The sequence below is a fragment of the Methylophaga sp. SB9B genome, from assembly GCF_004832235.1.
Lineage (GTDB): Bacteria > Pseudomonadota > Gammaproteobacteria > Nitrosococcales > Methylophagaceae > Methylophaga > Methylophaga muralis.
The window spans coordinates 57,672-115,342 of the sequence record NZ_SSXS01000004.1; the positions used below are offsets into that span (position 1 = coordinate 57,672).

Sequence of the window (57,671 nt, forward strand, 5' to 3'; positions counted from 1 at the left end):
ATTAAATTAAAAATCCTCTTGATTTACTGGCCAGTACTGATAAGCAGGCTCTTCGTATGGATGGGCAAGTTTCAAAGCTGAGACAGCAGCTTTGATAGTGTCGTTCGTACAGATTGTTTCAACGCGATATTCATTGACCTGCTCTATTTTTCCGCTTTCGCCGATAAATGGCTGGCTGCCAGATAAAGGACGGAACTGACCAGTGCCCAACGTTTCCCAACTGCAAAACTCATAGCCATCAAATTGACCGGCGCCCGCATTAAAGATGGCTTCTTTGACTAATTCTTTATGGCTTTCCGGAACAAAAAACACCAGTTTGTACATATTTTACCTCCACTGCCATTGCTGCGCTTCACCTGTACCGGCAATGCTTAAAACCGCACTGTCGTTAGCAACAAAAGACACCGCTTGGATAACCATGCCGGGATTAAGTGGATTTTGTCTGGTTACTTTCCAGCAACGTAGTTTATCGCCCTGAGGCAGTTGCCAGACGCAGAGGCGTTCTGCTGCATGACCGGTAACTAATAACATGCCATCCTGAGAAAAGTTAACGGCTGTCGTCGTTGTGGTAAATACTGGAAAATCCGGTATCGGCATTGATTTCGGCCAGGCTGAACTGCGTAATTGTGATTGTTGGCTGCCATCGGCTAACGACCAGAGATAGGAATGATCATTGTCTGCAGCCGTGAAAACAAATCGGCTTTGGGGATCGAACTTCACCAGATTCACATTATTACCATGCAACCAGTTCTGTAGTTGTTCGCCGTTTTGCAAATCCCATAAGCGAGCCGTGCGATCGTCACCACCGGTTAATGCTGTTTTTCCATCTGGTGAGATTGCCACCGTGTTAATCGGATGTTTCACCGGGGAATCTACCGCTGCACCATCATGTTCAAACACATGGCGCACCCGATTGGCAGTGATATCAAAATACACCGCCGTACTGTCAGCTAACGCTAATAGTAGAAATCGTCCATCAGGGGAAATATCCAAAGACTTAATTCGTAATGGAAAGGTCAAGCGGTTTTCCGGCATACCACTTTGCGTGTTCCATAACATGACGGTATCGAACTCAACAGTTGCAGCAACCGGACTGGATTTGGCTAATGCCACTGAGGTACTGCGAACCGTTTCTTGCTGTTGGCTTTGCCAACTGTATTTGACCTGATTATTCTGCAGATTCCAAAGTCTGGCCGCTGCATCTACATCGGCAGATAACAGAAACTGTCCATCAGCTGAAAAGGTCGCGGCATAACTGCCATCGCTGTGTTGCCATTGATAAGTTTTTTGAGGCTGACCTTCACAACCGCTAAGCAATAGCAGCAGCCCCGGTAAAATGAATCTGCTGATGCTTTGCACGGTCAAGCCTCTATCAGGATTTCGGTAAAGTCACGCCCTGCTGACCCTGGTATTTACCAGCTCTGTCAGCATACGAGGTCTCACAGACTTCATCAGATTCAAAGAACAACATTTGCGCCACACCTTCATTAGCGTAAATTTTTGCAGGTAACGGCGTGGTATTGGAAAATTCCAAGGTTACCTGACCTTCCCATTCAGGTTCTAACGGCGTGACATTCACAATAATGCCGCATCTGGCATAAGTGGATTTACCCAAACAGACCGTCAACACGTTGCGGGGAATTTTGAACGATTCAATTGTACGGGCCAAAGCAAATGAATTCGGCGGAATAATGCAAACGTCAGAAGTGATATCCACAAAACTGCTGGCATCAAAATTTTTCGGATCAACAATCGCTGAATTGATATTGGTAAAGATTTTAAACTCAGTGGAACAGCGTACATCATAGCCATAGCTGGATGTACCATAGGAAATAATGCGCTGTCCTTCACGTTCACGAACCTGACCTGGCTCGAACGGCGAGATCATGCCGTGCTGTTCTGCCATACGGCGGATCCATTTATCTGATTTTATGCTCATAGTCCGTCAGTTAAGCTCAAAAGATGTTGATGATAGCCTGATTAATCGTTCTTGATAACTATATTCGGGAAGGCAGCCGCATAATTTTTACCCTGCATCGCCAGATTAGCAGCAATCCGTCGAGCTATTCCACGATACGCCATCGCGATATCGCCATCCGGATCTTTTACTACCGTCGGCTGACCATTGTCGGCATCTTCACGGATATGAATATCTAAAGGCAAACTGCCCAGCATATTCACGCCATATTGATCAGCCATTGACTGCCCGCCACCCGCACCGAAGATATGCTCTTCATGACCACATTGGCTGCAGATATGTGTGCTCATGTTTTCAATGACACCTAATACCGGAACCTTCACTTTTTCAAACATTTTTAATGCCTTACGGGCATCAAGCAATGAAATATCCTGTGGAGTTGTCACGATAACAGCACCACTCACTGGGACTTTTTGCGACAAGGTCAACTGAATATCGCCAGTACCAGGTGGTAAATCGATAACCAGATAATCCAGTTCTTTCCAGTTGGTGTCGCCCAGCATTTGCTGCAAAGCCTGAGTGACCATTGGGCCACGCCAGATCATCGGCTCTTCTTCATCGATTAAAAAACCAATCGACATGCTTTGAATGCCATAGCTTTCAATTGGCTCGATTGATTTGCCATCAATGGATTCAGGACGTTGCGTGGTGCCAAGCATACGCGGCTGGCTTGGACCATAGATATCAGCATCCAGAATACCTACTGTGGCGCCTTCAGCTGCCAAAGCCAATGCCAGATTGACTGAAGTAGTCGATTTACCTACCCCACCTTTACCAGAAGCTACTGCAATAATATTTTTAACATTTTCCAGTGCTGGACGCCCTGCTGCACTTTATGTTTAACAATTTTAGTAGTGATGTTAACGCTGACATTGGTTGCGCCATCGGCTTCGATTAATTGTTTGAGGTTTTGGGCCAGTTCAGCCGCATAACCTTTGACTGGATAACCCAGCACAACATCAACCTGGGTCTGATTATCGTCCTGCAAAACCTTGACCGTGGCGCGAGTATCGCCGAACGTGATCAGCGTTGAGGGATCCTGATAATTTTTGACGATTTCCTCAATTTGCGCGGGGCTAGTCATGCATGACTCCTGTAATTTTTTAAAGCAAGATAGACCGAGCATTTTATACTCTGCCGGAAACCCTTGCATCCACACAGCTTGCAGGGCTATTGACTGCTACAAACAAAAACACCGCCATAACAGCGGTGTGTAAAGTGCTTAGCGAGTTTGGTCAGGTCCAGATAATTTGTGTTGCAGCGGCCAGTCACGGTAATTAAATACCTGTCCTTCCTGACGTACGCGGGCGATTTCCGCTAAATCCAGATCAGCACACACCCAACCCGGCTTATCTGCGACACCTTCGATCAGAATGCCGTTATCCGGAAAACCATAATCAACCGGGGTATAAATGCTGGCACGACCAGTATTTACATCAACGGCTTCCGACCAGCGTGCTTCACCAAATGTTGGCGATTGCACGACATAGCATTGATTTTCCAACGCACGTGCCTGACAACCAATCCGTACTCGGTGAAAACCAGCCTGTGTGTCAGTACAACTTGGTGCCAGAATCAAATCTGCGCCAGCATTTACCTGCTGATAGGCAATCATCGGGAATTCACTGTCATAACAAATGTTGATGCCGATTCGACCCACATCGGTATCCAGCACTTTGATCTGCTGACCGGGATGAATTAACCATTGCTCATTTTCAAAGCGCGTCATGATCAATTTGTCCTGAAAACCAATCAGGCCATCAGGACCATAAAGGTTGGCACGATTACGGAAAGTGCCGTCATCCTGCAAAACCGGAAACGTGCTGGCCAACATCATCACATCGTATTGCTTGCTGAGCTGATGATGCAGATCTTGCCAATCAGCATAAACATCCTGCATAGAATGCAATTGCTTGCCGAGATCTTTATAGACTGCTTCGCCAAATAACGAGGCCAGTTCCATGCTGCCATATTCAGGAAACACCAGCAGTTTCGCTTTTTCTTCAACGGCTTCAGCCACCCACTGAGTCAATTTATCAGTGAATTGCGACCAGTCTTTGAAAAAACCGATATCGTACTGTGCTGCAGCGACTTTAACTTTGCTCATTTACACTAAACTCGGGAAATCGATAATGGGACATTAAAGATTGGGCATTTCAGCCTTATTTCAATGCCAAACAGTTTATTTGTAACAGCATATCTCCTGCATTGCAGATAAGCTCTAGAGTTTCTTCATCCAGAAAGTCATTGGTTTGGGTGATTCATGCTCTTCATCCAGTTCTTTCCAGCTGAAAGTGGTGTGAAGTTCAGGATGTTTTTCATAACCCCGTTTACGCCAGAAATTATCCAGTGGTCTGAAACCTGCCGGACGTCGAGGATGATCATCAGCGTTGTACACCGCAAAAACAGCTGTACTTATATCCCCCCAACTCACGGGCATGCTGTTCACGATGATCAAAGAACGCTACGCCAGCGCCCTGCCCTCGATATTGCGACAACAAAACCGACTCACCACAATAAAACACGCTATCGACATCAATGCCCGCTTTGATAAACGGTGCTTTGACTTCATCCGTTTCATATTTCAGCGGAATCCCAGTCGATGCACCAACCACCTTATCGCCATCAAAGGCCAAAACAATCACGCTGTCAGGCGCTTCGATATAAGTCTGCAAATATCGTGCTTCGTAATCCGGATCCCCGTCGTAGAGATAAGGAAAATCACGAAAAACCTGAATACGTAATTTGGCCAGTTCAGGAATAAATTGATTCAGGGCTTCGCCTGATAAACGTTTCAATTCCAGCATAGTTATTTCAATCCGTGCAATGGAAAGGCATATAAAAAAGCCAGACTGGAAAATACATTCCAGCCTGGCTGATTGTGCTGCAGTTTAACCGACGACTTGTTTAACCCAGTCTTCCAGGTTGTAGTAGTTAGTGATGCGAGCCACTTTGCCATCACGAATCACAAAAAACGCACCGGCTGGCAGGTTGTATTTTTGGCCGTTAGCTTCTGGCAAACCTTCATCGGTGCTCAGGTACTCACCTAATACGGTAAATTCAACAGCAGCGCGATCACCTGCTTCGTTGCTGGTGATGGAAATATCAACGATTTGTTCTTTGTAATGTGCATTCATGCGATCCATAAATGCAGAGAATTTTTCTTTACCAACTTCACGACCACCCTGGTTAACGTCATGAATAACATCGTCAGTCAGCATATTCAAAAACGCATCCATATCCTGGCGGTTGAACGCATCGTAATAGTTTTGCAGCAATGTGATTGTAGCTTGGCTCATGTCGCAGACCCCAGAGAGTAAAAAAACCGCGAATTTTAACGTGTAAACGCTTCAAAGAAAAGCAGAAATTACTAATTCACCAAAGAGACACAAAGGGCACGGAGATAAAAGAAAACAGATCCGCAGATTACGAAGAGTATTCTAAAAAAAGGACCGTAGGTTGGGTTGAGCCTGCGAAACCCAACACCATTTAAATTATTTTGCGTCGTGTTGGGTTTCATAAATTCAACCCAACCTACACTCTTTATAAAAAATGTAGGTCGGTTTAACTTAGCGTAACCCGACAAAAATAATCTACGGATAACTCAAAAACCTCTGTGCCTCTGCGGTTACTTTCAAAAATCAGCTTTGACGGCTACGAGCAGTGATCCCCATCAACTTATAGGTCAGCATTGATGCTGCGAAGTCATAGGCATGGAATCCTTCAATCGGCGCAAATTCCATAACATCAAAGCCGATAATTTCACGCTGTTTGGCGACCGATTCAAACAGATTCAATGTTTGATACCAGCTCAGGCCACCCGGTACGGGCGTACCTGTTGAGGGAAATACGCTGGGATCCATGCCATCAATATCGACTGTAAAAAACACTTTTTGCGGGAAGTCATCGGGCAAGGTAATGCTGTTGATATTATTGGGTACAAGTTCATCGGCATCCTGGTAATACACACCAAACTCTTCACGCACCTGCATTTCTTCTTCACAAAACGCACGAATCCCCAGTTGGTATAACGGAATACCCATATCCACTGCGCGTTTCATTACCGAGGCATGGCTCAAAATATCGCCTTCATAGGCATGACGCAGATCGGCGTGGGCATCGATTTGAACGATGCCGAAATCTTCAATTCCGGCATCCTTCAAGCCTTTGATGACGCCATAAGTTACGGTATGTTCACCGCCTAACACCACGGGAATGCCACCATTACGAATGATTTCGGCGGTAGCATTAGCAATATTATCAATAACCTGTTGTGAGCTAACGCTGCAATCAACTGGCGGGCAGGTATAGATGCCCAAATCACAGGGATTGCTTTTACCATCCCATTTTTCCAGTTGCCATGAGGCATTCAAGATGGTGGAAGGTCCGTTTGCTGTACCACCACCATAGGAAACTGATTTTTCATAGGGCACAGGTAATACATGAAACATCGCCTGCTTTGGATCAGCCTGGTCAATTTCGGATCCGAGGAAAATCGGAAATTCTTCGTTCAATTCAGCAGTCATGACAGTCGCTCTTTAAAATCGCTGTAGCCAAAACTTTTGACTACACGTAACTCATCGGTTTCGGAATTCCAGATAGCCAGTGACGGTAATTTGGTGCCATTAAACGTCGTGGTTTTGACCATGGTGTAATGGCTCATATCTTCAAATACCAGCCGTTGACCAATTTCCAGTGGTTTATCAAAGCTGTAATCGCCAATCACATCGCCGGCCAGACAAGTTAAACCACCCAACCTGTAGGTATGTGTTTTTTCATCAGCTAAACCTGAACCGGTAATATCTGGACGATAAGGCATTTCCAGGGTATCAGGCATATGACAGGTGGCTGAGGTATCAAGAATCGCCTGTTCCAGATGATTCCAAGTGATATCCAGAACTTCACAGCTTAAAATACCGGTACCGATTGCTACTGCCTCGCCTGGTTCCAGATAAACTTCGACCTGATGCCGTTGTTTAAAGTCCCGAATCATTTCAATAAGACCGTCGATGTTATAACCATCAACTGTAATATGATGCCCACCGCCAAAATTTACCCACTGCATCTGTGGCAACAAATGCCCGAATTTGGCTTCCATGGCTGCAACAGTGCGTTGCAATGGTTCAAAACCTTGCTCACATAGAGTATGAAAATGCAGTCCGGAAATACCATCCAAAGCAGCTTCATCTAATTGCGATAACGGAATGCCTAAACGCGAACCGGGCGCACACGGATCGTAAATCGGCACTGCACCTTCTGAATGCTCCGGATTGATTCGTAAACCAAAATGTAGTTCCGGACGTTGCTGTTGAGCAGCTAGACATTGCTCACGAAACCGCAGCCATTGGCCGCAGGAGTTAAACACAATGTGATGGGCAAAAGTCAGCAATTCATCAATATCATGCTGATTGAAGGCTGCTGCAAATACATGCACTTCCCCACCGTATTCTTCAAAACCAAGCCTTGCTTCATGTAAACCACTGGCACAGGTGCCGCTCAGGTATTTGGCAGTCAACGGCGCTAAAGACCACATTGAAAATGCTTTAAGGGCGGCCAAAACTTTTGCACCACTGGCGGTTTGCACATGATTCAAAATGCGTAAATTACGCTCAACCGCAACCTCGTCGACCACAAAACACGGCGACGGCAATCGAGATAAATCCAGCTTGGTAAAATCAGTAAATTGCATTATTTTCAAATACCTGAAAATGATAGTTAATTTATATTGTTAGCACTTATTAACCACAAAGACACGGAGAGCACAGAGGTAAAAATAAATCATCCGCAGATTACGCAGATTCCCGCAGATTATTTTTGGCGGGTTACGCTACGCTCACCCGAACTACGTTTTTTAAACAATGTAGGTTGAGTTGAATTTATGAAACCCAACAAGACCCAGAAGAATAGATGATGTTGGGTTTCGCAAGCTCAACCCAACCTACATTCATATTAAAATTAAAAATCTGCGTCCATCTGCGTAATCTGCGGATAAAAAAATCTGTGCCCTCGGTGTCTTGTGGTTAGCTTTTTCTTACTTTATAAAGGTCAACCGTCGAGATTGAAATCATCCAGTTCAATTACTTCCCAAGGCAGTCCGTATTTGTTCATATCTTCCATAAACGGATCTGGATCAAACTGCTCAATGTTCCAGACGCCCGGTTTCTTCCACTTGCCTTCCAGCATCATTTTGGCGCCAATCATGGCTGGCACACCGGTGGTGTAGGAAATCGCCTGAGATTGAACTTCAGCGTAGCAATCCTGATGGTCTTTGATTTGGTAGAGATAAACAATTTTCTGTTTACCATCTTTAACGCCTTTCACTACACAACCGATACAGGTTTTACCTTTAGTGCGTGGTCCAAGGGTTGAAGGATCAGGTAATAAAGCCTTCAGGAACTGAATAGGCACAATCTGCTGGCCGTTATAGTCAATCGGCTCGATACCGGTCATGCCAACATTACCCAGCACTTCCAGATGTTTCAGATAGCTTTCACCAAAACTCATCCAGAACTGGGCACGCTTCAAAGTAGGGAAATTTACTACCAATGATTCCAGCTCTTCGTGGTACATACGGTAAATATTGTAGTTACCGACTTCTTCTGGGCAGGTAAAGCTGGCTTTTTTCGACATGGCTGGCGTGGTAACAAACTCACCATTTTCCCAATGACGGCACTCTGCAGTGACTTCACGAATGTTGATTTCTGGATTGAAGTTGGTAGCAAACGGATAACCGTGATCGCCACCATTGACGTCAATAATATCCAGCTCATGGATTTCATCGAAGTAATGTTTGGCAAGATAGGCGGTAAATACGTTGGTGGCACCAGGATCAAAACCGCTACCAAGCAAAGCCATCAAACCGGCATTTTCGAATTTTTCACGATAAGCCCATTGCCAGCTGTATTCAAACTTGGCGGTATCTAAAGGTTCGTAATTTGCTGTATCCAGATAATCCACACCAGCGGCCAGACAGGCATCCATGATGTGCAAATCTTGATATGGCAATGCCACGTTGATAACCAAATCCGGTTTTTCTTTTTCCAGTAATGCAGTCAGCTCTGGCACATTATCCGCATCAACCTGGGCAGTGCGAATTGGTCGATCCAGCTGGGCAGCAATCGCCTTACATTTATCTTCATTTCGGCTGGCCAGAATAATTTCTGAAAACACTTCCGGTAACTGTGCACATTTATGGGTAACGACGCCGCCAACACCACCGGCGCCAATAATGATCACTTTTGACATAGAGCTGAGTCCTTAAACCTGAGATTATCTTTCAAAGAAGGTATAGCCATTCATGCTGTCGCTGAAGGCACGTAACATTTGTTGTCGCATGGGTACGGAAATTTTGCCATCCCGAACGGCTTGCTCAGCCAGTTTGCGGAATTGTTCCTGCATCACTTTCGGGTCGTATTCCACATAGCTGAGTACGTCAGCAATGCTGTCGCCATGAAACTCGCGAACAAAATTAAATTTGCCATCTTCGCTGATATGCACACTGACCACGTTGGTATCACCAAACAAATTATGCAAATCGCCTAATGTTTCCTGATAAGCACCGACCAGAAATACACTTAAATAATATTCTTCACCCTCTTTAAGCGGATGCAGCGGCAAGGTTTTACAGATGCCATCTTCATAAGAAAACGAATCAATTTTGCCGTCACAATCACAGGTCATATCAGCGATTACGGCGGAGCGAGTCGGTTTTTCATTTAAACGGTGGATTGGCATGATCGGGAAGATCTGATCAATCGCCCAGATATCTGGTAACGATTGAAACAAACTGAAATTGCCGTAATAAATATCTGATAGTAATTCTGGCAGACTTTCTAATTCAGCCGAGACCCGGCGAGCCTGAGGCAATAATTCGGAGATTTTTTCCAGAATAGCGAGTGATACGTTTTCAGCTAAAGCACGTTCACGTAATGTCGCCTGACCATGGTGGAATAACTCGCGTAATTCATCCCGGTAATAAATGGCGTCGTTGTAACATTCTTGCAGATTCTGCACCGTAACATTGCCCAGCACTGCATAAAGATTGAACAACATATCGTGGCTGTCTTCCGGTGCTTGATCAGGTATCGCACCGGGTTTATGGTCACGCACTTCAAGCACATTGAAAAGCAGCATCGAAGAATAAGCAATTAATGCACGACCAGATTCAGTAATAAGTACTGGATGGGCAATATCTAGAGGATCCAGACATTCTTGCAAAGCTTCAATAATGTTGTAGCAATACTCATCCAGCCCATAGTTCATACTGTGCGTGCTATTTGAGTGGGCGCCCTCGTAGTCAACTGCCAAACCACCACCGAGGTCCATGTACCCCATTGGTGCGCCTTCTTCGATAAGGCCAGTATAGAAACGGCACGCTTCCATTACACCACTACGAATATTACGGATATTGGGGATTTGCGAACCTAAATGGCTGTGTAATAGCTGTAAACAATGCAACATATCGGCTTTTTTGAGCTGTTCAACCACTTCCAGCAACGCATTAGTCGACAAACCAAAGATGGAACGGTCACCGCTGTCACCATTCCAGTGACCTTCAACCGTAGAAGCCAGACGAATACGTACACCAATTAATGGATCAATTCCTAAGGCCTTGCTGCGTTCTAAAATAGTGAATAACTCAGTGGCAGTTTCCAATACAAAAAAGCATGGAATTCCCATTTGACGGGCATACAGACCTAAATCTATAAATTCTTCGTCTTTGTAGCCATTACAGATAATTAGGCTGTCATGATCACGCAGTTGAGATATCGCAATAATCAGTTCAGCTTTACTGCCTGCTTCCAGACCGTGATGATAACGACGCCCGTAATCGGCAATTTCTTCAATAACATGACATTGCTGATTTACTTTGATCGGGAACACGCCGCGATAATGATTTTTGTAACCAGCGGTTTCGATAGCCCGGGCAAATGCCTCGTTTAACTGTGTTATACGCAGATCCAAAAGGTTTTCGATGCGTAATACTGCGGGCATATCAAGGCCACGTTCTTTCATGCCATTAACAATATCGATTAACGGTACATGAACGGTCTTTTCACCAAATTGCAAACTGACAACCGCATTGCCCTCGGCGGAAATATCAAAATAATCCGCACCCCAATCACGCACACCATAGAGCTTACTGCTCTGTTGCGCACTCCATTCTTCTGGCGCATTTTCAGGTGTGTTGATATCAAGGTTGGCTTGGGCTTGTGTCATCAGTATGACCCCCTTTGGCTTCAGTTAAATCGCGGGATTGTCACTATTTTAAGGATAAATTGCAAAAATATTATGACAGTATCAAGTCTATCTGACCGGAAAGATCTAATTAGATAATCGGTCGTTCTTCTGGTGCGCTGGTATCGGTTGATGGATCCAGATTGGTATTGAAGGCTTCAACACTATCGGCGACTTCATCGGGACGGTTGAAACGCGCAATGTGGAACAAGGCTTCACCTTCATTTACTAGTGGAATATTGGTTCTGCCGATGATGACACCGCTGCAGATTGCGACAACTTTGGTTTCAGATTTCTCATCGCCATAAGGCGCCGCCACAATACCCAGGATGTCGCCTTTTGTTACCTGCGCCCCCATGGGTACCAACATTCTAAAAATACCGCTTTGCGGCGCTCTCACCCAACTGCTGGAACGTGCAACAAAGGGATCGACAGGTTTTACATGTTTGGTACGTGACTCTGCCAACATGCCTAACTTACGCATTACTGCCAACACACCTCTGACACCTGCACGAATCGCCAGTTCATTAAAGCGTAAAGCTTCACCTGCCTCGTAAACAATGACTGGTACGTTAACCTGCTGGCAGGCATGACGCAACGAACCCTCAATTAACCCTGAATTCAAAATAACCGGAGCATTAAATGACCTTGCCATCTCCTCAACAACCGGGTTATCCAATGCTGCACGAATTTGTGGGAGATTGTCGCGATGAATAGCCGCAGTATGTAAATCCACCCCATGGGTGCATTTATGCACTACTTCGCTCATAAATAAATTCGCTAAACGCGCGGCAAGAGAGCCTTCTTCAGAGCCCGGAAAACAACGATTTAAATCACGGCGATCCGGTAAATAACGTGTTTGATTAATAAATCCATATACATTTACTACTGGAATGGTGATTAATGTGCCTTTAAGACCTTTAAGCCGTTTACTTCGAACTAAACGCCGAATAATTTCAACACCGACGATTTCATCGCCATGTACCGCACCAGACACAAATAAAACCGGTCCTTCGCGTCTACCACGCATCACCTGTACCGGCATACTTAACGAGGTGTGCATATACAAATCAGGCAGTGGTACATCGACCACTTTGTTCTGTCCTGGTGCTATAGTTTGTCCGGCAATAATAAGTTCTTCTGCCATCAACCTCGGCCTTTGGTTTTAGTGGTTCCAGAAACAGAATTTTTTTCAATAAAATCGATAATCAAACTGGCGATATCTTTACCGGTGGCCGCTTCAATGCCTTCAAGGCCAGGTGATGAATTAACTTCCATCACCACTGGTCCATGATTAGAACGCAATAAATCCACACCACATACATTCAAGCCCATCGTCTTTGCAGCACGGACGGCTGTGGCACGTTCAGCCGGTGTAATACGAATCAGGTTAGCGGTACCGCCACGATGCAGATTGGAACGGAACTCACCTTCTTTACCTTGTCGTTTCATTGCAGCCACGACTTTCTCACCAACTACAAAACAGCGAATATCAGCACCACCGGCTTCTTTGATAAATTCTTGGACCAGAATATTGGCTTTCATGCCCATAAAGGCTTCAATTACGCTTTCTGCCGCGCCCGCTGTTTCGGCAAGCACCACACCGATCCCCTGCGTTCCTTCTAATAACTTGATGACCAACGGTGCACCACCCACCATCTTGATTAAATCATCAACATCATCCGGACGATGCGCAAAACCAGTAACCGGCAGACCAATGCCGCGGCGGGATAATAATTGCAAAGCCCGAAGCTTGTCGCGCGAACGACTGATAGCTACTGACTCATTTAATGGATAAACATTCATCATCTCAAATTGGCGAAGGACAGCAGTTCCGTAAAAAGTCACCGAAGCACCGATCCGTGGGATAACCGCATCATAACCAGTTACATTTTCACCTTTGTAATGTACTTCCGGTTTCATCGAAGTGATATTCATATAACAACGTAAAACATCCAACACATCAACCTCATGCCCTCGCGCTTGCGCAGCCTCGACCAATCGGCGAGTCGAATACAGCTTCGCATTACGGGACAAAATGGCTATTTTCATGCAGATTCTCCATCAAGCGCTTCATCTTTGGGCGCTTGGATCGTGTTGTTTGAGGGGGGGCTTGCCTGATACGACAATGCCGGATTCACCAATATATTACCAGTCGTCATGGCAGTGCGTCCTAGTAACATTCGAAACAGCATGGTGTCTCGGTTTGTAAGGGTAATTTCGATTGGCCAGGTAAGACCGCCAACGCTTAAGGGAGTCTGAATAACATAACGTTTTTCGGTATGCCCACCTGAGTCCGTTACGTTACGTTCATCCTTAACCGGCGCCTCACACCAGATTTCCGTCTCGGTATCGTTTTGATTGGGATGCACACCAAATCTTACCCAGAGTTCACCGTTTCTCTCAATCGGTTCAACCGAAAACGCATGAATCGCCGACGTTCTGGCACCGGTATCGACCTTAGCTTTAATTCGATCAATACCCAGCTCCGGCAAGCATAACCACTCACGCCAACCAACGGTAATTTTTTGCGGATGATTTTCCATGGGATTCCCCAACTATGAATTTATGGGGCAATTGAATGCAATTTAGGGAGCGCTGTCAAAAGGGATTTTGGATATTACATCTTGAAGAAGATATTAAAAATGCCTTGAAGCTGAGGTTAATGAATTTCGTTAGGGAAAAATACTTACGTCAGAAACAAAAAAGCCGACGAATCGGGGCTTTTTTGATTTAGAAGAGACTTAACACAAGGCCGCATTGTTAGCACATGTGCCAACCCAAGTAACTGTCCCGTTAGCTGCTGAATATGTACCAGCTAGACTATAGACATCAGCTGCTACAACACCACCTACTGCATTTGGAGTAACAGCTATTGTTCCATTTGTATTGTCCGTTACAGTCCAAGTTACATTATCGACCATAACTGTAGGATCATCTCCAGCAGCCATATTAGCCGGAACGCCATTTGTACCCGCGACGCAATTTGTAAAGCCACCTTGAACTTGAGCACAAACCTCTACAGCCGTCTTAACTGCAGTAGAAGCCATAACTACTTCGGTATAACGTGCTTTATCTGTGTACTGTTGATAAGCAGGCAAAGCGATTGCCGCCAAAATACCGATGATTGCGATAACAATCATTAATTCGATTAATGTAAAACCTTGTTGTGTTTTTTTCATTTTTAAATCTCCGTAATTTAGACGACAAGCTTTGTGCTCACGTTTACTAGAGCATTGACCGTGCCACATTTATTTATAATTATTTATCAATAGGTTACAAGGCCATGAGTGCTTTGAGCAATCAGTTAGCACCTCTATTTTTGGTCAGATAGTGACAAATATTGTCACTATATTTTGATTATTCTTGGATGATTGTCGTAACTTACGATATTTTTGGGCGAATAACTCGGAAAAATTACTGATAGTTAATCCGCAGATGGACGCAGATTAAAAGAAACTAACCTCAGAGACACAGAGAGCACAGAGATTAAAATAATGTAGGTCTGGTTAGCGCAGCGTAACACAACATAATTCAGTGTTGGGCTTCGCAAGCTCAGCGCCAACCTACGCAAAATAACTGCTTAATCCGAGGCTTGGTATTTTGTTAAAAACCTTTGCTTAAAAATGTTTCTCTAAAAATGTGCGAAGATCTGCGTAACCTGCGGATAGATTCTTTTTAAACCTCTACACTCTCTGTCTCTGTGAGGGTAATTATTTATACCAAACCGCAGAAATGACTAGAGAGGCACACCAATCCGCTGAGCAACTTCTTCGTAGGCTTCGATAACACCGCCCAGCCCCTGACGGAAGCGATCTTTATCGAGTTTCTTACGGGTTTCGGCATCCCATAAACGGCAGCCATCCGGGCTGAACTCATCACCGAGATAAATTTCACCTTTAAACACACCAAATTCCAGTTTGTAATCGACCAGAATCATTCCTGCATCAGCGAACAGTTTTTTCAGCACCTGATTCACTTCAAAAGTCAGCGCTTTCATCCGTTGCACTTGTTCATCAGTGGCCCAGCCAAAGGTGGCGATATGGAATTCATTGACCATCGGATCATGCAATGCATCGTTTTTCAGGAAAACTCAAATACCGGCGGATTGAGTTCCATGCCATCTTCTACTCCAAGACGACGTACCAGACTGCCGGAAGCGACATTACGCACCACACATTCCACCGGAATCATTTTCATGTTTTTGACTAACGCTTCATTGGCATTGAGTAGTTTTTCAAAATGCGTTGGAATGCCCGCCTTACCCAGCTGCTCCATGATAAAGGCATTGAACTTATTATTAACCTCACCCTTACGGCTCAACTGTTCGATTCGCTCACCATCAAACGCAGATGTGTCATCACGAAAACTGAGTACAACATAATCCTGATCGTCAGTTGCAAAGACGCTTTTGGCTTTACCGGCATAAAGTTGCTGTAATTTTTGCATGGTGTTTTCTCTTAGGCTTTTTTAAGTTCACGCCAGTCAAATCCGGCATCTTGTTCAGCAATGCCAATCCAGTCTGGTGTGCAATTCAGGGCATCAGCAAACAAAGGCTTCACTAATGCCGGGGAGTTATTCTTTTCGCTGATATGCATGGCAACAATGTGCTGCAAACGCGAGGTGTCAATTTTCGCAAGTAATTCGGCAGATTGCACGTTATTTAAATGGCCGAAACGACCACCGACCCGCTGTTTCAAATATTCGGGGTATTCGCCCTGATCGAGCATCGCCATATCATGATTAGCTTCCAGCATTAGACCATCACACAGTGTTAATGCTGACTCTATTAGCGGCGTAATAAAGCCGACATCAGTGAGTAAGCCTAAGCGAAAATCGCCGTTATGAAACACAAACTGGCTGGGCTCCCGCGCATCGTGCGGTACTGGAAATGGTGACACTTCAATATCATTAACCACAAAGGTTTCATGACAACTGAATTCATGGATATGCGGCATAACCTCAGTGGGTAAACAGGCTGCTGTGCCAGGAGTGGCATAGACAGGAATATTGAATTTTTGTGAAAGTACTCGAACCCCACCGATATGATCGGCATGTTCATGTGTCACCAGGATGGCAGAGAGATCCGAACTGGTCAGCCCGAAACGTCGTAAACGTTTTTCAGTTTCACGAGCAGAAAAACCACAATCCACCAGGATTGTGGTTTTTCCCTGCGAAATCAATGTTGCATTGCCCCGGCTACCGCTGCCAAGTGATGCAAAGCGCATTATTGAGTCAATTGTTCCTGAATCAAGCCAAGTAAACGTTTGGCAGTATCTGAACCGGTACGAACCTGTTCAGCGTCTAATACGGTAATACGGGTATTTGATGCATCTGAAACCAGTTTAATGTAGTAATACTCTTCCGGAGCAACCTCATCATCACCTTTCCAGAAAGCCATCCGACCAAAGAAACCGCGTTCTTCTCTTTGAGCTTCATTGAATGGATCCAGATAGCGTACATAGTAGGTACCACGTGAACGATCACGATCTTCTACGGCAAAACCACGGCTATCCAATACCCGTCCGACACGGTCCCACACAGTGGTAAATTCTTGTTCAACAACCAGAGCTTGTTGGCCTTCTGCTTCATCAATCAGAATTACACGCGCATCAATTTGTTGAGCGGCTGACGTTGGCATGGCTGCAACTGCACGAGCTTTATCTTGTTGATATAAACCACCAAGGTATTCTGCCAACTGACGCAGCATGGCTTCGTCTTTTTGGTTGCTGCGATTAGTTTCATCTATGCCGGTGATAAATACACGGGCAGAACGATTTACATCACCACGTTCCATACGAATACGATAAGCATAACCATCAACATCAGGCCGTGTATCCATTAAACCGATACGCTGATCTTTACGGTGAATGTCCATGTTGATATCAGCCCAGAACGCTTCAATACGCTGCCAAGTTTCATCACGGTCACCCGGAACCACTAAATGACGATTTACGCCTTCACCGGATAAAGCGGGTTTAGATTCTGGGGTTACGTTATAGCGAGCAGCTAGAGGATTGGTTCCGGCTTCTTCATATTCGGAATAGGTTGCGGTGCTTTGAACATTACCAACAATTTGGTCGTTTATGCGTGAAGTACTCAGATCAGGTGGTATATCCAGTGGAGGCATAGTCTCTGCTTTACGGTATTTCTGAGTATTATCTGGAGCAACCTCATCCAGTGATGGCAACAGTCCACAACCTGTAACGCTGACTGCTACCAGTACACCACAGGCTTTCAACTTAAAACGATTAGTGTTCATTTAATTACATTCACTCACTTATGGATTCAAAACACCGGCGGTGACCAGCGCCTCACGAACCGGTTGATGAAATTGTTCTGACAAAACTGTCATTGGTAAACGTATCCCACCCGGTATCAAGCCCATTTCATGGAGTGCCCATTTAACGGGAATCGGGTTGGATTCAGAAAATAACCGCTGATGTAACAAAGATAACTTATCGTTGATTTCACGAGCGGTATCGGCATCACCATTTAACGCGGACTCACACATTTGACTCATTAATGCAGGTGCCACATTAGCTGTTACCGATATAACACCTCTGCCCCCCGCCAAAATAAAATCCACGGTATTGGCATCTTCGCCAGTATAAAGTTCAAAATTATCGTCGCACAGATCTTGAATTAACTTTACTCTTCTCACATCCCCTGTCGCTTCTTTAATACCGACAATATTGCCGATTTTAGCCAATCGAGCGACGGTTTCAGGTAATAAGTCACAAGCCGTGCGGCTGGGTACGTTATACAGGATTTGCGGAATATCCACAGCTTCGGCGATCGCTTTGAAATGCAGATACAAACCTTCTTGAGTCGGTCTATTGTAATAAGGAGTCACCAGCAGAACGGCATCAACGCCTAATTGTTTGGCATAAAGCGATAGTTCAATCGCTTCTTCGGTGGAGTTTGCACCGGTACCAGCTATGACTGGAATGCGACCAGCAGCTTGTTCCACGACCTGACGAATTACATCAGTGTGTTCATCAATACTCAATGTAGCGGATTCGCCGGTGGTACCCACAGCGACAATGGCACTGGTACCATTATGAATATGAAAATCAACGAGCTTGCGCAGGCTTTCACCGTCTAACGAGCCATCCGCCCGCATGGGTGTTACCAGAGCTACCATACTGCCGCTGAACATATTCATCAGACTCCGCGAAAATAAACTGGCATGGTACTTTGCCAGCCAGTAGATGACAAGACCGGACTACCTTCGGTAAGGTACTGGCAACATAACAATCACTAATGGAGAACGTTTAATGAGCACAGTTGAGTTACAACAAACCGTACCTGATTTTGAATTGCCCGCCACTGGCGACAAAACCATCAAACTATCCGAGCTACGTGGTAAAAACGTGCTTATCTATTTTTACCCGAAAGATAATACCCCTGGTTGTACTTTGGAAGGCCAGAATTTTCGCGATCATATTGAAACATTTAATCAACACAACACGGTCATTTTTGGTGTTTCAAAAGACAGTCTGCGTGCCCATGAAAACTTCAAAGAGAAACAGCAGTTTCCATTTGATTTGCTTTCTGATGTCGATGAGACCGTCTGCCAGTTATTTGGTGTAATGCAAATGAAGAAAAATTATGGTCGGGAATATATGGGCATCGTACGCAGCACATTTTTAATTGATAGCGAAGGCAAACTGATTAATGAATGGCGAAATGTCAAAGTAAAACAACATATTGATGAAGTTTTAGCAGCCATTAAAAGCTTGTAATTCAGTATCAATTAGCACATATAAATTTCAAATAAAACAGGTATTTACAATACCTTATTAACGTGCACTGTAACGGTTCGCACAAGCATATACCGCACTCTTAAGGTGCGGTATTTTTTTATCCAAATTACTAAGTTTCTGTTTTTTAATGCATACCTATTTTGGTGTAGATATTGCCTACTACCTTTGGCGTATTTCATCACTACAGGTACCATCACAATGTCTTTAAAAAGCCTTTCCATGAACTTGAGTAATACCGAACGGCGTTGGTTACCCTGGATGGGTTCGACGGGAAAACTTGCCATGGCATGGAGCTGCTATCTAAACCGTGATACTTATCCAGCGGTTGAGCATACATTTGAAGGAATTGCAGCAACTCGCGTCAAATTGTTACAACAATGGGTTAATGCACAATGGAGTCAACTCAATCTGTTAGCTGAACACCTAAAAGAACCGCTTACCAGTATTGACGCCAATCTGCTTGCCCAGCGACTGGAATCTGCTAAAGATTTTTCTGAGCTGTTTATCATTGATCTCACTGGTCGTATTGTTCAATCAACATACCCAGCACATATCGATAAATATGATTTAAATGCCAATGCTGTTGAGCAAGGCTTAAAGCAAGCGTTTTTACATGGCCCTTATCGTGACCCATTAACACTGAAAATTGGTCCATCAAGTTCCAAATTTCATGATGAAGTCACACTGATGTTTTATCAGCCTTTAATGAATACCGACAATAACATTATCGGCGCGTTATGCGGTCGTGTTCCAAATGATGTTTTGGGTGATTTGATTCAACGTGAAGCGGGTCATGTCTATCCCGAGTCCGGTGATAATTATATTTTCATGGTCGATTCGCAGTTTGATCCGCAAATTCAACAAGGCGTCGCCTTATCCCGCTCCCGGTTTGAAGGTAATACGTCTTCTCATGGCGAGAACCTTAAATCCGGCATTCATACCCAGTGGGGTGTGGTTAAAGTAAATCGGCATACGGAGTTTGAAATTCGTTTTATAGATCCAGCTACCGGACAATTACACCCTGGGGTACGCGAAACCATTCGAAATGGTGAAAACCTGTTTGTTACCTACCCGGGTTATTCGGATTACCGGCATATTCCGGTAATTGGTAAAGGCGTTACCTTTCAATTAAAAGGCTCGCCTGATCGGTGGGGCATGATGTGTGAAGGTGATCTGGAAGAAGTCTACCGTCGTCGCTCGGTCAATATCAGTTTAATGAAGAGCATTTTTTTAGGCATGTCAGCTTTGGTGGCAGTGAACAGCGCTTTGCATTACTTCACAGCATTACCACTACCCGCCATTGATGCTATCTCCTTCAGCATGATGATCCTCATCGCACTCATGATTCGCCGTTTCAGCACAAAAAAACTTGCTGATCGCATGAATGAAATGACTCTGGTTATCCAGGAAATTGCTGAGGGTGAAGGTAATCTACGGCAAAGACTCAACACCGAAAAAATGGTTGCCGATGAAACAGGCGATATGGGACGCTGGATCAACAGTTTTATCGATAATCTGGATGGCATTGTCGGCCAGGTTATTCATTCCAGTCAGGATGTGCATCAAACGAATAAATCCATGCTGCATACTAACCGCGAAGCTTTTCAAGTGTCATCCGAAGTGACCGATGCCATCGCCAAGATGCTGGATCTGTTAAAAGACCAAATTGACGATATCGGGCAAGCTAACCAAACCGCTGAAACGATGAAATTGGAAATGGATCGAGTTGTTGATGAAGCCCGCATTCAATTTGAAAACGCTCGTCAAGGCACTCAAGAAATCCGTAATGTCGTTGAAAACACAGCGAACTCCGTCAAGTCACTGAATAATCGCACCAGCGAAATCGGTAAGATCATCAGTGTTATTACCGAAATTACCAATCAAACCAATATGCTCGCTTTAAATGCGGCTATTGAGGCGGCCCGTGCAGGTGAACATGGTCGTGGTTTTTCCGTAGTCGCTGAAGAAGTACGCAATCTTGCCTCACGCACAGCCAATTCTGCCGATGAAATTCAGCGCATGATTGAAGGTATGCAACAAGAAACACAAGAAGCCATGCGCTTAATGGAAGCCGGTGTCGAAAATGTTGATCGCAGCCTGAAACTCACCGAACAGGCTTCCAATGACAATGGCGATCTGCATATTCTGGTCGAGCAGATGTTTTCAACCATCAAACAATTGGCAAATAACAGTCATATTCATGGTGACACGGCCAGACAGGTTGGTGTTTCCGCCGAGCAATTAAAATCAGCTGTTAGTGCCCTGCAGGATCGTTCCACAATGGTTCGAAACACTGCTCAAACGCTTTCACAATTGGTAGGCGTGTTTCAGGTAAGTACACGTTAATATGGCCTATGCAGGCTTCAAATCAAAGGCAATGCAGATGCGTTCTTCATTCGAATTAAACGGAATGGTGCGGTGAAACACTGATGATGGAAACATGACAATATCCCCAACTTCCGGCGCAATGGTTTTGCTGGGGAAATTGTCGTGTTGTTTTGGATAATCATCGCCGTGCGTGCTCAGCTCGATACTGCCTTCATCCGGATGCGTTTTCTGCTGGGGCAATGCCAGATATAGCGCACCACTCACCCAGCCTTCTTCATGAATATGCGAGGTTAAATGCCCACCGGTTTTCATTTTGACGTACCAGGAGCTGGCAAACACCGTCTGTTTGGGAAAACCTTTGGCAAAAATACCGGTTTCACCTTTGAGGTTTTCACGATACTCATCAATGGCTCGTGCTACCAGTTTGGCAATTTGCTGAAAACTGGCTTCAGTGCGTTTAAACAAATTGCCGGCTGACTGCACGCCATTATGTAAACGACCCTGACTTTTCTCTTCGATATCGGCTTGCTCTATATCCGCCAGCAATTGTTTTAATAATTCACTGTCACCTTTTAACTCTGGAATCTGCACATGGCAGACCAAATCCAGCGGATTTTTACAAAAATTGTAGTCATTCACCGTACCAAAGTTTTCAGCATAATGCCCCGCTAAAGTCGCTAAAAATGGTGAACTGTGACGGGCTTTTTTTAGTTGATCCAAGCCTTGTTTGAATTCATCGAACTGTTCGGTTTTATACAAACAATATAAAGAACGTTCCTGCCAGTCAGCATATTGAGATCGTTGGAAATAACTGAGCGCCTGGGGTAAATCACCGCTATCGTAGAGATAAACTGCCAGGCTGTAATTGGCTAAAGGTAATGATGGATCTAACTCAAGTGCCTGCTTATAAGCGGCAACCGATTCGTCATAACGCCCTTGATCACGTAATACTTCACCAATATTGCTATGCACTTCGGCGTAGTCAGGTTTCAGTTCAAGCGCCTTGTTGTAGGTGGCAATAGAATCAGCCAGTTTCCCCTGATTTTTCAGAGCGGTTCCCAGGTTAAAATACAGTTTGGCATCTTGCGAAATAGTTAAAGCACGTTGATATACCGCGACTGCCTCTTCCAGCCTGCCCTGCTCTTGTAAACACACGCCAAGATTGGCAATAGCTTCCAGAAAGTTCGGCTGTTGTGCTATCGCTTTTTGATAATATTCACCAGCTTCTTCAAAGCGGCTCTGCGATTGCAAAGCGTATCCCAGGTTGTATAACGCATCTGTCAGATCAGGTTTTAATCGCAGAACCTTTTTATAGCTGTTTATCGCCTCATCAACACGATTCAGGTTGGTGAGCAGAATACCCATATTGAAGTAAATCTCAGGTACATTAGGTTCAATCTCAGTTGCCTTGCGAAAAACAACCACGGCATCTTTGAATTTATTCTGTGCCGCTAAAGCATTACCATACAGATTAAGTACAGGAAATGAACGCGGGTAAGATTTAAGTAGTTTTTTAGATGCAGATTCAGCAAAGCCGACTTGCCCTGTATTCAAGGCCTGAATAATTGCTTGTAAATCGGCCTGTCCCGGCGTTGGGCTTGGCATCGGCTGTTTCATAACACAGTTCCAGTAATCAGGAGATATTTCCTGCAATTTACAGGACAATTTCCTATCAATGCAAGACATCTTCCTGAATTTTTATATTCTGTAATAAAAAACTACTGAAGAACCCTAAATACAGCTTGCGTGTCTGCTTAACACACTCCTTAAATAGAGGCTAAAAATTCATGGATACGATTACCCAGGCATTGCTTGGTAGCGCAGTCGCCTATGCCGTTGCTGGACGCAAAGCACCAAAAGCCGCGGTTTTATACGGTGCAGGATTTGCCATACTGCCGGACCTGGATATCTTTATTCAGCACGCCAATGATCTCGATACGATGACGTTACATCGAAGCTGGACACATTCGTGGATCGTACAAAGTTTGTTAGCACCGATAGTAGCCTTGCTGATGTGCAAACTGGACTCCAGGCTAAATTTTCAACGATGGTTTTTATTAATTTGGCTAGTTTGGGTCACCCATAGCGGGCTGGATGCGTTGACGGTTTATGGAACTCAGCTTTTCTGGCCATTTATGCCACCGCCGGTATCGATTGGCAGTATTTTCATTATCGACCCCATCTACAGCCTGCCACTTGCTGCTGGATTTGTGGCGATTCTGTTTGCTGCCGCTAAACGGTTAAGCCATAAGATGATGATCGGTAGTTTGTTATTTAGCTCGGCTTATCTTGTCTGGAGTATTGGTGCGCAATACTGGATAACCCAGCAAACCCATCAGGCCTTAGCTGATCAACAAATTGAATATCAGCATATTAAAGTAACCCCTGCTCCGTTAAATACATTGTTATGGCGCATTGTGGTGATCGATGAAGCAGACTACTACGAAGCATTTCGTTCAGTGTTTGATGGCGATGCAAAAATTGAATTTAGCAGGTTTGATCGTGGCAGTGAGCTAAAAGCATTATTACCTGATACGACTGATGTTGAACGGATTGAGTGGTTTACCCAGAACAATTACAAACTTGAACAACAAGACCACAAGCTTGTTGCAACCGATTTACGCATGGGCTTGGAGCCCAATTATTTTTTCCGTTTTCAATTGGCAGAAATACGTAATGATGAAGTCACTGAAACAACACCCAACCAATTGCCAATGTCACGTAATGCCAGAGAGGGTTTGACTTGGGTATGGCAACGGATCTGGGATCCGCAACGAGAAAATACGCTACAAGAAAATTAGCAAGGTAGTAGTGTTCTTCCCTCGCTTTTTTATTGCCCATGGATAAGACTTTTATGCTTTATGGCTTATTGCATCGGAATGCTGATAGTGACTACTAGACCTTTTGTTGCACCATTTTTAATCTGTAATTCGCCTTTAAAACGTCTGACAATGGCATCAACAATGGCAAGACCAAGTCCGCTGCCATCACTGTGATGGCCATGCACAAAACGTCGGGTTAATTCTGAAAGTAATTTTTCAGAAACGCCCGGCCCCTCGTCTTCTACTATCCACAGTAAGAAGTCATCCTGCTGCGTTGCCGAAAGTGTAATCACGCTATTTACAGGGGCATGACGAATGGCATTTTCCAGCAAATTACGTAAAGCGGCTGACAATAAAATCGCTGAGGCCTGAAGTTTTTCATCCACATCATCATTACAGCGCAAGGTCACCTGTTGTTGTTTGGCAAGGTGCTGTACATCACTCAACGCCATATTGTTGATTTCAGCAATCGGTAAACGTGTTGATTCGGTTAATTGTCCATCGCCTTCTACCCGAGCCAGTAATAACAGTTGATCCAATGTACGTTGCAATCTGTCAGTGGCTTTTTCAGCTTGTAACAAGGCATGCATAGCCTTGCCGCCATCAGTCAATCTGGCCACCTGCAATTGGGTTTTGATCCCGGCTAATGGCGTGCGTAACTCATGCGCTACATCTCCGGTAAAGCGGCGTTCCCTGAGTAAAGATTGCTGCATACGTTGTAATAAACGGTTTATTTCATCGACCAGCGGCCTTACTTCGGCCGGACGTTGCTCCCAGACCAGTGATGTCAAATCTTCAGTATTACGTTTCGCCATATTTTGACTTAGGCTGTGTAGCGGTTTAAATCCATGCAAGATGCCAAACCAGACTACTGCCAATGTGCCTGCCAGACTCAAGAAAAATGGCACTCCGGCAGCAATCACCACTGATCGCATCAAAGTATCGCGGGTTTCGAGTCGTTCAGCCGTGGTTATGGTTAAGCCGCCTTGAGAAAGATTAAACACCCGCCATGCCTCGCCATCTTGCATCCGGTTCTGATAGCCCTGTTGTGTGGTGGTCAATACATTATGTGGCGCGTCATGTGACACGGCGATAATATCGCCCGCTATATTTGCGACTTTGCATGCCAGTGTTGGCGGTAAATCTGGATTATGGGCAGGATCAAATAATGGACCGCGTTGCACACCTTTGACCAGCGGGTCCAAATCATATTGAGACATTAACGACATCAACATTTTGGCTGAAGCAGCAAGACGGTTATCCAGCGTATTCTGCATTTCTTTCTGCACGCTCATTAGCAACCACGGTGCCAATAGCAGCCACATCAATAACACTGCAATACCGATACGCCACAATAATTGCCAACGCAGATAATCTTTGGCTTTAGCCGGACTCATTGACCGCTCCTAAACGATAGCCCACACCACGAACAGTTTCGATCCAATCATCCCCTAATTTGCGGCGCAAATTATGGATATGTACTGCAACAGCATTGCTTTCAATGCCTTCTGCCCATCCGTAAAGCCTATCTTGTAACTGCGCAGCAGTGACCACTCTGCCGGGCTGTTGCAATAAGGTTTCCAACACAGTGATTTCACGTCGCGATAAGGTTAGAGTTTTGTTATTCAAGGTGACTTGCAAGGTAGAGGGATCAAATTGCAAACTGCCATGTTGAATGGCCTGCGTCGCTCTTCCTGCAGCTCTGCGACTCAGTGAATGTAATCGGGCAGCAAGTTCAGTCAAATCAAATGGCTTACTCATATAGTCATCAGCACCGGCCTGCAGTCCACTGACTCTATCGGGAACAGCATCCCGTGCTGTCAAAATAAGCACCGGAACATTATCGCCACGTTCCCGCCAACGATTGAGTAACTGCATACCATCTTCATCGGGTAAGCCTAAATCCAGGATGACCGCATCAAAACTGGCGGTAGACATTGCGGTTTCGGCACCACCGGCATTCATCACCCATTCTGCCTGGATACCCAATGCATTAAGGCCGGTCTGTATACCTTCCCCCATCAATGCATCATCTTCTACAATCAGTACATACATCGGTCTGTATCCGCGATAAAAACATTATTTTCATTCAATTGAATTAAGACAACGTTAACATTGTCTTAACATAGTCACTGCAATCTAAGGGTCTGTTTATCTTTCAGAGCCGCCTCTGTTGTGACTGAAAATACATCAATCAAGGCGCGAGGAGTGCAGTTTAGTCGTTTTAAATAAATGACGAGCAACGCAGAGTGAGGTATTTTCAGCCACAACCCGCAGGGCTGGGACTATTTTTCCGCCCCACTTCGTTGAAAATGACTTATGTAGAATAACTACACTGCATCATTTCCGCCTTGTTGGACGAAAAAATAGCCTCCAGCAGTGGTGGCCCTGAAAGATAAATAGACCCTGAAACAATAGCTGATTGGGTAGCGTCGCTGCAATCAGACACTCCAAATTAATAACAAGAGAAGCTATCTATGTGGCTGGTGCGATATGCCCTAACCCGACCTTATTCTGTGGCCGCTTTAAGTCTGCTGATTTTTGCAGCGGGATTTATCAGTTATCTTAAATTGCCTGTCGATGTATTGCCCAGCGTCAATATACCTTCGATAAAAGTGGTGTGGACCTATAACGGTCTTAATACCAATGAAATGGCTTCCAAAATCACCACCTTCAGTGAAGTGGCGATTATGAATAACGTTGATAACCTTAAGGAAATCCGTTCACAAACCTTAAACGGCACATCGGTTATTCATATCGATTTTCATCCTGAAGTCGATATTGCTAATGCGATGGCGCAGGTCACCGGGGTTTCACAAACCATACGACGGCGAATGCCGGAAGGCACTTCTCCACCACTGGTGGCCGAATACAATCAATCCAGTACACCGATTATTCAGCTGGTGATGTCTTCTGACACATTGACAGATGGCCAGCTAGCGGATTTTGCCCGGTTGCAGTTACGCGGCATGGTGCAATCAATCAATGGTATTCGGATGACACTACCCTATGGCGGTGCCACCCGGCAGATCATGGTGGATTTGGATCCGGAAGCCTTATTTGCTCAGGGATTGACTGCCAATGATGTAACACGGGCGATAAATGAACAGAACCTGACCCTGCCTTCAGGAAGTATTCGTGAAGCGCAAAATGAACTGCAAATTACCGTTAATGCCAGCCCCCAAGCAGTGGCCGATTTTGAAGATTTACCCATCCGGGCTCGAAATGGTGAGCTGATATTACTGCGTGACGTGGCTAATGTCAGGGATGGCACGGCATTACAAACCAATATCGCCCGTGTTAACGGACAAAATGCCGTTATGGTTTCGCTGATTAAACTGGGCGGTGCATCCACTGTTGGCATTATCGACGAACTGATGGAACGTTTGCCATCGATACAAGCAGCAGCACCAGAAGGCATTACCATTTCCCCTATTTTTGATCAGTCGGTGTTTGTCAGCACGGCGTTGCATCATATCGAAATGGAAATCCTTATTGTCGGCTCATTGGTCGCACTGATGGTTTTATTGTTTCTGGGTTCTTCACGCGCCACGCTGATTGTCTTGACCTCAATTCCTCTATCATTGCTAACTGCAATATTTGTATTAAATCTAACCGGCAATACGCTGAATCTAATGAGTCTTGGCGGGCTGGCATTAGCCATCGGTATATTGGTCGATAACGCATTGGTGGAAATTGAAAATATCAAACGTCACCTGGCCGACGGCATGGAACCAAGTCGCGCCGTGCTCACCAGCGCCAGTGAAGTAGCCTTTCCGGAATTAGTATCAACACTGTCAACTTGTATCGTGTTTTCGCCGATATTTTTATTAACCGGTGTGGCGGGTTATATCTTTCAGCCGATGGCGATTGTGGTTATTGCCTGTTTGGCTGCTTCCTATTTGTTATCAAGAACGGTTGTGCCGGCCTTGGCAAGATTATTATTGGCCAATGAAAAAGTACTGACCAAACAATCCAAAAATCCTTTAGTGCATTTACATCTGGCTTTGGAACATCGTCTGCACAATGGCCAGCAACATTTGCAAAACACCATCGGACGATTGCAAAAACATATTCTGGTTGCCCCATTAATCGGCATTGTCATTGTTACCGCCGCCGGTTTTGCCTTACAGGATATCGGCCGAGATTTCTTTCCGAAAACCGATGCCGGTTTAATGCGCTTTTATATGCGGGTAGATACCGGTTCGCGTATCGAACAGACAGCTGAAAAATTTGCCCAGATCCAACAGGAAATACGCCAAATTATTCCTGAAAACGAATTGGATTTTATGTTTGAAAACATTGGTATGCCGGATTCCATTAACCGTGCCTGGATCGATAGTTTCACCATTGGCAGCTACGACGGAGAGCTGCAAATTCAATTAGCCAAAGGTCATCAGCCGAGTAGCCAATACGAATCTGCTATCCGGCAAATGCTTAAAGAAAAATTCCCGGAAGTCACCTTATTCTCTCAAGCTGCCGATACCACTAACCAAACGTTGTCCGGCAGCACGCCGACTGCGTTGGATGTGCGATTTACCGGACGCAATCTGCCCGCCAGCATTGCCAAGGCCGAAACGTTGATAGAAAAAATGCAGGATGTTGAAGGTGCGGTGGATATCGGCTTTCAGCAAGTATTTGCTCTGCCAGAATATTACGTGAATCTGGATCGTAAACGGGCAGCTGAGCTCGGTGTAACCACTCAGGGTGCAATCAATAGTTTACTGGGCGCATTGGGGTCAGCTGGTACAGTTGCACCGAGCTTCTGGTCCGATCCGGTGTTTGGTTTTTCCTATGAAGTGCAAACCCGTACCCCACTGCATAAATTACGCACAACCGATGATTTGACGAATCTGCAGGTGCAAACCAGTGATCCGGATATCACCGTACCACTCGCCAGTATTGCCAGTATCACGCCACGTAATGTGGCTGGCAGTATCGGCCGTACCATGCTTCGGCCTACGGTCAACGTGTTAATTAATACTGAAAACACAGATTTGGGCTCGGTTTACAAAGCCACCCAACAGATCGTTAATGAACTGAAACAAGACATCGTGCCAGGCAATGATATCGAAATTATGGGACAAGCCGCCGCCATGGATGAAGCTTACCGTGATTTGTTATTCGGCTTTTTACTGGCGGTGTTTTTTATCTACATCATCATGCTGTTTAACTTTGCCTCGTGGATCATGCCTCTGGTCGCTCTATCAGGCGCGCCGATTGCCATTTCCGGGGCAATTATCGGCTTAATGCTAACCGGTACGACTATCAGCGTCCCGGCATTAATGGGCTTTATTATGGTCATAGGCGTATCAACCGCCAATAGTGTATTGGTCACCACATTTGCCCGTGATCAATGGGTGGCCGGTAAATCGGCATTTGAAGCTGCCCGCGAAGCTGCATCAACACGTTTAAGACCGGTCTTAATGACTGCGCTTACCATGATTATCGGTTTGTTGCCGATGGCTCTGGCACTAGGTGAAGGTGGTGAACAAAACGCGCCTTTGGCTCGCACCGTTATCGGTGGTTTGATGCTGGGCACCTTTGCCTCACTATTTTTAGTGCCATGGACTTTCAGCATGATCATGCAATTTATTAAACGTCCGCAGCCTATCAAGCTGCCGACAATTTGAGGAACTCACGATGCCAAACTTAACCAAGACAATCTTAGTTGCTGCCGTCATCGCTGTGCCTTTGTGGTTTTATGTTCAGCCCGAAACCGAAGCGAATATTGAACAACCCGCCACTGCCCCGGAAATACTCTCGGTGCGTATAGCACAACCGCAATCGATATCCAGCTATCAACCATTAGTATTTAACTCTCGCGTGGAAGCCATTGAACAATCAGATATTTTTGCCCGGGCAGATGGTTATGTTGAAAGCCGCCACGTGGATATTGGTGATGAAGTTAAGCAAGGCGACTTGTTAGCCAAACTGTCTTCTCCTGAGTTGGAACAGGAAATTCTGCAGGCCAAAGCCGAAATCAATCGGCAGAAAGCCATGTTGGATCTGACTGAGAAAGTGGCTAAGCGTTATACCAATCTGCGGGATTCAGGTGCCGTCAATGCGACTGAAGTCGATGAAAAAGAAGCTGAATTAGCGGTTGCCAAAGCGACATTAGCCACTTATCAAGCACGTCTTGAGCAATTGGAAAATGAGTTTGCCTACACCGAAATCGTTGCACCGTTTGATGGCATTATCACCCGTCGTCTGGCCGAGCGTGGTAATCGTATTACCCGTAATGATGCGATGCCTTTATTTCGTATCAGTCGCACTGACCAGTTACGCGTAATTGTAGATATTCCGCAAACCCAGTTATTTATTATTGACCAGCAACAAGCTGCACAACTGACCTTGCCGGATTTGGGAAATAAGCAAATTGATGTGCCTATTTCACGTGTTTCGCGTGAAGTAAATCGCGAAACTGGCACCATGCGAGTGGAATATCTACTGGAAAATGCCGAGCTGAATCTGCCGGCTGGTTTGAGTGGTGAATTGGCAATACAGGTTCAGGAAAGAGCTGATGCAGTACGCATTCCGGTCAATGCGCTGAAAACCATTCAAGGCAAACCATCTGTGATGCTGGTCAACGTGGATAATCAGGTTGAAGTCAAAACCGTTCGTGTAGGTCGACTGGATAATAGTGAAGTGGAGATATTGTCTGGACTTATCACCGAAGATCGGGTGATTCTTAATCCTAATGCCAGATTAGCTGAAGGCGTTAAGGTGACTGTTTCAGAATAAAATAGTCAGGCCCACTTGAAGAAGTGGGCCTGTACACAGCGATTTAAATTCGACCAGTCAGTAATAAAACCAACAATACAATTACCAACACACCGATTAAACCGGTCGGACCATAACCCCAATTTCGGCTATGTGGCCATGACGGCATTGCGCCAATCAATAACAAAATCAGAATTACTAGTAAAATCGTACTTATCGTCATGGCTATTACCTCTCGTTGAAATAATCACGATATAAACAAACATCAGCTAAGTCTGTTCGTTAGCGTACTCATCATTGTTCAAACAACTTTTTTGTTAAATATCTGCATAACCCGTTTATAGGTCTGTTTATCAATTTGATAACAACTGCAGGCGGAGGCTTCCAAACCTTCACCATCCAGAATGGTGATATTGCCGCGGTGATAATTGATCAACTGCTTTTTGTGTAATGCCGTGGCCGCTCGTGTAATGCCAACACGACGTACTCCCAGCATATAGGCCAGAAACTCCTGAGTAATGCGAAACTCATCGGAGTTTGCTCGATCACGAGTCATTAACAACCAACGTGCCAGTCGAGCTTCAACAAGATGAAATCGCGTGCAGGCGGCAGTTTGGGATAATTGCACCATGCATACATACAAATATTTTTTTAATACCGTCTCCAGTACCGGACTCTGTTTAATCTGCTGCTGCAAATTGGCCACTGAGATTCGTAAAGCAGGACCAGCCCCTTGGACCAATGCATGTAATGGTGCGGTGGTCATGCCTAATACAATAGTATTTCCCAGCATGCCTTCATTACCAATCATTCCCACTTCGAGGTTTGAACTTGCATCGACCGGCGCGATTAACGAAATGAAACTTTGACTGGGAAACCAAGCGTATTGCAATAGATCACCCGGTTCAGTAAGCGTGTCATTAAACTCCAATTCCACCGTCTCACATTGGGCCAATAGCCGTTTTCTTTCAAAGACAGGTAAATCAGCAATCAGGCGATTAATTGGTTTGCTATCAGGATTAAGCAAGTTGACACTCCATTATTCTGATAAAAGGACACTAAAACGATTGTGCCATTTCGGAGTTGTACTCTACGCACATTAGCGAAGCTTAGTCTTAATTGTTTGCTTGTCTCTGTCTGCCAGCCCACACACACGGTGAATGGTCTTAACCTATAAAGTTGGGTGTTCGCCCATTAATCTGTCGGTTTCTTTTTTAACCACCCGATAACATTCGCAGACGCGTTGTTCCAAACCTTTACGATCCAGCACGGTAATTTTGCCGCGGACGTAACGAATCAAACCATCTCGCTGTAAATGTCCCGCCGCCTCGGTAACCCCTTCACGACGCACCCCTAGCATATTGGCGATCAGTTCTTGAGTCATAGTAAGTTCATTTGATGGCAAACGATCCAGACTTAACAATAACCATCGGCACAATTGCTGGTCGACTGTATGATGCCGATTGCATACCGCCGTTTGGGCCATCTGTGTCATCAGCGCTTGTGTGTAACGCAACAATAAACGTTGTAAAGTTTCTGCTCGAAAAAACTCGTTTTTCAACCGTTGTCCACTTAAGCGATAAGGATATCCTGCACTTTGCACCACTGCCCAACTCGAGGTCGTTTCTCCCCCCATAAATAAAGAGATGCCGACAATACCCTCTTTACCAACCACAGCAATTTCGGCAGAAGCGCCACTTTCCATTACATGCAATAAAGACACTATTGCTGTAGTGGGAAAATACACATGTTTAATTAGATGATCAGGAGAATAAAGCGTATCTCCCAACGGCATTTCTATCAGCTCCAAATCCGGAAAAACGCGTTTGCGCTCTTCTTCTGACAGTGCTGCCAGCAGGTGATTATGACAGGGATCGTTTTCTAAACTCATACGCTCTACTTAATATTCCACAAATATCTGTTTATTAGCATTCAACCTCACACCTTCGGCGTCAGTCTTTCAACTTTCACAAATTTGATTAAATATTTTATTAACGCATAAACACTCTTTAACTGTTTGTACGGTACCGCACATAACATCAGAAAAAAACAATATTCCACATTCACATCATTTGTACGAAACCGTACATACGGATCCTGCTGTTGTCTTTATGCTGAAATCTACGCTGGCAAAAATTTAATAGGAGGAAAAGTAATAATGTTCATCCAATTTACTTTTGAAAATTCAAGCTTTTCACTAAAAAAACCTGTTAATTGTGATTCAACCAAGATGTCTCATGATACATCTCGGAATGGTTGAGAAATACTATGCGTACTCTACGTACACGTATAACCGACCGCGGATCAATCTGGCAGATTCTTCCAAAGAATCAAGGGGATAAACTAGATTACGAAAATCTGAAACGACTGTGCGATGAATTCCCTTTAGGCATCATTCTGTGTGATGAACAGGGTCGTTGTTTGTATTCAAACCAAGCTTATACAAACATTCTTGGCTATGCGCCGGGAGAGCTTCTCGATCTGGATTGGCACACTTGCCTCTACAGTGAAGACGCTGTTCCACTGAATGCTAAATGGAAACAAGCCATATCCAGCCGCAGTTCTCTACAGGATGATGTGCGTCTGATACGTGCTGATGGCACGATGATCTGGACTCGACTCCATGCCGCCATGCTGGATATTGCAGACTATCCTTTTGCTAGTCTGCTGATGGTTGAAGATATCTCCGAACGCAAGGCGTTGGAAAAAATATTGCGACAAGTGGAAAACGCTTTATTTGAAGAAAAAGAACGTGCTCAAGTCACGCTTGATTCAATTGGCGATGCTGTGCTGACCACCGATTTAGCAGGCAATATTACTTATCTCAACCGTGAGGCAGAACGATTAACCGGCTGGGATCGTCTTAAGGCCATGGGTAAACCTCTGTTGAGAGTATTCAATATCATTGATGGTGGGTCGCGTGACACTGCTCCGAATCCTGCCCAAAAAGCCATGCAGGAAAATCAAACCGTCGAGTTAGCCATTGGTTGCATATTAATCACCCAGGACGGAACTGAGGTTGAAATTGAAGATTCGGCCGCACCTATTCATAACCGTGATCAACAAGTCTCAGGTGCTGTTATTGTGTTTCACGATGTCACCAAGTCTGCTGCGATGATGGAAAAGACCAACCGCCTGGCATGGTATGACCATCTGACCGGCTTGCCTAATATGGCTCTGTTTACCGAACTTCTATCACAATCGATTGGTATGGCGTACCGGCATAACAAACGAGTGGCGATACTGTTTTTAGATATGGATGATTTCAAAAAAATAAATGATAGCTTCGGTCATTTAACTGGTGATGATTTATTAAAATCGGTTGCCGATCGTGTCACTAAATGTATCCGAGTTACAGACATTGTTTGCCGGCGTAGCGGTGATGAGTTTCTGATTTTATTGGGCGAAATAGAATTGCCGGAAGATGCCACTCTCGTCGCCAGGCAAATTCTTTCAGCTATTGCCGTGCCGCAGCGTGTAAATGACAACGACATTACCTTAGCCGCCAGTATCGGTATCAGTGTTTATCCTGATGACGGCTTGGATGCCACGACCCTAATGACATGTGCTGATAGATATATGTATCTCGCTAAACAAAGCGGGCCGAATCAATTTTATTATTCCGGCTCTCCGCACACTGGAAAAGTTAAGCCTTAATGTCGTTAGGCATCTACTTTAATGATCAAGCCAGTTTTAAACGACTTTTCTGGACAAATATTATGAAATCTATTACTAAATCAATGCTATTTATCACACTGTTAGCCCTTCCGCTGATGGCAGCACTGTCAATCAGTGGTTGTGCTTCTACATCCACTCAATCCGGTACTGGCGAATATATTGATGACAGTGTGATTACCGCCAAAGTTAAAGCGGCCATCCTCAATGAAGAAACTCTGAAAGTCGCCGAAATCAACGTTGAAACCTTTAAAGGTGTTGTTCAACTAAGTGGCTTTGTCAGTTCACAGGCAGATATTGACCGGGCTGTTGTTGTGACACGCGGCGTTGCCGGCGTGAAATCGGTAAAAAACGATATGCGGGTTAAATAAAACTCACCAAGGCATTCCGGTCGCCCAGCTAAACCAGAGGGCGGCTGGAACCATGCTGAGAACAGTGATGGGAATACCTACCCGCATAAAGTCCATAAATCCGAGTTTTACTCCCTGACTCGATGCACGTTCGGCGACAATGATATTGGCCAAACTACCGGTCAATAAAAGGTTGCCGGCAAGGGTTGAAAACAACGCTAACCCTTGTAAGGTAATAACCGAAAGGTTTTCTGTTACCCCCAATAACAACATCACAGCAGGCACATTGCCAATTGTGTTGCTGGCAATTAATGAAAATGGAATTAACACGGCCAGTCTATCCGGTAGCCAACCCTGTGTTTCCAGATAACTCACTGCTGAACCTGTCATTGGCAACGCACTGAACGCCGCCGTCACCACAAATAATGATGCGATTAATACCAACAATGGCAGATCTACTTCTCTAAGCAATCTATCGGTTTTAATAACTCGACCCAATAATAGAAACAGCACTACGCCAAGTGCAATTTGATAACGAAACTCAGAAAACAAAATCAACAGCACAATTAATATCATTGTGGCTAACAGGCTTTTGATAAACAGCCAGCGATCGGCAGTGTGATCATCTTCCCAGTAGCGAATAGTCGTGGCTTGCTGTAACTGATTACACCACACTCGATTCACCACTGCATACACGACTCCTAACGCAAGCAACACAGGCACGATGGTTAATAGAAAATAGTCGTGAATGGACAAAGCCCCCACACTGCCGATAAGAATATTTTGTGGATTGCCAATCAAACTGACCGCTGAGCCAGCATTTGCAGCCCCGGCCAGCGCCAACAAATAAGGACGTGGATCCAGGCCCTGACGCATTAATGCCATGCACAATACCGGTGTAAAGGCGAATACCACGATATCGTTAACCAATACCATCGATAACCCACCGCCGCTTATCACTACGCCAGCTAACAATAGCTTTGGTCTATCGGCTCGATAACTTAACCATTGGCTTAAGACATTAAAGCTATTCGCTGCTGCAAAATGGGCTGCCAAGAGCATTAAAACAAATAGCATTAATAAGGTTGGAAACTCGATAATTTCCGGTAGCTCGTTGACTCCCACCGCACCGAGGGCGATCAACATAAATGCACCAGCCATGGCAATGCCCGTACGATCGGCACTCAGCCCAGGCAATTTACCGACCGCCATCACGTAATAAACTATTAAAAAAACGCTTAACACCAATATATCTGGCAACGGCATTCTTTTTTCCTTGTGGCCGACATTAGTAATTATTTAAACGGATGAACACAATTTATCGGTGAGTTCGTCTGCACAGGCAATTTTAAGAGAAAACTGTTTTATCCGCTGTATTTCACACGGTCTAAAACAAAAAAGCCCCGTCATCACTGACGGGGCTTTTGCTTTGTTACTTTCTGGTAATTAATCTTTACCGACTTGATTACCAATTACGCCGCCTACTGCAGCACCACCAACAGTACCGACTGCGCTGCCACCGGTTAAGATGGCACCGCCCACGGCACCAATACCTGCGCCTGCTGCTGTGTTCTTATCGCGGCTGGACATATTGCCGCAACCGGCTGTTACCAGCATAGCTGTAGCTAAAAGGGCGATAAATGATGTTTGACGAATAATGTTCATAATAGTTATCTCTGAGTTCGGCCAAAACATATCTGGCGCGATACCAATCAGCATACTCGCCTTTGTTTATTGGCATGTGTTTAGTTTTTTTAGATTGCCAATAAAAAGTTTTTAAAAATCTTTTACTTAGCTGACAGTTAACACATCCTCCCACTTTGTCGTATAACTCGGGCTTTTATGTTCCTGCTTCATTTTCCACGGGCGTTTAAAGCCCTGATTGGCCAGCTGTAACGTGTCTCTGCCCATCGTGTTATTAATGATATCCATCACCGTCATCAACTGTCCGGATTTGGCATCCTGATTCGGCGCAAACAAGTCCTGCTGCTGCCCACTTTTCGGCTGCAGTTCGGTGAGCATAATGCCGGCTTTGGCATAGTTAAATCCGGGGCGATACATTCGTTTCAGCGCAGCGAGCGCATGTTTAACTAACACTCTGGTGTCATCAGTAGCCATCGGTAACGCCGCCATCAAACTATTGCCGTAAAAAGCGTCTCCACTGCGATAAGGACTGCAGCGAATGTAAACCTGAATAATCCTTGCCACCGAGTGCTGTCGACGTAGTTTCATTGCCGCACGGCTGGTATACAGACTGATGGACTCGGCCAGACTGTTCATATCAGTCACCGGAATACCAAAACTTCTCGAACTCAATATCTGCTTTTTGTCACTGATGGCATATTCCAGCTCCAGACAGCTGATACCGTTGAGTTCACGTACGATTTTTTCCATCACCACACTGTATTGGCGCCGCAGGGTTTCAGCATTGGCTTGTTTTAAATCCAAAACGCTGTGAATGCCCTGCGTTTTCAGCTTCACTGCCAGTTTACGGCCAACGCCCCACACCTCACCGACATCCAGATCGGCAAGTAAATGGTTAAGTTGTTCAGGACTTAACTGATTAAAATCACAGACCCCATCAAATTCAGCCCGTTTTTTGGCACAGTGATTGGCCAGCTTAGCCAGCGTTTTACTGGCACCGATACCGACACTGACCGGCAATCCAGTCCATTGCCCTACCCGATGACGAATCTGCTGCCCATATTGCAGTAAATCAAGATGCTGGAAACCGCTCAGATCCAGAAAACATTCATCAATCGAATACACTTCCTGATCCGGCGAAAACTGATTGAGAATTCGCATCACCCGATTACTCATATCGGCATACAACGCATAATTGGATGATAAAGCGACTATATGTTGCTCATTCGCTATTTGCTGAAACTTAAACCACGGTGCCCCCATCGGAATATGCAGTTTGGCTTCGTTACTTCTCGCCACAGCACAACCATCATTATTGCTGAGTACCACTACTGGTTTTCCGATCAGCTTTGGGTTAAAAACCCGCTCGCAGGAAACGTAAAAGTTATTGACGTCGATCAGCGCGATACTGCGAGACATGTTATTTAAACCGCCGAAACGAACCGGTGACCACACCCCAGATTTCAAACTGCATACCGTCTTTAATTTCAATCGGCTGATATTCACCTGACTGATTGGACGGCAATAATCTTGGCCCACCCTGTTTGGTTTTCGCCAGCAGTTTAATGGTAAATTCGCCATCGACTACGGCCAGAACAATATCGCCAATGCTGGCAGTTTTAGAACGATCCACCACGGCTTTATCGCCGGGCAATAAACCGCTATCAATCATTGAATAGCCCTGAATGGTGACAAAAAAAGTTGCCTCTTCGTCATCAATCAGAAACTCATTGGGATCCAAGCGTCTTTCGACATGTTCATCTGCAGGAGAAGGAAAACCTGCCGCGACTTTAGAACTGAATAATGGCCAGCTGCGTTTAGCTGGTGCAACAACCGGGCGTTCAAATACCGTGGGCTGGTCTGCTAAATGATTAGTTTGCTTATCGGTGGACTGATTAAGTCGATAGGTGGCCAGAAAATCAGCAATGATTGGCTTTTGACTTTGAGGAATACGCATTACCGCAGTTGGTTCTTTGATCACCGTACCTTTTTTGCGTCCGGCACCAACGCGACGACCACCATGAGCATTTGAGCGAGTTGTCATAAACCACTTGATTAATTGAAACAGTTAATCAAGTGTACGAATCGCTTCCCATGCAAGCAAGGAAAAATTCACTAGCTAAATAACAACACGCTCCAGATAAGGCCAATCAACAAAATAATAAAAATGGATGCACCGATTTTGTGTTCTTCAAACAAATTTTGCGCCTGATTACCAAACAGACACACCAGCAAACCAAGCCCAAAATAACGCAAGCCACGCGAAATGCTGGTCGCCAGCATATAGAGCAAAAATGCATAGCCGGTCGCCCCGGCCGCCAGCATGGCAATCTGAAATGGAATCGGCGTGATGCCCACACTCAAAACATACCAGAAACCATGTAAATGAATTTGCTGGCGAATAGATTCAAATTGCTCTGGCGTCGACAGCAGAGCAATAATTTGCTCTCCGATCAGACCAAACACAAAATAGCCAATCGCATATCCCAACGCCGCTCCAACCATGCAACCCAATAACGCCATAGCACTAATCGCCCAGAGCATTTCCCGGCGAGCCTGCATCAAAGGAATCAGAATCGTTTCCAACGGAATCGGCACAATCAGCGACTCCATGAAAGAAGCAAAAGCCACACCCCACAACATATGCTTTGAATTTACTAAACGCGAACCCAGTTGTTTGAATCTTTCCAAGCGAATTAACTTCCATTATTGAGATGCACAAATTTGATGTGCACACTAAGTAACTGTTCAGGACATCAAAAAAACGTATGTTCAACCAGTGCCAGGCAGCTGTATATAACATGGGTTCAAACTGAAAAAAATGAATCAGTAAAGCGATCTAACACTATTCTTTCATCTGAATTTGTGTATGTTTGAAGACACTCAGGCATTGGAGACTGTAAATGCATTACCCTCTCATAGTATTCATAATCACGCTTCTTTGGCTACCCAGTATTCACAGTCAGGAATTAGTCGACCCTGGTGCCGAAATCCAGGTTACTGATGTTCCTCAAGATCAGGCTATTGAATCGCGTTTGACTGACATTCTCGATGTTATAGAAAGTTATGAAGACGTTGAGGTGCAGGTCAGTTCCGGTGTTGTTATTTTGAGCGGCAGTGTTCCCAGTGCTCGTGCCGGACGTGATCTGGTAGCGCTGGCCAGTCGGGTTGAAGGTGTTATCTATGTGCAAAATCTGCTCAGCGAACAAATGGACATTTCCACCCGTGTTCAACCGACCACGCAAAAAATTCAGGAGATGTTCAATTCGCTGATCCGCAGTTTGCCGATTGTGCTGGTGGCAATTCTCACCATCATTGTTTTCTGGTTGATTGGTCAATGGGCGGGCAATCGTGGCACATGGCTGCACCGGCTGGGTTTTACCGAATTGGCGGCAGATCTGGGTGAACGGATTATTCGTATCCTGATTGTCGGGATTGGTTTTCTTATTGCCTTACAGATCCTTGATGCGACAGCCCTGGTCGGAGCTTTACTCGGTGTAGCCGGTGTTTTTGGCCTTGCCGTGGGTTTTGCTTTTCGCAATATTGTCGAAAATTATCTGGCGGGCGTTTTGCTTAGTGCTCGCAATCCTTTCAGCATCGGCGATGCCATCAAAATAGGTGAATTTACTGGCAATGTAGTTCGCCTGACCTCTCGCGATACGGTGCTAATGACCGGTGATGGCAATCATTTACGCATTCCAAACAGTACGATGATTACTTCTGTGATGACCAATTTCTCACGCAATCCGCTACGTCGTTTTGAATTTAACATCACTATCTCTGCGAATGTCGATCTCAGTACGACTCGTCGACTTGGTTTGACGATTCTGCAACAAATGCCAGGGCTGTTGGCCGAACCCGCTCCACAAGTGTTGATTGCAGAATTACGAGAGAGCATGGTCGATTTAACGTTTACCGCCTGGATAAATCAGCATGAAAGTGATTTTGCCAAAGCACGTAGTGAAGCCATTCGACTGGTAAAAATCGGTTTTGATAATGCTGCAATCAATATGTCCGAACCCATTAAGCGTGTTCAATTAGCCGAGCCAATCGAGTCTGCAGAGAAGGAAGAAAAGGCTCCACCCGATCTTCCACAACCCACGATTCAGCCTGCCGTTACGGCCAGTTCTGCGACAGTTGATATTGCAACTGATTCAACCATCACCAAGCAGGTCGCCAAAGAAATAAGCACATCAAAAGAAGAAAATCTTCTTAAATAACAAATTATTAATTTGTTTTTCTAGAAATTAAATTAAATTTTATTTTAATCTGGAATAAAGCTTTTTTCAGCTTGAAGTGTGCCTCTGCAGTTGTTAGGATGGAGTCAACTTATTGGCATTCGCCAAATCTCTAAGTTGTCCCATCTCTGCACATTTCAGACCCAAACCTAACACGTACGCTTTAGGAGAAGTCATGACCGATAGACTCACCATAGAATCATTAGCTGAATTAACTACATCACACGATGCACCATGTTTGTCTTTATTTCAGCCCACTCACCGCTCGATGCCGGATAACCAGCAGGACCCTATCCGCTTTCGTAATCTCGTTAAAGTATTGGATAAGTCATTACAACAACAATACTCAGCCACTGAAATCAAAAAACTGCTTGAGCCGTTTGAAAAACTGGCTCGCGATCCATTGTTTTGGAATTACACTCAGGATGGGCTGGCCGTGTTTGCCGCACTAGGCTTTTTCCGTGTTTATTTGTTGCAGCAATCCATGCCAGAACTGGCAGTCGCAGCAGACAGCTTCCATATCAAACCATTACGCCGCTTCTTGCAATCAGTAGATCGCTATCAGGTCTTAGCCCTGAGTCGAGATAAATTCCGTTTATTTGAAGGCAGTCGCGATACGCTGGATGAAATTGAAATTGCTGACGATATCCCTCAAACCATTCAAGAAGCTTTGGGAGATGATTTAACCGATCCGCGTCATTCGGTTTCCTCATACGGTGGTGTTGGTGCCATGAAAGGTTCAATGCATCATGGTCACGGCGGTCGCAAAGACGCACTGGATGTTGATGATGAGCGTTTTTTCCGCTTTGTCGATCGTCAGGTACACGAGCATTTTTCCAAAAAATCACAATTGCCGCTGATTTTGGCATCGGTAACAGAACATCATCATTTGTTTCACAAGGTCAGCCATAACCCGTTTTTGATGGAAGATGGTCTGGCTGCAAATGCCGATGGTTTTACGCTGGATGAATTACGCAAACGGATCTGGGAAATCGTTGAACCTCAGCACCTAGCGCGTCAAGCCGCTTTAGCCGAAGCTTTTTCTGAGGCAAAAGCCCATCAACTTGGCGATGATAATCTTCGCCAAGTCGCAGTTGCCGCCGCTAGCGGACGTGTCGATACTTTAATGATTGAAGAAGGTCATCACATTGAAGGCCGGCTGGATCCCGAAACAGGCGAAGTGAAAACTGCCGAACTCAGTCATCCTGAAGTCGATGATGTCTTGGACGATTTGGGTGAGCTTGTGGAAAAAATGGGCGGTGAAGTATGGATTTTGCCGCCAGATCAAATGCCCGGTAAAACTGGTCTAGCCGCTATTTACCGACATTAAAACCATTTCAATATCAGCAAACTCTGTTGCCTTAACTAGGCAGCAGAGTTTGATGTTGGATTCAACTCAACGGGTATTCGTGCTCTGTATAAAATTGCTGATACACAATCTCAATCCGTAACCGATCACCGGCTTCGATAAATTGCAACGGCTGACTGACATCATCAATCCACTGTTGTGCCTGTTCGGCTTTGATAAAACTGCAGATATCGCCAATCGGCCAGTGGAAATACACTTCGCGCTGTTTCTTTTCTGCTAATACGGTTGGATCAGTCGTTTCTGGCAGCGGAATATACGAACTAAAAATCTCTAAGCCACCTTGCTGCTCTGGATCGTTAGCACTGTATTCCAGTGAGATATCCCATCCCCGCACCAAACCATTATCGGCATCACCTCGTTCGATACTGAAACCATACATCGCCAAAATATCATCATCAATTTCCGGCAGTTTCTTCAACGCATACTGCACTGACTTGATTGCAGCTTTATCTTCATCTGTTAAGTTTTCCAGACTTAAAAGCCAATCACCTAAATTAATGGCGGCCTGAATAATGGGAGGATGCGTTTTGTCGAGCAGAATATGTGACATGAGATAAGAAACGGGTCAGTAAATTGGTCGTATAGGATAACGAGTAACGCACCCTAATGGCTAATCAAAATCTACTCATGAAAGTTTGATTATATTGAGGCAATAAAAAACCGTTACCGATAACTTGCGCTATCGGTAACGGTTGTTGAATCTGGTTTTATTTATCTGATGTATCTTTGCAGAAAATCGCATCGGTTGGTTGCGTATTATTTTGCTGACTATCAACGATGGCAGTCGACAAATTGTCTACTTTTTTGTGCTCAAACTCTTTATTTTCAGCTACGGCCACACTGACGGAACTGGCAAGGCTTAACGCACTGATAGAGAGAAACGTCTTTAATCTGTTCATAGGATGACTCCGTTAAATTCGGTGAGAGCTAACTTAATAGCCACGATTCCGTTATAGACCTATGAAACTGAACTACCGCTGAACAAATTCAAAAACGCTTCATTATTTAAAAATTTCTCAAACCTGTTTAAATTCCCACGCTGGAGCGTGGGAACCAGACCGAATAGGTCAAACTAAATTACTCAGTTTCCGGGCTCACACGCCAGATGGTATTACCGACATCATCAGCAACCAAAATGCCGCCTTGTTTATCGACAACGACACCTACCGGACGGCCCATAGCATCGCCATTACCGTCAACAAATCCAGTCAGAATATCTTGTGGCATACCGTCCGGTTCACCATCTTTAAACGGCACAAAGATCACTTTATAACCACTTAACGGTTTTCTGTTCCACGAACCATGTTGACCGATAAACGCGCCGTTTTGATATTTTTCATCGAGTAAGTCCGCTTGATAAAAAGCCAAGCCTAATACGGCAGTATGAGCACCTAATGCATAATCCGGTTTGATAGATTTCTCGACCAAATCGGGTCTTGGTGGCTCGACTCGCGTATCGACTATCTGACCATAGTAGCTATAAGGCCAGCCGTAAAAGCCACCATCTTGTACCGAGGTCATATAATCCGGCACCAGATCACTGCCGAGTTCATCGCGTTCATTAACGGTGGTCCACAGCTCTCCACTTTCAGGCTGCCAGGCTAAACCGTTAGGATTACGCAAACCCGATGCAAAAAGTCGTTTTTCGCCAGTCTCAGGATTGACCTCTAAAATCGCAGCACGATTCTCTTCGTTCTCCATGCCATATTCTGCAATATTACTGTTGGAACCCACCGTGGCGTAAATTAATGTGCCATCTTCATTGGCGATAATATTTTTGGTCCAATGATGATTAATCGGCCCACCTGGCAAATCAGTTACATGCTCAGGCTCAGCAGTAATTTCAGTCTGCCCTTCTTCATAAGGAAAACGCACAATCGCATCGGCATTGGCAACATAAAAATCATTGCCAATCAACTCCATGCCAAACGGTGAATGCAGGTTTTCAAGAAATACATGACGTGTTTCAGCTACACCATCGCCATCCTCATCACGCAATAACGTAATCCGATCGCGCTCGGAACAGCAGCTCCGGCGCGTTTCATCACCAAGCCTTTCACCCAATCTTTAATACCTGTGTCAGGTTTTTCGCTTTCAGGTGCATTTGATTCGGCAACCAATACATCGCCATTGGGCAATACATAAATCCATCGTGGATGATCCAGATCCATAGCAAACCGGTTTACCTTTAAGCCATCTGCTGCAATGGGTTCGCCATCAATCGGCCAACCTTTGGCCGGAGCAATTTTCAGCGTGGGTAACAAGCCCTGTTTAGGAGCAACCAAGGTCGGCTCAGGACCATAATCTGCTTGCGGAGGTACCTTAGCGGTATCGCCACAACCACTCAAACTCACGGCCAACACGCCAATTAAAGTTCCATACACATAAGGATATTGCATAGCGTACTCCTGATAATCATTAAGATAGATTTCGCTTCCAACCGATTCCGATTAGAAAATCACTCACTGAGTCTAACAAGGTGGGCTATGGGACGGCTTGCTTTGGGTTAAAGGCCTTCAAAGTAATTGGGTTTATAGTGGCTTATGCGTTTTGATTATTAATGATGAATGTTTGCCAGTTCACATTGTCATAGTTTTAGATGTTTTATTTCACCCAACGGAGGTTACATGCAAATTCAAGTGAATACCGATCGCCACATTCCAGGTGATGACACGCTTACAGACTCTATTCGTGAGGAGTTACAGCATTCTCTAAAACGATTCGATGAACACGTTACTCGTGTTGAAGTGCATTTAAGTGATCAAAACAGTGAAAACCGTGGCGGTGCTGATGACATCCGTTGTCTGATTGAAGCCCGGATAGAAGGCCTTCAACCCAATGTGGTTACCCATGATGCCGCGACCATCAAACAAGCTTTTACCGGCGCGACCGATAAAATGAAACGTGTACTGACAACCACCATTGAGCGGATGCAGTCACGCTAAGTTTTCTAACTAATACTGGTTCCTACGGCCCTCCGTGGGAATCCACTTCATACATTGGCATAGTCTCAAGGCGAGAGGCATATATGCTCAGGTGAATAACAACTGCAGATGTTGCTTGTTAGAGCGTAAAGCGATATTGATAATCCGCTAATGGCTCCAGATTCCCTGTTTGATAGGTATCAACCACGACACTGCCATCCTGCATAACACTAAAAACTCGATACATCGCTACATGGTGGCTTTCATCTGGAATTTTTGTACGTTCCAAGGCTGGGATATGTACATAATGCACGCCGTTTAATTCTAAAGAATGGTTTACCCGCGGCATATCCATATGTAAATCGCCTGAGATTACGGCACGAACATTTGGTTGGCTAATGACTTCTGTTACAAAGCCTGGGTGGCTGATGCCTTTGTCGGCGTTTTCTTTAAACACACCTTGTTGGGCACCATGCACCACTAACATTACTGGTTTTGGTGACAGTCGGGCGACTTCATTTTTTAACCAGTCAATGCCTTCGTCGTTAAAGTCGCGGCCAAAATCTGGCGAGGCAAAAACCAAGGCGACACTGTCAAATTCCTTTGTATAGCGGATACTGTCGATGCTGGTTTTTCCTTGGTTCCACAAGTTAGCAAAGGTCAGAAAGCGCTCGGTAGTACTGCCGTACTCTTCGTTACCCATAATTGGATAAAACGGTAGATTCAGCGCTTGTAATACCGGTGTGGCCTGCTCATATTGCAGCATAGTGCCTTTGTGAGCGATATCACCCACCCCAACTGCAAATTCAAGATCCAAGCTTGGAATAAGCTGATTAATATCTGCTATTGCTGCTGCCATGTGTGGAAACTTTGCTTCAGGCTTTGGCTCTGCATCGCCCAATACTACAAAGCTCAGTGCCTTAGTGTTATCTGGCTCTGTGCTGCAGCCAGTGTTAAAAACCACACTTAGCAGCAAGGCGGTGCTTAAAATTAGTCTGGACAGTAATTTCATTATTTTTCCTTGTAAAAGTTAATAAAACGATTGATTAATTTAGGTCTTTTTGCCCAGTTGGCAGGTTAACAATCTGCTGGCAATTCAGAATAAGTTATATGGCGATATTCCTGTCCAGCGTTTAAAAGCACGACGATAGTTATTCATATCATTGAAGCGAAGATATTCGGCGATTTGCTGGTTATTAAAGTGTTTAACCTGAAACAGATATATGGCGGTGTTTTTACGGGCCAGGTCGATTTGCTGCTGGAAACTGGTATTGTGTTTTTTCAGCTTCCGTTTCATTGAAGCCGGGCTAATTCCGAACGCTGCTGAGACAATTTCCAGATTAAGTGGTTTGGTGATGTTGCTTTGAATGTGGTCATAAAGCTGATCAATAAAGCTTTGTGGGCTGTGTAGCGTTAACAGTTGTTTATGGGTTTCTTTTATCGCCCCATGAATACTCAGTTGTGAAGCATTTGGCCATTTCTTATCCAGAAACTGAATGGGCAGTCGCATGCAGTTCATCTGCTGATTGAATGACAGATTTTGTCCCAGGTTGACCCAATATTGCTCAATATAAGTTGGTTCCGGATAGGTAAACTCGCAGCTCCACGGCATTTTTTCTTTTGATAACCAGGCTACCAGCGATATAAAGGCCGTCATATGTGCTTCAATAAGAAACTGTTGTTGTGTCCTGCTACCGGTGCTGTCTTGCCAGAAAAGAAACAGTTCTTCTTCATTTTCATAAAAACGTGGTGTATACAACGGCGATAAAATCGCATGGAATTCACACAGTAATTCTATTGCCTGACGCAGACTACTGACCAGCTGCAATGCCTGACTCGCTGCACCAAAAAAGCCCGGCCACAATCGTTGGCCATACAAAAAGCTGGTGTCATCGGCATCGACTAATTTTTGGCAGTTACTGATTAATGTCAGAAATTGTTCCGGGCTGATACGTTTTTCAGCTAATTCGAAATCTTCGAGCTGTATGCGAGTACTTCTTAGCAGTTGTCTATTATCAATCTCACGCGATAACGCAAGTTCAACCAGTACAGCCGGTTGATAATGCGTGGGGATAGACGCGCTATCTATCTCATAGCCAAGTGTTTTTTTGAGCGATGACATGCTTTTATATAGCGTTTGATGGATGCTGTTTGAGGTTGCTGATCTCAAGATTCAAACGTTTGATAAGCGAATCAGAATTATCTGTATTAGCCATCGTGGTGGCGACTGTGGCTGAGAGGTATACACGTTGATGAAGCTGTCGGGTTCGATAGGCAAAACTGGCCACGGCATTTTGTAAATCAAGACTCAGCTGCTGTGCTTCATACTCGGAAGTATTGTGCAGCAACACTACAAAACGATCCCCGGCCAAACGGCAAATCAGATCATCATCTCTCAGGTTCAGCAGTAATAGCTGACAAATAAGCTGCAATATATGGTCACTTTCTTCAGCCCCATAAAGGCGATTGACTGAATTAAAGTTATCCAGATCTACCGCTATAAGCGCTAGTGGTTGCTGGAGTTTTTTACTTTCGGCTAAAGACAGCTTTAACTGTTTTTTCAGGTAGCCCGCGCCACCAACCGGAATCAGTTTGTCGAATAAGCGGTACTCACGAAAATAGCGTTCACGCTTTACCATTTGGGCAGTAATGGCGATTTCTTCCTGATGCCAATGGTAAATACCAATACTTAGTAACACCAACGCTATGGGAATAGGCAAACTTTCTAACCAGTTCTGCCATATCAGTGTAGAGGGCATACGAATGAACTCATCCGCGACATCCATTGACCATGAAAACACAATGGCGCACAACCCCAAGGCAAGCAACTGTGTGACACGGCCTGCAGGACGGCTGCGTATCAGTAAAGACAGCCAGAATAAAGCCAAAACGACCAGACCGCCTTCTGAAAACACATCAAGCCAATCCACTTCACTAATGGGTTTAACGTCCCCCCAAACACTCATGATGACCAACCCCATTACAATGGCAATGGACAAGCCATAAAAATATTCTGATTGTAAAAAAGCTCTTTTTTTCATTGATTTAGCCGATTCTTCTGCGATGTTGTCAAGATAGTTTCGGCGACAGTACGCTAGAAAAATGACAGTCTTATTACATTTCTTGCAGTCAAATCAGCTCACAAAAAGTTAATTTATTTTGCTATCCAGAGAGGAGTTTGCTTTGGCTAAACTCACATAATTGGCTGATTTTATTAACTATTAAATCGATACTCTAAGAAAAAATTTCTTTCAAATCCAAATTTTGCCAAGTCATATCAGCTCTAAACCGTCCAAAGATGGCTCCTAAACCATTGATTTAGAATATTTTTATTTTTCACTGTCACAGATTTGTCATTTAGCCTCCATAGACTTGCCGCCATCCACCACTATGACGACAAGGGTATGTTATGAAATTAACTGTAGAAACCAAAGAGCGGCCAAAGCATAAACTTAGCCTGATTGCTTTAAGCATCGCGAGCGTTCTCAGTAACGGTGTTCACGCTGCTGATGAACTCAATATGGAAAAGGTGCAGGTTTTCGGTCAAGCTGTACAGATTGATAAAGCACTCACTGAACAGCGTAATTCAAACAGTATTGAAAGCGTGGTTCACGCAGATGGTATTGGTCAGTTGCCAGATGATAATGCTGCCGAAGCTTTGCAAAGGTTACCTGGGGTTTCCGTTGAAAATGATCAAGGTGAAGGTCGCTTCGTTTCGGTACGCGGTTTAGCCCCGGAATTAAATGCGGTCACCATTAACGGCACTAATATCCCTTCCCCTGAGGACGGCACTCGTGCCGTCGCATTAGATGTGTTGCCCAGCGAGCTAATTCAATCTCTTTCTGTCGTCAAAACCTCAACACCAGATATGGATGCCAATTCACTCGGTGGCACAATCAATGTCAGAAGTTTATCGGCGTTTGATCACGATGGTTTGTTCTATACCCTTTCTACCGAAGGCAGCTATGACGACAATACCGATCAAACCAGCCCCAAAGGTTCTGGTGCATTCAGTAATATCTTTAGTATCGGCGATGGCATTGACAACTTCGGTGTTGCAGCCGCACTCAGCTGGCAAAAACGTGATTTTGGTTCAGATAACGTTGAAACCGGTGGTGCCTGGGATTTTGATGGCAGCCCACGTTTAGAAGAATTAGAGCAGCGTGATTACGATATCACCCGTGAACGTTTAGGCCTTGGGGTTAACTTTGACTATAAGGCTGATATCAATACCAACTATTACTTACGGACTTTATTCAGCCAATTTACCGACACTGAAACACGTAATGGCGCCGGTATGGAGTTTGATGATCCCCTGCTCCCAAATGAGTCAGGCAACGGGGCTGAAGGTTATCGAGAATTAAAAGATCGTAAAGAAACCCAAGAAATCCAATCCTATGTATTTGGTGGCGAAAAAACCATCGATTTATGGACCCTGAATGGGCAAATTGGCTACAGCCGTGCCAGTGAAGATTCACCTGGACACATTGCTGGTGCCAAGTTTGTTGGGGATTTCGATGGAGTTGGTTATAGCAGTACTTCAAAGCCAACGCTCAATGCGGGCTCAGATTATTATGATCCTTCCAGTTTCGAATTAGACAGCGTGGAATGGGAACAACAAAAAACCACTGATACTGAAAAAAATATTAAGTTTGACCTTGCCAGAGACTTTGATTTGCAGGGTTATGCCTCGCAAGTCAAATTCGGCGGTAAATTATCGCGTCGTGAAAAAGATAATGACCTGCAGGCGTGGGAATTCGAAGATTTCGGTACCAATGACACCAGTCTAGCTGCTTATAGTTCAGGGAACGTAGATTACAGTTTGAACCGATTCGGCCAAGGTATCAGCAGTTCTGCTATTGAGGCTTTACTGAGCAAATTAGATAAAGCCGATAACGTCAACGAAGAAGAATCACGTATTAATGATTATGTGATGAATGAAGACATTAACGCGGCTTATGTGATGAATACCCTGGATCTGGATGACTGGACCATCATTGCCGGCTTGCGCTATGAAGGCACTCGCTTTAAGGCAAAAGGCACCGGGATAAGAGATGATAATTTTGAATCCATTTCAAGTAAAAACAGTTATCACCATTGGTTACCTGGTTTGCATGGCCGCTATTATGTAAACGATAACACTCAGATTCGGGCCGCTTGGACCAATAGCGTAGTGCGTCCGACCTTTGAAGCGCTGGCGCCTGGTTTTGCCATTGAAAGCGGTGATAAAGCCAGTTTTGGTAATCCCGATTTAGATCCGATGACGTCGAAAAACCTGGATTTGGGTATTGAGCATTACATGGGACGTGCTGGTGCGGTTTCGGCCTATGTTTTCTATAAAGATATCTCAGACTTTGTATATGAAACAGATGTTTCAGGCACGGGTTTATTTGCTGACTTTGACGAAGCGGTAACGTTTGCTAATGGAGACTCTGCGGAAGTCTATGGTATCGAATTTGCCTATTCTCAAAAACTAAGCTGGTTGCCTGCTCCGTGGAATGGATTATTGCTCGGTGCAAACGCGACTTTCAGTCAATCCGATGCAGAAATCGAGGGGCTTGGACAGAAACGTAATATCGATCTTCCCGGACAATCAAAACAAGTTGGCAATCTGATGTTAGGTTGGGAAAACGACAAACTCAGCATGCGTTTGTCAGCCAATTATAAATCGTCTTATTTATCCGAAGTAGCCGCCATCGATAAAAAAGACCTGGATCAATATGTTGACTCACAGACATTTCTTGATTTCGGTGCCAGCTACTTCCTGACCAAAAATGCTCAAATCAGCCTCGAAGTGAAAAATATCACCGACGAGAGTTTCTATGTATACAACCGCAACAGTTCCTACAACGCTCAATATGAAGAATATGGCCCGACCATCAAGCTGGGTTTCACCTTAACCAACTTCTAGGACTCTATCCGAGAAGAGTGGCCTTAGACCATATTCATAACCAAAATTGAAAGTGAATGAAATGAATAAAAACAGATTCAACCTTAAGCTAACCGTACTCGCGTCTTGTGTCATGATGGCAATACCCTTTACGGCCACAGCTGATGCTTCATTAAAGCTTGTTTCAAACTACGACAGTCGCCAGATTGAAGCTGCACAACTGTTAACTCAGCCTTTGATAATGTCTTTGGCAGATCGACTGGTGTCTTATGAACATAAAGGCATTGCCATTGAAGATAAACAAGGCAAACAACTCAGCCTGTTAAAAGGTAACTTTGGCCTTATCGACCAACGATTGGTTGATAAAGGTTTATTGGTTGCAACTGTTGATGCTAATCGTCAACAAGCCATGGTCACGTTGTTTGATAAAACAACACAACTGTGGACTAAACCGGTTTATTTACCTCAACCAGCATTTAAAATTGATGGTGTATGCCTGTACCAGGATCAAGCACACAATGGCTTTTTGTTTCTGGTAGGTGAAGAAGGTCATGGGGAACAATGGTTAGTCGCCGACGCCACCTCTCCCGTTGAACAACCTAAATTAATTCGTAGCTTGAGTACACCACCTAACAGTGAATATTGTCAGGTCGATGACAAACAATCACTGATGTTTATCAATGAAGAAAACGTTGGCATCTGGGCCTATCAAGCGCATCCCGAGGCAGATCTGATCCGAGAACCAGTGGCGCTCACTCAACCCTTTGGACAACTTACAGAGAGTGCGATGGGAATGGCTATCGTCCCCGGTGGCTTATTAGTGCTCGACTCCGAGGCTAAAAAGTTACATGCCTATCTTGATAACGATGAAAAATGGCAGCATCAGGCTGAGTTTGCGTTAACGGATCTCTCTGATCCTGAAAACATCAGTGCTCGGATAAACGATAAAACGTTAACCATTATGGTTAAACATGATGACGGTTTAGCCACGTTCACTTTGCCATGGGCTCATCAAGACACAGCACAAGCTGATGCTATACCGCTAGTAAAATCACAGCAGGCAACCGAACCAGTGCCGAGTTTGGGTGATGCAGCAGATGATCCAGCTATCTGGGTTAACAAACAAAATCCACAACAAAGCCTGGTTCTAGCTACTGATAAACAAGGCGGTTTGGTAGTTTATGACTTGATGGGGAAAACCCGACAAAAACTGCCCGTCGGCCGAGTAAATAATGTCGATGTGCGTTCTGGATTTATGTTTAACGGTAAAGCGATTGATTTGGCCGTGGCCAGTAACCGTGACCATAACTCTTTGCATGTTTTTTCGATTGACCCCACCTCTAGTGTTGTCAGCGAATTAGGAGAAGTAGCGACAGACAGCCAGGACATCTATGGCTTATGTATGTATAAAAATCAGGCCGGCGATATTTACACCATCGTGAATGATAAAGACGGTCGTTTTTTCCAATATCTAATGCAAGACAATAACAGCAATATTGATGCTAAAAAAGTGCGTGAATTTAGCGTGGGATCACAACCGGAAGGCTGTGTAGCAGATGATAAAAATCACCGTTTATTTGTTGGTGAAGAAGATAAAGCGATCTGGGCTTTAGATGCCGGTGCAGATAAGTCAACGGATTTAATGCAAGTCATGGCAGTCGGTGAGCATCTAAAAGCCGATATCGAAGGCATCACCTTATATCAAACTGAAAATGAAGCTTATTTAGTCGTCTCAAGTCAGGGTAATGATAGTTTTGTAATACTCGATGCCCTACCCCCATTTACTTACCGTGGTGTATTCCGCATTGGCTTTAATACTGAATTAGGCATCGATGGTGTGTCTGAAACCGATGGCCTGGATGTCACTAGTGCCAATCTTGGTGAACCATGGGAACAAGGCATGTTAGTAGTTCAAGACGGACGCAACCGTATGCCGGTAGAAAATCAAAACTTCAAATATGTGCCTTGGTCAGCTATCGCCGACCAGCTGGGCCTTTCAGCTAAAACGAAATAAGGAGTCAGTCATGGACACGACAATGCATGAAATGACAATGTGGGGATTGGTCAGTGAGGCCAGTTTGGTGGTCAAACTAGTAATGATCTCGCTGGTTATGGCCTCGATGGCAAGTTGGTATTTAATTATCTGGCGGTCCAAGGTATTGGGCCGTCTGGAGAAACAAAACAAACAATTCCATCAACAGTTCAGACAAACCGCTGATATGACCAAGATGGATGCTGCTCAGTCTGAGGTGGCTGCTTATCGAGCCTTACCGGCTATTTTCCAGGCAGGTTGGCTGGAATATGAAAAATATCGACAATTGAATGCTGTGCCACAAGATGAAATTGTCGAAAATGTTGAAAGAGCCATGTTGGTGAATATTGGCGAACAGGAAGTTGAATTAGAAAAAGGCCTTTCTTACCTAGCCACCATCGGTTCAGTCAGCCCATATATCGGCCTGTTTGGCACAGTATGGGGCATCATGAATTCGTTTATTGGTTTATCTCAAGTTGAACAAGCCACGTTAAATACCGTTGCTCCGGGTATTGCTGAGGCGCTGATCGCCACTGCAATTGGTCTGTTTGCGGCGATACCAGCGGTGGTTGCCTACAATCAACTTAGTAAACGTGCCGGTGCGTTAAGTACACGTTATTACCATTTTGGTAATGAATTTATTACGCGCTTGCAGCGGGTTATGCATCGTAGTCCTTTAGCTAAAGTAGCGTGAATTCATCATGTTAAGAAAACCTGTTTCCAAACACGCACTGAAAGCAGAAATGAATGTGGTGCCCTATATTGACGTCATGCTGGTGCTGTTGGTCATTTTTATGGTCACAGCACCACTGCTGGTGCAAGGCGTCAAACTGGAACTGCCCAAAGTCGCTGCCGAAGCGTTACCTACCGATAGTCAAAAAACCATCTTGAGCTTATCGGTAGTGGCTGACGGAAGTTATTACTGGAATGTCGGATCTGAAGTTGATGTTAAGTCTCGCTCTGATCAGGCTGTCACCTTGGATGAAATGGTGATGAAAATTGATCAGATTAGACTGCAGCATCCTGATTTACTTTTCTTTATCCGTGGTGACAAAGCCACCGATTATGCTTCTGTGGTGAGAGCAATCGCCGCCCTGCAAAAAGTGGGTATCGAGGATGTCGGACTAATTACGGAGTCCCCTGATGAATGATGCAGGATTCTATGATGACCGTTATCTAGGTCAGCCATCAGATAAAGCCGGAATAAATACATCGACATTATTGCTGGTTGGTTTATTTCATCTGGCTATAGCAGGTTTGTTATTGAACTCGTGGACCCAGGCGGCTCAACAGGAAGAGCCAAAACTCAGCACGATCAAAATTCAAATGCTGCAGCTGCCAAAGCCTGCTCCACCCGAAATCAAACCAGTTGAACCAGTCCCAGAACCGATTCAGCCAATGGTTGAGCCAACACCGGTCGTCCAAAAACAGCCTGAGCCAATACCTGTAGTTGAAAATGAACTGGCTTTCAAACGTGTTGAAGAAAAACCAAAACCGAAGCAAGTTAAACCAGAACCGGTTAAACCGAAACTGGATGAGCCAGTAAAAAAGGTTGTTGAACAACCTGAAAAACAAATTGTTCAGCCAGCTGAACCGAGCACTAAACCCCCATTAGCACAGCAAGCAACGGCCATCGAAACAGCTTCACGGTCGACAGATATGCAGGACTCTGTGCAAAGCACTAGCAATACAGAAGCGTTTTCGGTTGAGCGTTATAAGCCTATTGAAAAACAAGCTCCGGACTATCCTCGCGGCGCTTTGCGTAAAGGCTTGGAAGGTGATTGTACGGTGCGTTATACCGTCAATACCAAGGGAGAAGTCGAGTCCCCCGAAGTATTAGCCAATTGCCATCCGTTATTTAAAAACACTTCATTAGAAGCCGCCAAAACATTTCGATACACACCCAGAATGGTGAATGGACAGCCTGTTGCCGTGCAAAACGTTCACAACACTTTTGAATATCGCATTCACTAAATAGAAAGAACACCATGACTAACCATTATTCAAATGATTTTCATCAAAAAATTTCATCGTTTGACGATATAGCCATCAATCCTACAAAAGCTGAGAGCCTGGATGCGATTGCCATATCTCGCAGACAACTACTCAAGGGCAGCTTGAATGCTGCTGCATTGGGCTTTTTCGGATTGAATTTGTCAAACAACCTTGTGTTCGCCGCAGGCAACACTAAGCTGAATATTCCTTTTATCGGATTTAATAGCATCCAACCACAGACCGATCCTTTATTCGATAAAGTCGTTGTCGCTGATGGCTATCAGGCAAAAGCGTTTTTTTCATGGGGTGACCCGGTTGTGACTGGTGCAACAGATTGGAATGCAGACGCATTAAATAGTTGGCAAGAGCAGTTAAAGCAGTCTGGTGAAAATCACGATGGCATGCATTTTTTTGCCTTTCCCAACGACAATAATCGCGGCTTGTTAGCGATTAACCATGAATATGTTAATCCGACCCTGCATAAGGATGGGATTACTTTCGTTGATGGTAAACGTCGTTTAGATGATGTAAAAAAAGAACAAGCCGCCCATGGCGTCAGTATTATTGAAGTGAAAAAAGATTCACAAGGTCAGTGGCAACGGGTCTACCCTTCTGTTTATAACCGCCGTATATCAGCCATGACACCAATGCAGGTAAGTGGCCCATTGGCAGGTCATGACTTGTTAAAAACCGTCGATGATCCCGCTGCGATGGAAATCATCGGCACACTCAACAATTGTTCGAATGGTTTTACCCCTTGGGGCACATATCTGACTTGTGAAGAAAACTGGCATAACTACTTTGTGAATCAAGATGAACTTGATTATCAGACCCGTGTCTCACACCACCGCTACGGTTTATCAACGAGGAAAGCGGCCAAAAATTACGGCTGGAATACAGTTGATAAACGCTTTGATGCTACCCCAAATGCAGCCCTTCCCTACCAAGGTTTTGTTAACGAACCCAATCGGTTTGGCTGGGTAGTAGAAATTGATCCTTTTGATCCTGAAAGTAAGCCAATCAAACGCACGGCTTTTGGTCGTTATTGTCGTGAATGTGTGACACCCGCTTTGGCTGAAAGCGGGCAGATGGCTTTTTACTCAGGTGATGATACTCGCGGAGAATATGTCTATAAGTTTGTGCCAGAACAACGTTTCGATAAAACCCAACCCAATAAACATCGTGACATGCTGGATCGTGGCACTTTATATGTTGCCCGTTTCAATAATGATGGTTCAGGTCGTTGGTTGCCTCTAGTGCATGGCCATTCCGCTTTAACGGCTGAAAATGGTTTCCCTAGCCAAGCTGAAGTATTGGTGAATGCGCGTGCCGCAGCTGACCTATTAGGTGCAACCCCTATGGATCGACCTGAATGGGCAACCGTTAATCCGCATAACCTCGATGTCTATGTAGCGTTAACAAATAACTACCTGCGTGGTACCGAATTTTCTATCGATGCCGCCAATCCTCGCCCCGATAACCGGCATGGTCAAATTATCAAGATACAAGAAGATCGAGCCGATCCTGCTGCTATCACCTTTCACTGGGAATTATTTGTGGTGGCAGGTGAAAAAGCCGGGTCACAGAATGCTGATGGTCAGCCGGTTGCTAAGAATTTAGTCGGTAATATTGAGGGTGACATATTCTCTTCGCCTGATGGTTTAGGGTTTGATCAGGATGGGCGTTTATGGATTCTGACCGACTATGATGATGACGATCCTGTGATGCAACATATGGGTTGTAATCAAATGTTATGTGCCAATCCCGAAACTCGGGAAATTAAACGATTTCTGGTGGGCCCCAGAGGTTGTGAGATTACCGGTATTACCTGGAGCCCAGACTACAAAGCGATGTGGGTGAATATCCAACATCCGGGACTCAGCTATCCGGCTTCAGATGGCAAAACACGTCCGCGTTCCACTACCGTACTTATTACCAAAGATGATGGTGATGTAATTGGCAGCTAATTGAGGGAATGGGAATGTTGCCGTATAGATAATTTTGTATTTAACTGATGCATCGGTATGCTTGCTAGGATTATTTTTACCTCACAAAGCAACTAGGCAGCATAATGAATAAGAAGTTACTTTTAGCTATCGGCTTGATACCGCTCGTTATCATTTTGGCAATTGTTTTCAACAATCGAAATGCTCCGTCATCGGCAACTGACAGTAAACGGCAATTATCTGAATTGCAGTCTATTGAAGAAGGCTTTATGGAAGCTGAAGTTTTCATTAATGCCCAAGCACCGATCAAAATTGATGATCAAACCCGATTGGAAAAAGCGTTGGCGGGCCCTGGCGATATGATCACCTATTTTTATACCTTGACCACGGTGACGATAGAAGAAATGGATTCGGCCGCAGTACTTGAGAATATCAAGCCAAAATTGCTCTCGAATCTTTGTAATAATGCGGAAATGCAACCGGTTCTGCAGGCCGGTGCAAAAATTGTTTATGTGTATTCAGACAAGAATAGTGAAGATGTCGGACGTATTGAGGTAGTGGCTGCGGATTGTCAGGCGTTAAGCTAAGTTTATGTAGTCACGCAATAGACTTCTGCTGCAGCAACATGCTCATATCGCGTTTAGGTGGATGGCCAAACATTCGTACATATTCACGACTGAATTGTGACGGACTTTCATATCCCACCCGGTAAGCCGTGCTGGCAGCATCCTGCGTCTCCGTCATCATGATT

The 57,671-nt window shown here is 44.8% G+C and carries 55 protein-coding genes and 2 pseudogenes (2 of these 57 cut by a window edge); 17 read left to right on the top strand and 40 right to left on the bottom strand.

Annotated features, from left to right (window positions below; genetic code table 11):
• The 21 genes and pseudogenes from pepN to dapA form a co-directional block, all read right to left on the bottom strand.
• A protein-coding gene (gene pepN, locus E8Q33_RS05645; RefSeq protein WP_136553456.1) for an aminopeptidase N crosses the window boundary here: on the bottom strand, nt 1–2 show a 2-nt sliver of it. 2,650 nt of this gene lie to the left of the window's left edge; only 2 of the gene's 2,652 nt are visible here; only part of the start codon is in view: it crosses the left edge, with 2 bases visible at nt 1–2; its stop codon lies beyond the left edge, outside the window.
• 4 nt (nt 3–6) lie between these two features.
• On the bottom strand, nt 7–324 hold the full coding sequence (locus E8Q33_RS05650; RefSeq protein ID WP_136553458.1) for an NGG1p interacting factor NIF3: 318 nt from the start codon (nt 322–324) through the stop codon (nt 7–9).
• Nucleotides 325–327: 3 nt separating this feature from the next.
• On the bottom strand, nt 328–1,359 hold the full coding sequence (locus tag E8Q33_RS05655; RefSeq protein ID WP_136553460.1) for a WD40 repeat domain-containing protein: 1,032 nt from the start codon (nt 1,357–1,359) through the stop codon (nt 328–330).
• 13 nt (nt 1,360–1,372) lie between these two features.
• The gene (dcd, locus tag E8Q33_RS05660) at nt 1,373–1,939 is read right to left on the bottom strand and encodes a dCTP deaminase (RefSeq protein ID WP_069295167.1); all 567 of its coding nucleotides are present in this window, start codon (nt 1,937–1,939) and stop codon (nt 1,373–1,375) included.
• 41 nt (nt 1,940–1,980) lie between these two features.
• Nucleotides 1,981–3,062, bottom strand: a pseudogene (gene apbC / locus E8Q33_RS05665) (iron-sulfur cluster carrier protein ApbC).
• A 138-nt stretch (nt 3,063–3,200) separates the two neighbouring features.
• Nucleotides 3,201–4,085, bottom strand: a complete 885-nt coding sequence (locus tag E8Q33_RS05670) for a carbon-nitrogen hydrolase family protein (RefSeq protein ID WP_136553462.1) — start codon at nt 4,083–4,085, stop codon at nt 3,201–3,203.
• A 114-nt stretch (nt 4,086–4,199) separates the two neighbouring features.
• Nucleotides 4,200–4,376: a hypothetical protein gene (locus E8Q33_RS16685; RefSeq protein ID WP_371413269.1), complete on the bottom strand. Its 177-nt coding sequence runs from the start codon at nt 4,374–4,376 to the stop codon at nt 4,200–4,202.
• Nucleotides 4,363–4,785 carry a GNAT family N-acetyltransferase gene (locus E8Q33_RS05675; RefSeq protein ID WP_371413270.1) on the bottom strand — a complete coding sequence of 141 codons (423 nt, stop codon included), beginning with the start codon at nt 4,783–4,785 and terminating at the stop codon, nt 4,363–4,365. Before E8Q33_RS05675 ends, E8Q33_RS16685 begins: the two co-directional genes overlap by 14 nt.
• Before the next feature lie 84 nt (nt 4,786–4,869).
• Nucleotides 4,870–5,277, bottom strand: a complete 408-nt coding sequence (locus tag E8Q33_RS05680; protein ID WP_069295163.1) for a ketosteroid isomerase-related protein — start codon at nt 5,275–5,277, stop codon at nt 4,870–4,872.
• A gap of 342 nt (nt 5,278–5,619) precedes the next feature.
• Nucleotides 5,620–6,504: an agmatinase gene (gene speB / locus E8Q33_RS05685; protein WP_136553464.1), complete on the bottom strand. Its 885-nt coding sequence runs from the start codon at nt 6,502–6,504 to the stop codon at nt 5,620–5,622.
• A complete protein-coding gene (nspC, locus tag E8Q33_RS05690) occupies nt 6,501–7,667 on the bottom strand; it encodes a carboxynorspermidine decarboxylase (protein ID WP_136553466.1) in 1,167 nt (388 codons plus the stop codon). Before nspC ends, speB begins: the two co-directional genes overlap by 4 nt.
• A 356-nt stretch (nt 7,668–8,023) precedes the next feature.
• Complete coding sequence (locus tag E8Q33_RS05695) at nt 8,024–9,223, bottom strand: saccharopine dehydrogenase family protein (protein WP_136553468.1); 1,200 nt, start codon at nt 9,221–9,223, stop codon at nt 8,024–8,026.
• Between the two features lie 24 nt (nt 9,224–9,247).
• On the bottom strand, nt 9,248–11,197 hold the full coding sequence (gene speA, locus E8Q33_RS05700) for a biosynthetic arginine decarboxylase (protein WP_136553470.1): 1,950 nt from the start codon (nt 11,195–11,197) through the stop codon (nt 9,248–9,250).
• A 109-nt stretch (nt 11,198–11,306) separates the two neighbouring features.
• On the bottom strand, nt 11,307–12,362 hold the full coding sequence (locus E8Q33_RS05705) for a succinylglutamate desuccinylase/aspartoacylase family protein (RefSeq protein ID WP_136553472.1): 1,056 nt from the start codon (nt 12,360–12,362) through the stop codon (nt 11,307–11,309).
• Nucleotides 12,362–13,267, bottom strand: coding sequence for a 30S ribosomal protein S6--L-glutamate ligase (gene rimK / locus E8Q33_RS05710; protein ID WP_136553473.1), 906 nt, complete (start codon nt 13,265–13,267; stop codon nt 12,362–12,364). The genes E8Q33_RS05705 and rimK overlap by 1 nt, the downstream gene beginning before the upstream one ends.
• Complete coding sequence (locus E8Q33_RS05715) at nt 13,264–13,761, bottom strand: ATP-dependent zinc protease (protein ID WP_136553475.1); 498 nt, start codon at nt 13,759–13,761, stop codon at nt 13,264–13,266. Before E8Q33_RS05715 ends, rimK begins: the two co-directional genes overlap by 4 nt.
• 198 nt (nt 13,762–13,959) lie before the next feature.
• The gene (locus E8Q33_RS05720; protein WP_136553477.1) at nt 13,960–14,397 is read right to left on the bottom strand and encodes a prepilin-type N-terminal cleavage/methylation domain-containing protein; all 438 of its coding nucleotides are present in this window, start codon (nt 14,395–14,397) and stop codon (nt 13,960–13,962) included.
• A gap of 557 nt (nt 14,398–14,954) precedes the next feature.
• A pseudogene (purC, locus tag E8Q33_RS05725) lies at nt 14,955–15,664 on the bottom strand (phosphoribosylaminoimidazolesuccinocarboxamide synthase).
• Nucleotides 15,665–15,675: 11 nt separating this feature from the next.
• On the bottom strand, nt 15,676–16,443 hold the full coding sequence (locus E8Q33_RS05730) for an MBL fold metallo-hydrolase (protein ID WP_136553478.1): 768 nt from the start codon (nt 16,441–16,443) through the stop codon (nt 15,676–15,678).
• Nucleotides 16,443–17,477, bottom strand: a complete 1,035-nt coding sequence (gene bamC, locus E8Q33_RS05735) for an outer membrane protein assembly factor BamC (RefSeq protein WP_168800164.1) — start codon at nt 17,475–17,477, stop codon at nt 16,443–16,445. The genes E8Q33_RS05730 and bamC overlap by 1 nt, the downstream gene beginning before the upstream one ends.
• Nucleotides 17,478–17,495: 18 nt before the next feature.
• Nucleotides 17,496–18,377, bottom strand: coding sequence for a 4-hydroxy-tetrahydrodipicolinate synthase (dapA, locus tag E8Q33_RS05740; RefSeq protein ID WP_136553706.1), 882 nt, complete (start codon nt 18,375–18,377; stop codon nt 17,496–17,498).
• A 118-nt stretch (nt 18,378–18,495) separates the two neighbouring features.
• On the opposite strand from dapA, the gene bcp reads away from it, so the two are divergent.
• Together bcp and E8Q33_RS05750 are read left to right on the top strand one after the other, a co-directional pair.
• On the top strand, nt 18,496–18,963 hold the full coding sequence (gene bcp / locus E8Q33_RS05745) for a thioredoxin-dependent thiol peroxidase (protein ID WP_136553480.1): 468 nt from the start codon (nt 18,496–18,498) through the stop codon (nt 18,961–18,963).
• Nucleotides 18,964–19,182: 219 nt separating this feature from the next.
• On the top strand, nt 19,183–21,330 hold the full coding sequence (locus tag E8Q33_RS05750; protein ID WP_136553482.1) for a methyl-accepting chemotaxis protein: 2,148 nt from the start codon (nt 19,183–19,185) through the stop codon (nt 21,328–21,330).
• A 6-nt stretch (nt 21,331–21,336) separates the two neighbouring features.
• On the opposite strand, the gene E8Q33_RS05755 is transcribed toward E8Q33_RS05750, so the two are convergent.
• Nucleotides 21,337–22,929 (bottom strand): tetratricopeptide repeat protein, encoded by a 1,593-nt coding sequence (locus tag E8Q33_RS05755; protein ID WP_136553484.1) that lies wholly within the window; start codon nt 22,927–22,929, stop codon nt 21,337–21,339.
• Between the two features lie 170 nt (nt 22,930–23,099).
• Between E8Q33_RS05755 and E8Q33_RS05760 the strand changes: the two genes are divergently transcribed.
• Entirely contained in the window at nt 23,100–24,113 is a 1,014-nt protein-coding gene (locus tag E8Q33_RS05760) for a metal-dependent hydrolase (RefSeq protein ID WP_136553485.1), read from the top strand.
• A gap of 65 nt (nt 24,114–24,178) precedes the next feature.
• Here E8Q33_RS05760 and E8Q33_RS05765 read toward each other — a convergent pair whose 3' ends face one another.
• Together E8Q33_RS05765 and E8Q33_RS05770 are read right to left on the bottom strand one after the other, a co-directional pair.
• Nucleotides 24,179–25,531: an ATP-binding protein gene (locus E8Q33_RS05765; RefSeq protein ID WP_136553487.1), complete on the bottom strand. Its 1,353-nt coding sequence runs from the start codon at nt 25,529–25,531 to the stop codon at nt 24,179–24,181.
• Nucleotides 25,518–26,189, bottom strand: a complete 672-nt coding sequence (locus E8Q33_RS05770; protein ID WP_069295147.1) for a response regulator — start codon at nt 26,187–26,189, stop codon at nt 25,518–25,520. The genes E8Q33_RS05765 and E8Q33_RS05770 overlap by 14 nt, the downstream gene beginning before the upstream one ends.
• Nucleotides 26,190–26,611: 422 nt before the next feature.
• Between E8Q33_RS05770 and E8Q33_RS05775 the strand changes: the two genes are divergently transcribed.
• Nucleotides 26,612–29,767 carry an efflux RND transporter permease subunit gene (locus tag E8Q33_RS05775; RefSeq protein ID WP_136553489.1) on the top strand — a complete coding sequence of 1,052 codons (3,156 nt, stop codon included), beginning with the start codon at nt 26,612–26,614 and terminating at the stop codon, nt 29,765–29,767.
• Nucleotides 29,768–29,777: 10 nt separating this feature from the next.
• The gene (locus tag E8Q33_RS05780; protein ID WP_136553490.1) at nt 29,778–30,878 is read left to right on the top strand and encodes an efflux RND transporter periplasmic adaptor subunit; all 1,101 of its coding nucleotides are present in this window, start codon (nt 29,778–29,780) and stop codon (nt 30,876–30,878) included.
• 43 nt (nt 30,879–30,921) lie between these two features.
• On the opposite strand, the gene E8Q33_RS05785 is transcribed toward E8Q33_RS05780, so the two are convergent.
• From E8Q33_RS05785 to E8Q33_RS05795, 3 genes are all read right to left on the bottom strand, one after another.
• On the bottom strand, nt 30,922–31,074 hold the full coding sequence (locus tag E8Q33_RS05785) for a DUF3309 family protein (RefSeq protein WP_211116111.1): 153 nt from the start codon (nt 31,072–31,074) through the stop codon (nt 30,922–30,924).
• 84 nt (nt 31,075–31,158) lie between these two features.
• Complete coding sequence (locus E8Q33_RS05790; protein WP_069295143.1) at nt 31,159–31,884, bottom strand: Crp/Fnr family transcriptional regulator; 726 nt, start codon at nt 31,882–31,884, stop codon at nt 31,159–31,161.
• Between the two features lie 144 nt (nt 31,885–32,028).
• The gene (locus E8Q33_RS05795; protein WP_136553491.1) at nt 32,029–32,748 is read right to left on the bottom strand and encodes a Crp/Fnr family transcriptional regulator; all 720 of its coding nucleotides are present in this window, start codon (nt 32,746–32,748) and stop codon (nt 32,029–32,031) included.
• A gap of 377 nt (nt 32,749–33,125) precedes the next feature.
• Between E8Q33_RS05795 and E8Q33_RS05800 the strand changes: the two genes are divergently transcribed.
• Both E8Q33_RS05800 and E8Q33_RS05805 read left to right on the top strand, forming a co-directional pair.
• Nucleotides 33,126–34,514: a diguanylate cyclase domain-containing protein gene (locus E8Q33_RS05800; RefSeq protein ID WP_136553493.1), complete on the top strand. Its 1,389-nt coding sequence runs from the start codon at nt 33,126–33,128 to the stop codon at nt 34,512–34,514.
• Between the two features lie 62 nt (nt 34,515–34,576).
• Complete coding sequence (locus tag E8Q33_RS05805) at nt 34,577–34,903, top strand: BON domain-containing protein (RefSeq protein ID WP_136553494.1); 327 nt, start codon at nt 34,577–34,579, stop codon at nt 34,901–34,903.
• A 3-nt stretch (nt 34,904–34,906) separates the two neighbouring features.
• Here the strand turns inward: E8Q33_RS05805 and E8Q33_RS05810 are convergent, their stop codons facing one another.
• The 5 genes from E8Q33_RS05810 to E8Q33_RS05830 form a co-directional block, all read right to left on the bottom strand.
• Nucleotides 34,907–36,148: an SLC13 family permease gene (locus E8Q33_RS05810; RefSeq protein WP_136553496.1), complete on the bottom strand. Its 1,242-nt coding sequence runs from the start codon at nt 36,146–36,148 to the stop codon at nt 34,907–34,909.
• A gap of 180 nt (nt 36,149–36,328) precedes the next feature.
• Complete coding sequence (locus E8Q33_RS05815) at nt 36,329–36,601, bottom strand: glycine zipper 2TM domain-containing protein (RefSeq protein WP_342670158.1); 273 nt, start codon at nt 36,599–36,601, stop codon at nt 36,329–36,331.
• Nucleotides 36,602–36,673: 72 nt separating this feature from the next.
• A complete protein-coding gene (locus tag E8Q33_RS05820; RefSeq protein ID WP_136553498.1) occupies nt 36,674–37,945 on the bottom strand; it encodes a Y-family DNA polymerase in 1,272 nt (423 codons plus the stop codon).
• Between the two features lies 1 nt (nt 37,946).
• Nucleotides 37,947–38,570 carry a LexA family transcriptional regulator gene (locus E8Q33_RS05825; protein ID WP_136553500.1) on the bottom strand — a complete coding sequence of 208 codons (624 nt, stop codon included), beginning with the start codon at nt 38,568–38,570 and terminating at the stop codon, nt 37,947–37,949.
• A 71-nt stretch (nt 38,571–38,641) separates the two neighbouring features.
• Entirely contained in the window at nt 38,642–39,217 is a 576-nt protein-coding gene (locus E8Q33_RS05830) for a YqaA family protein (RefSeq protein ID WP_136553502.1), read from the bottom strand.
• A 212-nt stretch (nt 39,218–39,429) separates the two neighbouring features.
• Here E8Q33_RS05830 and E8Q33_RS05835 point away from each other — a divergent pair, with 212 nt between their 5' ends.
• Nucleotides 39,430–40,746, top strand: a complete 1,317-nt coding sequence (locus E8Q33_RS05835; protein WP_136553504.1) for a mechanosensitive ion channel family protein — start codon at nt 39,430–39,432, stop codon at nt 40,744–40,746.
• Nucleotides 40,747–40,939: 193 nt separating this feature from the next.
• The gene (locus tag E8Q33_RS05840) at nt 40,940–42,094 is read left to right on the top strand and encodes a hypothetical protein (protein ID WP_136553506.1); all 1,155 of its coding nucleotides are present in this window, start codon (nt 40,940–40,942) and stop codon (nt 42,092–42,094) included.
• Nucleotides 42,095–42,155: 61 nt separating this feature from the next.
• Here the strand turns inward: E8Q33_RS05840 and E8Q33_RS05845 are convergent, their stop codons facing one another.
• The 4 genes from E8Q33_RS05845 to E8Q33_RS15595 all read right to left on the bottom strand — a co-directional run bounded on the left by E8Q33_RS05845 (nt 42,156) and on the right by E8Q33_RS15595 (nt 44,532).
• Nucleotides 42,156–42,683 (bottom strand): hypothetical protein, encoded by a 528-nt coding sequence (locus E8Q33_RS05845; protein ID WP_136553508.1) that lies wholly within the window; start codon nt 42,681–42,683, stop codon nt 42,156–42,158.
• A gap of 157 nt (nt 42,684–42,840) precedes the next feature.
• The gene (locus tag E8Q33_RS05850; RefSeq protein ID WP_136553510.1) at nt 42,841–43,032 is read right to left on the bottom strand and encodes a hypothetical protein; all 192 of its coding nucleotides are present in this window, start codon (nt 43,030–43,032) and stop codon (nt 42,841–42,843) included.
• 178 nt (nt 43,033–43,210) lie between these two features.
• The gene (locus E8Q33_RS05855; RefSeq protein WP_211116107.1) at nt 43,211–44,131 is read right to left on the bottom strand and encodes a sorbosone dehydrogenase family protein; all 921 of its coding nucleotides are present in this window, start codon (nt 44,129–44,131) and stop codon (nt 43,211–43,213) included.
• Complete coding sequence (locus E8Q33_RS15595) at nt 44,104–44,532, bottom strand: hypothetical protein (RefSeq protein ID WP_211116108.1); 429 nt, start codon at nt 44,530–44,532, stop codon at nt 44,104–44,106. Before E8Q33_RS15595 ends, E8Q33_RS05855 begins: the two co-directional genes overlap by 28 nt.
• 228 nt (nt 44,533–44,760) lie before the next feature.
• On the opposite strand from E8Q33_RS15595, the gene E8Q33_RS05860 reads away from it, so the two are divergent.
• Complete coding sequence (locus E8Q33_RS05860; protein WP_069295133.1) at nt 44,761–45,078, top strand: HPF/RaiA family ribosome-associated protein; 318 nt, start codon at nt 44,761–44,763, stop codon at nt 45,076–45,078.
• A 118-nt stretch (nt 45,079–45,196) separates the two neighbouring features.
• Here the strand turns inward: E8Q33_RS05860 and E8Q33_RS05865 are convergent, their stop codons facing one another.
• The 3 genes from E8Q33_RS05865 to E8Q33_RS05875 all read right to left on the bottom strand — a co-directional run bounded on the left by E8Q33_RS05865 (nt 45,197) and on the right by E8Q33_RS05875 (nt 48,098).
• Complete coding sequence (locus E8Q33_RS05865) at nt 45,197–46,069, bottom strand: metallophosphoesterase (protein ID WP_136553512.1); 873 nt, start codon at nt 46,067–46,069, stop codon at nt 45,197–45,199.
• 84 nt (nt 46,070–46,153) lie between these two features.
• The gene (locus E8Q33_RS05870) at nt 46,154–47,179 is read right to left on the bottom strand and encodes an AraC family transcriptional regulator (protein WP_136553513.1); all 1,026 of its coding nucleotides are present in this window, start codon (nt 47,177–47,179) and stop codon (nt 46,154–46,156) included.
• 4 nt (nt 47,180–47,183) lie between these two features.
• Nucleotides 47,184–48,098 carry a diguanylate cyclase domain-containing protein gene (locus tag E8Q33_RS05875; RefSeq protein WP_136553515.1) on the bottom strand — a complete coding sequence of 305 codons (915 nt, stop codon included), beginning with the start codon at nt 48,096–48,098 and terminating at the stop codon, nt 47,184–47,186.
• A gap of 368 nt (nt 48,099–48,466) precedes the next feature.
• On the opposite strand from E8Q33_RS05875, the gene E8Q33_RS05880 reads away from it, so the two are divergent.
• The 7 genes from E8Q33_RS05880 to E8Q33_RS05910 all read left to right on the top strand — a co-directional run bounded on the left by E8Q33_RS05880 (nt 48,467) and on the right by E8Q33_RS05910 (nt 57,507).
• Nucleotides 48,467–50,968 carry a TonB-dependent receptor gene (locus E8Q33_RS05880; RefSeq protein WP_136553517.1) on the top strand — a complete coding sequence of 834 codons (2,502 nt, stop codon included), beginning with the start codon at nt 48,467–48,469 and terminating at the stop codon, nt 50,966–50,968.
• A gap of 61 nt (nt 50,969–51,029) precedes the next feature.
• Nucleotides 51,030–52,961 (top strand): phytase, encoded by a 1,932-nt coding sequence (locus E8Q33_RS05885; RefSeq protein ID WP_247869950.1) that lies wholly within the window; start codon nt 51,030–51,032, stop codon nt 52,959–52,961.
• A gap of 10 nt (nt 52,962–52,971) precedes the next feature.
• Nucleotides 52,972–53,673 (top strand): protein TolQ, encoded by a 702-nt coding sequence (gene tolQ, locus E8Q33_RS05890; protein ID WP_136553527.1) that lies wholly within the window; start codon nt 52,972–52,974, stop codon nt 53,671–53,673.
• 7 nt (nt 53,674–53,680) lie between these two features.
• A complete protein-coding gene (locus tag E8Q33_RS05895; RefSeq protein ID WP_136553530.1) occupies nt 53,681–54,130 on the top strand; it encodes an ExbD/TolR family protein in 450 nt (149 codons plus the stop codon).
• Nucleotides 54,123–54,953 carry a TonB family protein gene (locus E8Q33_RS15600; protein WP_211116109.1) on the top strand — a complete coding sequence of 277 codons (831 nt, stop codon included), beginning with the start codon at nt 54,123–54,125 and terminating at the stop codon, nt 54,951–54,953. Before E8Q33_RS05895 ends, E8Q33_RS15600 begins: the two co-directional genes overlap by 8 nt.
• Nucleotides 54,954–54,967: 14 nt before the next feature.
• Nucleotides 54,968–56,941 (top strand): PhoX family phosphatase, encoded by a 1,974-nt coding sequence (locus E8Q33_RS05905; RefSeq protein ID WP_136553532.1) that lies wholly within the window; start codon nt 54,968–54,970, stop codon nt 56,939–56,941.
• Between the two features lie 104 nt (nt 56,942–57,045).
• Complete coding sequence (locus E8Q33_RS05910; protein WP_136553535.1) at nt 57,046–57,507, top strand: hypothetical protein; 462 nt, start codon at nt 57,046–57,048, stop codon at nt 57,505–57,507.
• Nucleotides 57,508–57,517: 10 nt separating this feature from the next.
• Here the strand turns inward: E8Q33_RS05910 and E8Q33_RS05915 are convergent, their stop codons facing one another.
• Nucleotides 57,518–57,671: the 3' portion of an AraC family transcriptional regulator gene (locus E8Q33_RS05915; RefSeq protein WP_136553537.1), read on the bottom strand. Its footprint extends 746 nt past the window's final position; 154 of the gene's 900 nt are visible here — the last part of the coding sequence; the start codon falls outside the window, past its right edge — the gene reads right to left on this strand; its stop codon occupies nt 57,518–57,520.

Coding starts and splice junctions, on each gene's coding strand:
- E8Q33_RS05720 (WP_136553477.1), bottom strand. CDS start 14,397: ATGAAAAAAACACAACAAGGTTTTACATTAATCGAATTAATGATTGTT.
- E8Q33_RS05820 (WP_136553498.1), bottom strand. CDS start 37,945: ATGTCTCGCAGTATCGCGCTGATCGACGTCAATAACTTTTACGTTTCC.
- E8Q33_RS05760 (WP_136553485.1), top strand. CDS start 23,100: ATGGATACGATTACCCAGGCATTGCTTGGTAGCGCAGTCGCCTATGCC.
- E8Q33_RS05845 (WP_136553508.1), bottom strand. CDS start 42,683: ATGTCACATATTCTGCTCGACAAAACGCATCCTCCCATTATTCAGGCC.
- bamC (WP_168800164.1), bottom strand. CDS start 17,477: ATGAACACTAATCGTTTTAAGTTGAAAGCCTGTGGTGTACTGGTAGCA.
- rimK (WP_136553473.1), bottom strand. CDS start 13,267: ATGAAAATAGCCATTTTGTCCCGTAATGCGAAGCTGTATTCGACTCGC.
- bcp (WP_136553480.1), top strand. CDS start 18,496: ATGAGCACAGTTGAGTTACAACAAACCGTACCTGATTTTGAATTGCCC.
- E8Q33_RS05870 (WP_136553513.1), bottom strand. CDS start 47,179: ATGTCATCGCTCAAAAAAACACTTGGCTATGAGATAGATAGCGCGTCT.
- E8Q33_RS05880 (WP_136553517.1), top strand. CDS start 48,467: ATGAAATTAACTGTAGAAACCAAAGAGCGGCCAAAGCATAAACTTAGC.
- E8Q33_RS05675 (WP_371413270.1), bottom strand. CDS start 4,785: ATGCTGGAATTGAAACGTTTATCAGGCGAAGCCCTGAATCAATTTATT.
- E8Q33_RS05875 (WP_136553515.1), bottom strand. CDS start 48,098: ATGAAAAAAAGAGCTTTTTTACAATCAGAATATTTTTATGGCTTGTCC.
- nspC (WP_136553466.1), bottom strand. CDS start 7,667: ATGCAATTTACTGATTTTACCAAGCTGGATTTATCTCGATTGCCGTCG.
- E8Q33_RS05835 (WP_136553504.1), top strand. CDS start 39,430: ATGCATTACCCTCTCATAGTATTCATAATCACGCTTCTTTGGCTACCC.
- E8Q33_RS05780 (WP_136553490.1), top strand. CDS start 29,778: ATGCCAAACTTAACCAAGACAATCTTAGTTGCTGCCGTCATCGCTGTG.
- E8Q33_RS05755 (WP_136553484.1), bottom strand. CDS start 22,929: ATGAAACAGCCGATGCCAAGCCCAACGCCGGGACAGGCCGATTTACAA.
- E8Q33_RS05905 (WP_136553532.1), top strand. CDS start 54,968: ATGACTAACCATTATTCAAATGATTTTCATCAAAAAATTTCATCGTTT.
- tolQ (WP_136553527.1), top strand. CDS start 52,972: ATGGACACGACAATGCATGAAATGACAATGTGGGGATTGGTCAGTGAG.
- E8Q33_RS05680 (WP_069295163.1), bottom strand. CDS start 5,277: ATGAGCCAAGCTACAATCACATTGCTGCAAAACTATTACGATGCGTTC.
- E8Q33_RS05895 (WP_136553530.1), top strand. CDS start 53,681: ATGTTAAGAAAACCTGTTTCCAAACACGCACTGAAAGCAGAAATGAAT.
- E8Q33_RS05695 (WP_136553468.1), bottom strand. CDS start 9,223: ATGTCAAAAGTGATCATTATTGGCGCCGGTGGTGTTGGCGGCGTCGTT.
- E8Q33_RS05750 (WP_136553482.1), top strand. CDS start 19,183: ATGTCTTTAAAAAGCCTTTCCATGAACTTGAGTAATACCGAACGGCGT.
- E8Q33_RS05815 (WP_342670158.1), bottom strand. CDS start 36,601: ATGCTGATTGGTATCGCGCCAGATATGTTTTGGCCGAACTCAGAGATA.
- dapA (WP_136553706.1), bottom strand. CDS start 18,377: ATGTTCAGCGGCAGTATGGTAGCTCTGGTAACACCCATGCGGGCGGAT.
- E8Q33_RS05800 (WP_136553493.1), top strand. CDS start 33,126: ATGCGTACTCTACGTACACGTATAACCGACCGCGGATCAATCTGGCAG.
- E8Q33_RS05805 (WP_136553494.1), top strand. CDS start 34,577: ATGAAATCTATTACTAAATCAATGCTATTTATCACACTGTTAGCCCTT.
- E8Q33_RS15595 (WP_211116108.1), bottom strand. CDS start 44,532: ATGCAATATCCTTATGTGTATGGAACTTTAATTGGCGTGTTGGCCGTG.
- E8Q33_RS05910 (WP_136553535.1), top strand. CDS start 57,046: ATGAATAAGAAGTTACTTTTAGCTATCGGCTTGATACCGCTCGTTATC.
- E8Q33_RS05860 (WP_069295133.1), top strand. CDS start 44,761: ATGCAAATTCAAGTGAATACCGATCGCCACATTCCAGGTGATGACACG.
- E8Q33_RS05765 (WP_136553487.1), bottom strand. CDS start 25,531: ATGAGTCCGGCTAAAGCCAAAGATTATCTGCGTTGGCAATTATTGTGG.
- speB (WP_136553464.1), bottom strand. CDS start 6,504: ATGACTGCTGAATTGAACGAAGAATTTCCGATTTTCCTCGGATCCGAA.
- E8Q33_RS05850 (WP_136553510.1), bottom strand. CDS start 43,032: ATGAACAGATTAAAGACGTTTCTCTCTATCAGTGCGTTAAGCCTTGCC.
- E8Q33_RS05650 (WP_136553458.1), bottom strand. CDS start 324: ATGTACAAACTGGTGTTTTTTGTTCCGGAAAGCCATAAAGAATTAGTC.
- speA (WP_136553470.1), bottom strand. CDS start 11,197: ATGACACAAGCCCAAGCCAACCTTGATATCAACACACCTGAAAATGCG.
- E8Q33_RS05885 (WP_247869950.1), top strand. CDS start 51,030: ATGAATAAAAACAGATTCAACCTTAAGCTAACCGTACTCGCGTCTTGT.
- E8Q33_RS05840 (WP_136553506.1), top strand. CDS start 40,940: ATGACCGATAGACTCACCATAGAATCATTAGCTGAATTAACTACATCA.
- E8Q33_RS05770 (WP_069295147.1), bottom strand. CDS start 26,189: ATGTATGTACTGATTGTAGAAGATGATGCATTGATGGGGGAAGGTATA.
- E8Q33_RS05825 (WP_136553500.1), bottom strand. CDS start 38,570: ATGACAACTCGCTCAAATGCTCATGGTGGTCGTCGCGTTGGTGCCGGA.
- E8Q33_RS05865 (WP_136553512.1), bottom strand. CDS start 46,069: ATGAAATTACTGTCCAGACTAATTTTAAGCACCGCCTTGCTGCTAAGT.
- E8Q33_RS05670 (WP_136553462.1), bottom strand. CDS start 4,085: ATGAGCAAAGTTAAAGTCGCTGCAGCACAGTACGATATCGGTTTTTTC.
- E8Q33_RS05775 (WP_136553489.1), top strand. CDS start 26,612: ATGTGGCTGGTGCGATATGCCCTAACCCGACCTTATTCTGTGGCCGCT.
- E8Q33_RS15600 (WP_211116109.1), top strand. CDS start 54,123: ATGAATGATGCAGGATTCTATGATGACCGTTATCTAGGTCAGCCATCA.
- E8Q33_RS05795 (WP_136553491.1), bottom strand. CDS start 32,748: ATGAGTTTAGAAAACGATCCCTGTCATAATCACCTGCTGGCAGCACTG.
- dcd (WP_069295167.1), bottom strand. CDS start 1,939: ATGAGCATAAAATCAGATAAATGGATCCGCCGTATGGCAGAACAGCAC.
- E8Q33_RS05730 (WP_136553478.1), bottom strand. CDS start 16,443: ATGCGCTTTGCATCACTTGGCAGCGGTAGCCGGGGCAATGCAACATTG.
- E8Q33_RS05715 (WP_136553475.1), bottom strand. CDS start 13,761: ATGGAAAATCATCCGCAAAAAATTACCGTTGGTTGGCGTGAGTGGTTA.
- E8Q33_RS05810 (WP_136553496.1), bottom strand. CDS start 36,148: ATGCCGTTGCCAGATATATTGGTGTTAAGCGTTTTTTTAATAGTTTAT.
- E8Q33_RS05705 (WP_136553472.1), bottom strand. CDS start 12,362: ATGGCAGAAGAACTTATTATTGCCGGACAAACTATAGCACCAGGACAG.